General features: G+C 70.8%; 46 protein-coding genes and 1 pseudogene (2 of these 47 running past the window's edge). 23 read left to right on the forward strand and 24 right to left on the reverse strand.

Annotated elements, in window-relative coordinates; genetic code table 11:
• Nucleotides 1-695: the 3' portion of a methyltransferase domain-containing protein gene (locus B4N89_RS45290; RefSeq protein WP_101897593.1), read on the forward strand. It extends 487 nt beyond the left edge of the window; only the last 695 of its 1,182 coding nucleotides appear in the window; its start codon lies beyond the left edge, outside the window; the stop codon is at nucleotides 693-695.
• A 359-nt stretch (nucleotides 696-1,054) separates the two neighbouring features.
• Here B4N89_RS45290 and B4N89_RS45295 read toward each other — a convergent pair whose 3' ends face one another.
• Together B4N89_RS45295 and B4N89_RS50420 are read right to left on the reverse strand one after the other, a co-directional pair.
• On the reverse strand, nucleotides 1,055-1,651 hold the full coding sequence (locus B4N89_RS45295) for a hypothetical protein (RefSeq protein WP_078982545.1): 597 nt from the start codon (nucleotides 1,649-1,651) through the stop codon (nucleotides 1,055-1,057).
• 1,030 nt (nucleotides 1,652-2,681) lie between these two features.
• Nucleotides 2,682-3,338 carry a putative phosphothreonine lyase domain-containg protein gene (locus B4N89_RS50420; RefSeq protein ID WP_078982546.1) on the reverse strand — a complete coding sequence of 219 codons (657 nt, stop codon included), beginning with the start codon at nucleotides 3,336-3,338 and terminating at the stop codon, nucleotides 2,682-2,684.
• Here B4N89_RS50420 and B4N89_RS45305 point away from each other — a divergent pair.
• The 4 genes from B4N89_RS45305 (at nucleotide 3,277) to B4N89_RS48525 (ending at nucleotide 10,761) form a co-directional block, all read left to right on the forward strand.
• Nucleotides 3,277-4,395: a hypothetical protein gene (locus tag B4N89_RS45305; RefSeq protein ID WP_078982547.1), complete on the forward strand. Its 1,119-nt coding sequence runs from the start codon at nucleotides 3,277-3,279 to the stop codon at nucleotides 4,393-4,395. The two genes, B4N89_RS50420 and B4N89_RS45305, sit on opposite strands and share 62 nt — an antisense overlap.
• On the forward strand, nucleotides 4,392-7,655 hold the full coding sequence (locus B4N89_RS45310; protein WP_078982548.1) for a hypothetical protein: 3,264 nt from the start codon (nucleotides 4,392-4,394) through the stop codon (nucleotides 7,653-7,655). Before B4N89_RS45305 ends, B4N89_RS45310 begins: the two co-directional genes overlap by 4 nt.
• The gene (locus B4N89_RS45315) at nucleotides 7,652-10,429 is read left to right on the forward strand and encodes an RNaseH domain-containing protein (protein WP_078982549.1); all 2,778 of its coding nucleotides are present in this window, start codon (nucleotides 7,652-7,654) and stop codon (nucleotides 10,427-10,429) included. The genes B4N89_RS45310 and B4N89_RS45315 overlap by 4 nt, the downstream gene beginning before the upstream one ends.
• 131 nt (nucleotides 10,430-10,560) lie before the next feature.
• Nucleotides 10,561-10,761, forward strand: a complete 201-nt coding sequence (locus B4N89_RS48525) for a hypothetical protein (RefSeq protein ID WP_101897594.1) — start codon at nucleotides 10,561-10,563, stop codon at nucleotides 10,759-10,761.
• Between the two features lie 505 nt (nucleotides 10,762-11,266).
• On the opposite strand, the gene B4N89_RS45320 is transcribed toward B4N89_RS48525, so the two are convergent.
• From B4N89_RS45320 to B4N89_RS45350, 7 genes are all read right to left on the reverse strand, one after another.
• Nucleotides 11,267-12,301: a hypothetical protein gene (locus B4N89_RS45320; protein WP_078982550.1), complete on the reverse strand. Its 1,035-nt coding sequence runs from the start codon at nucleotides 12,299-12,301 to the stop codon at nucleotides 11,267-11,269.
• A gap of 176 nt (nucleotides 12,302-12,477) precedes the next feature.
• Nucleotides 12,478-12,948 (reverse strand): hypothetical protein, encoded by a 471-nt coding sequence (locus B4N89_RS45325; RefSeq protein WP_078982551.1) that lies wholly within the window; start codon nucleotides 12,946-12,948, stop codon nucleotides 12,478-12,480.
• Nucleotides 12,945-13,250, reverse strand: coding sequence for a hypothetical protein (locus B4N89_RS49350; protein ID WP_143658367.1), 306 nt, complete (start codon nucleotides 13,248-13,250; stop codon nucleotides 12,945-12,947). The genes B4N89_RS45325 and B4N89_RS49350 overlap by 4 nt, the downstream gene beginning before the upstream one ends.
• Nucleotides 13,238-13,960 carry a hypothetical protein gene (locus B4N89_RS49355; protein ID WP_143658369.1) on the reverse strand — a complete coding sequence of 241 codons (723 nt, stop codon included), beginning with the start codon at nucleotides 13,958-13,960 and terminating at the stop codon, nucleotides 13,238-13,240. Before B4N89_RS49355 ends, B4N89_RS49350 begins: the two co-directional genes overlap by 13 nt.
• A 156-nt stretch (nucleotides 13,961-14,116) precedes the next feature.
• Nucleotides 14,117-15,130 (reverse strand): hypothetical protein, encoded by a 1,014-nt coding sequence (locus B4N89_RS45340; RefSeq protein WP_143658371.1) that lies wholly within the window; start codon nucleotides 15,128-15,130, stop codon nucleotides 14,117-14,119.
• Between the two features lie 410 nt (nucleotides 15,131-15,540).
• The gene (locus B4N89_RS45345; RefSeq protein WP_078982555.1) at nucleotides 15,541-15,735 is read right to left on the reverse strand and encodes a hypothetical protein; all 195 of its coding nucleotides are present in this window, start codon (nucleotides 15,733-15,735) and stop codon (nucleotides 15,541-15,543) included.
• A 74-nt stretch (nucleotides 15,736-15,809) separates the two neighbouring features.
• Nucleotides 15,810-16,289, reverse strand: coding sequence for a hypothetical protein (locus B4N89_RS45350; RefSeq protein ID WP_078982556.1), 480 nt, complete (start codon nucleotides 16,287-16,289; stop codon nucleotides 15,810-15,812).
• Between the two features lie 162 nt (nucleotides 16,290-16,451).
• On the opposite strand from B4N89_RS45350, the gene B4N89_RS45355 reads away from it, so the two are divergent.
• Nucleotides 16,452-17,162: a type I-E CRISPR-associated protein Cse2/CasB gene (locus B4N89_RS45355; RefSeq protein WP_161501051.1), complete on the forward strand. Its 711-nt coding sequence runs from the start codon at nucleotides 16,452-16,454 to the stop codon at nucleotides 17,160-17,162.
• On the opposite strand, the gene B4N89_RS49360 is transcribed toward B4N89_RS45355, so the two are convergent.
• The 10 genes from B4N89_RS49360 to B4N89_RS45395 form a co-directional block, all read right to left on the reverse strand.
• Nucleotides 17,054-17,776, reverse strand: a complete 723-nt coding sequence (locus B4N89_RS49360) for a hypothetical protein (protein WP_143658373.1) — start codon at nucleotides 17,774-17,776, stop codon at nucleotides 17,054-17,056. The genes B4N89_RS45355 and B4N89_RS49360 overlap by 109 nt on opposite strands.
• A complete protein-coding gene (locus tag B4N89_RS45360; protein WP_078982558.1) occupies nucleotides 17,773-18,441 on the reverse strand; it encodes a hypothetical protein in 669 nt (222 codons plus the stop codon). The genes B4N89_RS49360 and B4N89_RS45360 overlap by 4 nt, the downstream gene beginning before the upstream one ends.
• Nucleotides 18,438-19,130, reverse strand: a complete 693-nt coding sequence (locus B4N89_RS45365; protein WP_078982559.1) for a hypothetical protein — start codon at nucleotides 19,128-19,130, stop codon at nucleotides 18,438-18,440. The genes B4N89_RS45360 and B4N89_RS45365 overlap by 4 nt, the downstream gene beginning before the upstream one ends.
• 34 nt (nucleotides 19,131-19,164) lie before the next feature.
• Entirely contained in the window at nucleotides 19,165-19,707 is a 543-nt protein-coding gene (locus B4N89_RS45370) for a hypothetical protein (RefSeq protein ID WP_143658375.1), read from the reverse strand.
• Entirely contained in the window at nucleotides 19,704-20,327 is a 624-nt protein-coding gene (locus B4N89_RS45375; protein WP_078982561.1) for a hypothetical protein, read from the reverse strand. The genes B4N89_RS45370 and B4N89_RS45375 overlap by 4 nt, the downstream gene beginning before the upstream one ends.
• A gap of 44 nt (nucleotides 20,328-20,371) precedes the next feature.
• Complete coding sequence (locus B4N89_RS45380; RefSeq protein WP_143658377.1) at nucleotides 20,372-21,406, reverse strand: hypothetical protein; 1,035 nt, start codon at nucleotides 21,404-21,406, stop codon at nucleotides 20,372-20,374.
• A gap of 92 nt (nucleotides 21,407-21,498) precedes the next feature.
• Complete coding sequence (locus B4N89_RS45385; protein ID WP_078982563.1) at nucleotides 21,499-22,095, reverse strand: hypothetical protein; 597 nt, start codon at nucleotides 22,093-22,095, stop codon at nucleotides 21,499-21,501.
• A 354-nt stretch (nucleotides 22,096-22,449) separates the two neighbouring features.
• The gene (locus B4N89_RS45390) at nucleotides 22,450-23,007 is read right to left on the reverse strand and encodes a hypothetical protein (protein ID WP_078982564.1); all 558 of its coding nucleotides are present in this window, start codon (nucleotides 23,005-23,007) and stop codon (nucleotides 22,450-22,452) included.
• Between the two features lie 292 nt (nucleotides 23,008-23,299).
• Nucleotides 23,300-23,761, reverse strand: a complete 462-nt coding sequence (locus B4N89_RS53640; RefSeq protein ID WP_414646489.1) for a Scr1 family TA system antitoxin-like transcriptional regulator — start codon at nucleotides 23,759-23,761, stop codon at nucleotides 23,300-23,302.
• Nucleotides 23,742-24,125: a hypothetical protein gene (locus tag B4N89_RS45395; protein ID WP_078982565.1), complete on the reverse strand. Its 384-nt coding sequence runs from the start codon at nucleotides 24,123-24,125 to the stop codon at nucleotides 23,742-23,744. The genes B4N89_RS53640 and B4N89_RS45395 overlap by 20 nt, the downstream gene beginning before the upstream one ends.
• Before the next feature lie 383 nt (nucleotides 24,126-24,508).
• Between B4N89_RS45395 and B4N89_RS45400 the strand changes: the two genes are divergently transcribed.
• Nucleotides 24,509-26,149 (forward strand): hypothetical protein, encoded by a 1,641-nt coding sequence (locus tag B4N89_RS45400; RefSeq protein WP_143658379.1) that lies wholly within the window; start codon nucleotides 24,509-24,511, stop codon nucleotides 26,147-26,149.
• Between the two features lie 36 nt (nucleotides 26,150-26,185).
• Here the strand turns inward: B4N89_RS45400 and dnaE are convergent, their stop codons facing one another.
• Nucleotides 26,186-29,737 (reverse strand): DNA polymerase III subunit alpha, encoded by a 3,552-nt coding sequence (gene dnaE, locus B4N89_RS45405; protein ID WP_078982728.1) that lies wholly within the window; start codon nucleotides 29,735-29,737, stop codon nucleotides 26,186-26,188.
• Between the two features lie 712 nt (nucleotides 29,738-30,449).
• Between dnaE and B4N89_RS50425 the strand changes: the two genes are divergently transcribed.
• Nucleotides 30,450-30,623, forward strand: coding sequence for a hypothetical protein (locus B4N89_RS50425; RefSeq protein ID WP_161501052.1), 174 nt, complete (start codon nucleotides 30,450-30,452; stop codon nucleotides 30,621-30,623).
• Between the two features lie 359 nt (nucleotides 30,624-30,982).
• On the opposite strand, the gene B4N89_RS45410 is transcribed toward B4N89_RS50425, so the two are convergent.
• A complete protein-coding gene (locus B4N89_RS45410) occupies nucleotides 30,983-31,459 on the reverse strand; it encodes a hypothetical protein (protein ID WP_078982567.1) in 477 nt (158 codons plus the stop codon).
• Nucleotides 31,460-32,129: 670 nt separating this feature from the next.
• On the opposite strand from B4N89_RS45410, the pseudogene B4N89_RS53645 reads away from it, so the two are divergent.
• Both B4N89_RS53645 and B4N89_RS53650 read left to right on the forward strand, forming a co-directional pair.
• Nucleotides 32,130-32,351, forward strand: a pseudogene (locus B4N89_RS53645) (DUF2716 domain-containing protein); the annotation flags it as partial.
• A gap of 26 nt (nucleotides 32,352-32,377) precedes the next feature.
• Nucleotides 32,378-32,668, forward strand: coding sequence for a DUF2716 domain-containing protein (locus B4N89_RS53650; RefSeq protein ID WP_414646490.1), 291 nt, complete (start codon nucleotides 32,378-32,380; stop codon nucleotides 32,666-32,668).
• 291 nt (nucleotides 32,669-32,959) lie between these two features.
• Here the strand turns inward: B4N89_RS53650 and B4N89_RS45420 are convergent, their stop codons facing one another.
• The 3 genes from B4N89_RS45420 to B4N89_RS45430 form a co-directional block, all read right to left on the reverse strand.
• Complete coding sequence (locus tag B4N89_RS45420) at nucleotides 32,960-33,637, reverse strand: hypothetical protein (RefSeq protein WP_078982568.1); 678 nt, start codon at nucleotides 33,635-33,637, stop codon at nucleotides 32,960-32,962.
• Between the two features lie 212 nt (nucleotides 33,638-33,849).
• Complete coding sequence (locus B4N89_RS45425) at nucleotides 33,850-34,824, reverse strand: hypothetical protein (protein WP_078982569.1); 975 nt, start codon at nucleotides 34,822-34,824, stop codon at nucleotides 33,850-33,852.
• Between the two features lie 208 nt (nucleotides 34,825-35,032).
• A complete protein-coding gene (locus B4N89_RS45430) occupies nucleotides 35,033-36,424 on the reverse strand; it encodes a hypothetical protein (RefSeq protein WP_078982571.1) in 1,392 nt (463 codons plus the stop codon).
• Nucleotides 36,425-36,652: 228 nt separating this feature from the next.
• Here B4N89_RS45430 and B4N89_RS45435 point away from each other — a divergent pair, with 228 nt between their 5' ends.
• From B4N89_RS45435 to B4N89_RS45495, 13 genes are all read left to right on the forward strand, one after another.
• Nucleotides 36,653-37,648 carry a TauD/TfdA dioxygenase family protein gene (locus B4N89_RS45435; RefSeq protein WP_078982572.1) on the forward strand — a complete coding sequence of 332 codons (996 nt, stop codon included), beginning with the start codon at nucleotides 36,653-36,655 and terminating at the stop codon, nucleotides 37,646-37,648.
• Nucleotides 37,645-38,622, forward strand: coding sequence for a TauD/TfdA dioxygenase family protein (locus B4N89_RS45440; protein ID WP_078982573.1), 978 nt, complete (start codon nucleotides 37,645-37,647; stop codon nucleotides 38,620-38,622). The genes B4N89_RS45435 and B4N89_RS45440 overlap by 4 nt, the downstream gene beginning before the upstream one ends.
• 128 nt (nucleotides 38,623-38,750) lie before the next feature.
• Complete coding sequence (locus B4N89_RS45445; RefSeq protein ID WP_078982575.1) at nucleotides 38,751-39,440, forward strand: DUF6875 domain-containing protein; 690 nt, start codon at nucleotides 38,751-38,753, stop codon at nucleotides 39,438-39,440.
• Nucleotides 39,437-46,501: a non-ribosomal peptide synthetase gene (locus tag B4N89_RS45450; RefSeq protein WP_078982576.1), complete on the forward strand. Its 7,065-nt coding sequence runs from the start codon at nucleotides 39,437-39,439 to the stop codon at nucleotides 46,499-46,501. Before B4N89_RS45445 ends, B4N89_RS45450 begins: the two co-directional genes overlap by 4 nt.
• Nucleotides 46,498-48,354 carry an asparagine synthase (glutamine-hydrolyzing) gene (gene asnB, locus B4N89_RS45455; RefSeq protein ID WP_161501053.1) on the forward strand — a complete coding sequence of 619 codons (1,857 nt, stop codon included), beginning with the start codon at nucleotides 46,498-46,500 and terminating at the stop codon, nucleotides 48,352-48,354. Before B4N89_RS45450 ends, asnB begins: the two co-directional genes overlap by 4 nt.
• On the forward strand, nucleotides 48,327-49,571 hold the full coding sequence (locus tag B4N89_RS45460) for a hypothetical protein (protein WP_078982577.1): 1,245 nt from the start codon (nucleotides 48,327-48,329) through the stop codon (nucleotides 49,569-49,571). Before asnB ends, B4N89_RS45460 begins: the two co-directional genes overlap by 28 nt.
• Nucleotides 49,572-49,758: 187 nt before the next feature.
• On the forward strand, nucleotides 49,759-51,258 hold the full coding sequence (locus B4N89_RS45465; protein WP_078982579.1) for an IMP dehydrogenase: 1,500 nt from the start codon (nucleotides 49,759-49,761) through the stop codon (nucleotides 51,256-51,258).
• Between the two features lie 509 nt (nucleotides 51,259-51,767).
• Nucleotides 51,768-52,655: an aminoglycoside phosphotransferase family protein gene (locus B4N89_RS45470; RefSeq protein ID WP_078982730.1), complete on the forward strand. Its 888-nt coding sequence runs from the start codon at nucleotides 51,768-51,770 to the stop codon at nucleotides 52,653-52,655.
• A 542-nt stretch (nucleotides 52,656-53,197) separates the two neighbouring features.
• On the forward strand, nucleotides 53,198-53,635 hold the full coding sequence (locus B4N89_RS45475; protein ID WP_143658380.1) for a hypothetical protein: 438 nt from the start codon (nucleotides 53,198-53,200) through the stop codon (nucleotides 53,633-53,635).
• A gap of 386 nt (nucleotides 53,636-54,021) precedes the next feature.
• Nucleotides 54,022-55,041: a HEAT repeat domain-containing protein gene (locus B4N89_RS45480; protein WP_143658382.1), complete on the forward strand. Its 1,020-nt coding sequence runs from the start codon at nucleotides 54,022-54,024 to the stop codon at nucleotides 55,039-55,041.
• A 306-nt stretch (nucleotides 55,042-55,347) separates the two neighbouring features.
• Nucleotides 55,348-56,949, forward strand: a complete 1,602-nt coding sequence (locus tag B4N89_RS45485; protein WP_078982582.1) for an ISL3 family transposase — start codon at nucleotides 55,348-55,350, stop codon at nucleotides 56,947-56,949.
• 78 nt (nucleotides 56,950-57,027) lie between these two features.
• Complete coding sequence (locus B4N89_RS45490) at nucleotides 57,028-57,357, forward strand: hypothetical protein (protein WP_078982583.1); 330 nt, start codon at nucleotides 57,028-57,030, stop codon at nucleotides 57,355-57,357.
• 244 nt (nucleotides 57,358-57,601) lie between these two features.
• Nucleotides 57,602-57,671, forward strand: the start of a protein-coding gene (locus tag B4N89_RS45495; protein WP_078982584.1) for an ISL3 family transposase. The gene runs 1,556 nt beyond the window's last position; only the first 70 of its 1,626 coding nucleotides appear in the window; the start codon lies at nucleotides 57,602-57,604; its stop codon lies beyond the right edge, outside the window.

The following is a 57,671-nucleotide window of genomic DNA, read 5'->3' on the forward strand; positions in this document are numbered from 1 at the left end:
TGGTCGTCATCACCGGTGACGGCGCACTCGGCCTCTCTGCGGCAGCGCCCTACGATCGCGTCCACGTCACCGCCGGCGTACGCCACACCCCCCGCGCCTGGCTCGAACAGACCCGCCCCGGCGGCCTGATCGTCATGCCCTGGGGCACCTACTACGCCGGCCCCGACTGGACCACCGTCCTCACCGTCCACGATCCCCACCACGCGAGCGGCCCCTTCACCGAACCCCTCGCGTTCATGAAACTCCGCGCCCAGCGCTCCCGTTGGCCGCAGACGTCGTTCCCTGACGAGTGGATGGACGACGCGCGCCCGGCCACGCCCGACATCCGCATCGCCGACATCACCGGCGCGCTGTACGACCCGGTCGAGTTCGTCATAGGGCTCCACGTCCCACACTGCATCCCGCGGCGCGTTGACAACCCGGAGAGCGTCAACCTCTGGTTGTACGGCGCGGACACCGGCGACGGCGAGTCCATCGCGGTGGCTGCGTTCGGCGACGGCTACGAACCCCAGGCACTCCAGGCCGGGCCCCGTGATCTGTGGACCGAGGTCCAGACCGCCTACCACCGGTGGGAGACGGCCGGGAAGCCGGACGCGGACCGCTTCGGGCTCACCGTCAACGTGGACGAGGACCGCGGGGTCGAGCAACGACCCTGGTACGGGACTCCGGCACGCGAAATCGCGTCGCCGAAGTAGGCCCACGCAATGGCGCCCGAACGGAGCGCGCGGTGAAAGGTTCGGAAACGTCAACGGAGCGCGCCCGCCGGCCGACACGGCGCCGACCTTTCCGACTCCGGTGTGCCGCAGGCGTTGTATGCGTCGCCCCGCAGCTGTTGGACCGCTACCTGCCCACCCTGAGTGGAGCCTGTCGCGCTCCGATGCCGTGATCACAGCGGCCACGGCCTGATTCCGTGACGACCCGCGTGTTTTCGTAGGTCTGCCGGCATGACGGCAGGTTGCCACCACTCGCGGTCGCCGACCCGCGGTGTCGGCTGGGCGCAGTCGGTGGGGCAAAGGCCCCGGCGCTCACGAAACGACCTCCGTGGGCAATACAGCTAGGGCGCGTACCTCAGGCCCTGAACCGCCGTCACGTACCAGTCGCCGGCGGCTTGGGACTTTCTCCTGGCCAGTGCCTGGTTGTTGCTGTCGAGGTTGTTGTACTGGATGCCCCGCCACCCGGTGGTGAGGTCGGTTTGGGAGATGGCCCCGAAGAGTTGGCCGACGACCGAGGCGTCGTACGTCACCGCGGAATAGAGTTCCTGGTCCCGAGGGACCTGGCCCTGGATGTTGGCGTTGCAGGCTCTCTCGACGAACTCGGCGTCCTGGACCTCCTGATAGACGCAGTGTGCGCCGCTCTGCCCGTCCAGCACGCGCGACCAGGAGTTGCCGACGGTCTGCATCTGCCGCCGCACGGCGTCCTGCCTGAGGTCGATGCCGGTCTCCTCGAAGAACTCGATCCGGCCCGCGGTGATCACGTCGGGGGCGACCACGGAGCCTCCGGGGATGACGAGTTGTCCCGATCCGTTCAGGACTGTGGGCGTGGTGGGGTTGCCGCCGAAGCGGGACCCGTACACGTTCTTCCAGGCGACCAGAACCCGATACTGCCTGGGGTTGGCGGTGGGGATGTCGTAGATCAGATGGTAGGCGTACATCGCTTCCTCTCTCCTTCGACGCGTCGCGGTCAGGTGTCGCGGTCGGCGTGGCGCGGTCCGGTTTGCGCATGCCCTATTGGGGGGGCACTCCCGGATCCCCGGTCCCCCCGTTCCCGGGATGCGGACTCCGGTGACAGGTCGCCCCCGCGCTGTTCGGGAACGGTTCACGCGCCCCGGTGAGTCGGTACGATCTCGATCGGGATTCGGATGGTCTCGGTCGACAGGTTCGGCTCGACGCACGGCCCCCGTAGCGGTTGCGTCCCCTGTGTCGACCTACCGTTGCCCCTCATTACAAGCCCCCCGGCTCGATGGGTGCATCCCTGTACGAAACAACCGATACAGCAGCGAGTGCCTTCACTTTAGGTACATCACCCATCTGTCTGCAGCTCTATGGACACAAAGGCGAGGATTGGCGCGATCTCGAGCCATACCAACGGAGTTGGCCAGATACATCGCGCGCCCCTGGGGCCTGACGCAGCTTGGCCGAAGCGGTTGCGGCGTGCGCGCCGGGGGCGGTCGGACCGCCCCGCAAGCGCGAACCCCGGCGCGGCCTCGGGGTACGGGCCGGTCGGCCTCCTCGTCCGCGGCGGCGCCTGTGGCACCGAGCCCCGGGAAGTTGTTCAAGTGGTGTCGTTGTTGCCGGAAAACGCCGACATCGTGACGCGCTTGAGCGCCATTTGGTCGTCGTTGACCTTCATGTAGCCATTCATGGGCCGCTTCGGGCCGCCGGCCGGGTGGTGGCGTTCAGTCGGTGTGCAACTCGCCTCCGGCGTCCACCCGTTCGCTGGCGGTCAGCTCTGCGTCGACGGCGGCGTTGCGCGCGACGCGAGTTCCCTCGGCGCCGACTCGCCAGCGACGGCGAGAACGCCGTCGATCGCCACGTTCCGGGCGGCGTTCGGCTCGCCTCCGGTGTGCGCCGCGTCCGGACGGCGACGGCCGGGTTGCCGCGGGATCACGGCCGTCGGCCCGGGGGAGGCCGCCCCTCGAGTCCACGTGTTGTCGGTGCCGGCCTCGCCGACGACGGTAGCGTCTAACCGCGGTCGTTGCGTCGGGGGATGAGCAGGGTCGTTCCGGCGGGGCTCGTGTAGCTGCTCGTACCGTCGCCGTAGTGGCCGCGTTCGGTGGCTTCGTCGGTCTTGTAGGACAGGGCGCAGCCGACGCCGAGGTCGCGCAGGGCCAACAGGACGCGCCGGACGTCGTGTTCGTTGCGGTGGTCGGCAGTGTAGACGATCACGGGTCGGCGGGTGGGGTCTCCCCGGAAGGTGCTGCCGAGTGTGGCGACTTTGGCGTTGGGGCCGAGACGGCCGGCGCGTACGGCGGTCCGCACGCGCCGCCATCCGCTGTCGAGAGCCCGGACGGGAAGGAACCAGATCCATTTCCCGCCGATGGGGTCCGGGTTCGGATCCGGGGCCTTCGGGGGAGGGCCCAGAGCCACGGGGTGTCGACGGCCTTCGACGGAGTTGCGTCGGTCGGCGCGGACGGATGGTCCATCCGGATGGTTGTTCTGTACACGCGGGACACGATATGCGCCCCGACCGCATTCGGTCGGTATCTGTGGGCGTGTGGCTGTGAAAGACTTTCCGAACCCCCGGTCGCGGCGCGACCAAGCCGTGACGGCATGTTGCATGGCGGCCGCGGCGGAGAGCGATCCGCTGTTGCCGCCCGCGCGCCGGGCGTCGATGCTCATGGACTACCTGGGCGTACTGCGTGCGACCCACCCGCCGGAACGTGCCGCCGCGATCGACATGGGCGCGTTCCGACGCGGCCTGCGCGAACCCCTGGGAGCACTGCTTCCCCCCGCCGGCGAGCCGGCCGACCGCTTCGACGCCCTGCGCCTGTTCGACGAGCACGGTGTGCTCCGCGACGCCGTCGAGGACCTGTGCCGCGAGCACCTGGTGCCGCACCCGGCACTCGAGCGGCACTGGACGTGGGGGCGGGTGCGAGCCGAGCAGGAGGAACGCCGCCTGTACGAGACCCTGCGGCGCCTGTCACCCGAGGAGTACCGACGCGCGCGGACACTCCTGTGCGAACACCCGGCCGGTGGTTTGCGGGAGTTGCGCAGGGCGTGGGACGGCCTGTGGATGCGTTTCGACTTCTTCGAGACCGTGTCGGACTGGCCGTGGAGCCGGCTGGAGGGCTGGTGGTATCCGTGCCCGATGTGCCGATGGCCGATGCGGGTCGTCGCACACGGAAGCACGGTCGACGTGCGGTGCGAGGCACACGCGGCGCGCGGAGTGCACTACCGCTGCGCCCCCGGCGGTCGGGGCTCCGGCCCCGTGCCGCTGGTGGGGACCGGCAGGGCGGCCGTCGCGGTGCAGGGCGTGCCGGCCACCACGGAGCACCTTGCCCTGACCCGCCCGGTGTGGCGCTACGGAACCCTGCCCACCCTGCTGGAACTCGCGCTGCGTGACGCGCTGGTCGGTCTCCCGCACACCCGTGTGGGGATGTGGCCCGGGACGGTGCGCCCGGACGAGTACGACCTGCACATCGAGGTGACGGTCCCGGGACGGCGAAGGCGCGTGTGGCGAGTGGACGCCAAGGCGTGGGAGTCCACGACCGCGCTCGCCGGCATGCTCGAGCAACGCGACGTCCTCCCGTATGCGTTGACGATCGTGTTGCCCGACCACCAGGCGGACGACCGGCACTTCCTCACCGCGCGGTTGCGCGGGCGCCGCATGACGGTGACCACCGTCGGCCGTCTCGTCGCCGCCGTCCGCGCGGCCTGCGGGGCGGTGCCCCGGTGACGCCGGACGAGTGGCTGCAGCGCTGGTTGGCCGTCGCGACACCATTGGCGTTCGCCCAGGAGTACTTCGGGTTCCGCGACACCCTCGGGCGGACGGTGGTCCCGCTGGACCAGGCGTACGTGTGGGCCGCCGCGCGCCCGGACCTGTGGGAGGGGTGGCCGCGCGTGCCGCGGCGGGTACGCGAACTCGCGGGCCGGTACTGGCACGTGCGCGAGGAGGCGCTGGCGGGGCGCGGTTCGTTCCTCGCGCTGGCCCGTGTCTATGCCGCGGACGCGGGAAGTCTGTACCGCCTGCCGTCGGACGTGCCGCCACGTGAGGCGACGTACGTGATCGCGGCCCACGCACAGAAGCCGCTGGAGTTGGCGGAGGAACTGGTCCGCGAGGCCGAGGAGTACTACTACCTCGCCCGCGCCCCGCTGCCCGTGGCCGGGCCCGGCCGATGGACCTTCGGCGGGCGCGAGCCGACCACGATCACCATCCCCGACACCGAATCCGGCTCTCCCGTGCCCCCGGTGGACCTGCGGACGGCGCCCTACCGTGCCCGGGCGACGATTTCCCGGAGGGACGCGCTGCGCACGGTCCGCCGTCAGGCGGCCGCCGACCCCGCCGGACGCCGGTGGAAACCGCAACTGCTCGCCCGGTTCCACGAGAGACTGACCGACGCCCGAGGGCGCCCCGCCACGGGCCTTCGGATGCCCGCTGGAAGGGTCACGGTCGTCAACGCACCCACGGGCGTGGGCAAGACCGTCGTGATCAACGCCGTCGCCCCCCGACTCGCCCGGCGCGGGGACGGGCCCGTCGCGGTGATCGTCGGCACAGTCCACGACGGACTCACCACCGCGGAACGCATCCGGGCGGACGACGAACTCGTGCACGAGGTGGCGGCCGAGCTCGCCCGGACCCCGGGCGCGGCGGAATTGCGTGTCGTGCCGCTGGTGTCGCCGTACCGCCGGGCGGACCAAGCCGAACGGGCTTTGGATCAGGGCAGCGAGGAGCGCTTCGACCTGTTGGCGTACGGATGCGACCTTTCGGCCTGGATCACCGACGGGCCACCGGTGCGACGCGGCAGCGAACCCTGCCTGACGCTGGAGCCGGCCGACGATGTCGCCGGGACCGAGTCCGCGGGCCCGCACGGGTGTCCCCGCATGGGCACGTGTGACAAGTACTCGCTCATCCGGGCCGCCGCAGGGGCGGACATCATCGTCACCAACCACCACAACCTCCTCCTGGGTGCCGTCCCGGTTACGGTGGCCACCGGCCGGGGCGTCGTGCGGCGGATGAGCGTGCTGGAGTTCGTGACCACCCATTGCCGCGTGCTGATCGTGGACGAGGTCGACCATCTGCAGAGCGTTTGGTGCGACACGGGCTCGGAGGACTTCTGCCTGGCGAATCGCGGAACGGCCGGCACCTCTCTGCTGCTGGAGGTCGACCTGCAGCGAGAAGCCCTGGCCGCCCGCGCCGACCGCCGCGTCGTCAACGCCCTGTTCAAGGCGCGAGGTCTCGGCGAGCAGTTCCTCAACTACGTCCTGGACGGCGAACTGTGGTTGGACCCGGAGGCCGAGGATACGGAACGTCCCGGATCGGGCTGGCACGTTCCCGGCACCTGGGACCGAGTCCTCCTCAAGGATCTCCTCGGCCTCGACGAACACGCGACGATCGCCCCCGGCGAGTACGCCGCTTTCCGTGCGATCTTCCCGGACGCGGACAAGAAGGAGGCTTTCCCGGAGAAGTTCGCTCCGCTCGCACGCATCCTGCGCGACGCGGTCAGCCGCGACGCGGGCGAGGACGAACTGCCCGTCGTCAAGGTCGAGATCGCACGCGAGCTCAAACGACTCAAGGTCCCCCCGCCGCGGCGACGGGAGGTGAGCAACGCGCTTTTGGTCCGCGCGTGGTTGGGAAGCCTGCACAAGGCCCTGACCCACCTCAAGTCCGTCGTCGCGGGACTGGGACCGCAGATCCCCGCCGGCCGCGAACTCGCCCGCGCGTTGGGCGCGGCCACCGGCAACGGCGCCTTGCCCTACGGGCCCCTGGGCTACCAGCTGTTCGGGTTCAAGGTCGACAAGAACAACCGGGGCGGCGGCCGGCTGTCCGTGCAATCCCTGGGCGGCGACCCGCACACCGGCACCGTCCAACTCGGCGGCACCGTCGCACTGGCCTGCGCCGGCCACGAACGCAGCGTCCTGGCCCTGTCGGCCACCGCCTACTTCCCCCGGGCCGCCCGAACGCACCTGCACACCGACCCCGCCTACGTGATGACCGACGCCACCCCCGGCAAGGTCACCGCCCGCCCCGGCAACGTGTCCGACTCCGACACCGCGTGGAACCCGATCCGCATCGGCGGCCTGCCCGAATCCCACAAGGCCGACTGGGTCCGCACACTCGGCGAACGCCTGTGGACCACACGCCTGTCCGAGCACCTGCGCGACCTGGAGAACGCCGATCGCGACCGGGCCAGAGCCATGGTGGTCTCCAACTCCTACCGCCAAGCCGGACTACTCGGCGCGGGAATCGCGCACGCCGTCGCGAAGACGGGCGGGCAACCCTCCTGGATCGCGGTCGTGATCCCCAAGACCGGACTACCGCCCGGCATCGCCCTGCCCCCCGGCGTCGTCACCGTCACCGTCGACCGACTCGAGGACCTCCCGCGCACCCACCCCCACGTCAAGATCGTGTGCGCACCGCTCCCCCTGGTCGCCCGCGCCCTCAACATCCTCGTCCCCGGTACCGACCGCTCCGCGATCACCTCGATCTGGGTCGGACTGCGCCCTGTCGCAGACCTCCACTCCCCGAAGGCGATGTACGCGAGCATCAACGCCGCGGGCGTCGCCGCCGGCCGGCCCGGGCCCGATCCCGCCCACATGCTCGCCCTCCAGAACCGCGCCGCCCGACGCCGCCTGCACGCCCTCCTGCGCAGCGACCCCCGTTTCAGCCGGCTCCCTCCGTACCTGAAGACGGAGATCCTCGCCGGGATCCTGGTCGACCTCATCCAACTCGCCGGCCGCGCCCGCCGCGGAGACACCCCCGTGCAGCTCTACCTCGTGGACAACGCCTTCTTCGACACACGCCTCGGCTCGGACTTCCCCGCCCTGGTCCGCGCCTACTTCGACGAACTCACCGACGAGGAACAGAAGATGCTCCGCCGCGTCTACGGCTCCACCCTCACCGCCTGGCTCGACCTCGCCCACAGCGACGAACCCGCGAACCTCACACACGTGCCCCTGCCGCGCGAAACCGAACCCGACCACGAAAGCGTCCGATGAGCACCCGCGAGACCCACCTGTCCCTGCTCGCCTGCCACACCGACGAGCAACTTCTCGGCACCGTCCACCTCTACCCCCTGCCCGACAAGATCGAGGCCGTTTGGCGCGCCCTGCGCGAGGAATACCGCGGCGTCACCGGCTCCAGGGCCAACCTGCCCTACGCCGGCCTGTTGACGGTGCTGCGCGCCATCGGCTACACCAACGCCACCCTCCACCCGCAATCCAAGACGCAGCCGCCGCGGTTCCTGGCCACCACCGACCCCATCGACCCCGACGACCTGCACACCGCCGTCACCCTGTGGGAACAGGCCCTGCTGCTGACCGAGGCGGATCGATTCTCCTTCGGCTACTTCAGCCTCCTCGCGGACCTGATCGCCGGCACCACGCCCGAACGGGTATCGCTGTGGGATCACATCACCCGCACCGGCGCCTGCATCGACGCCCCCGGATGGGTGTGGTCCGCCGCCGGCTGGGCCGCCGTCCGGCGCCTTGCCGCGAAGCCGTGGGACATCGACGGCAGGACCGTGACCCTGCGTCCGGATCTGGAGAACTCCCTCCAGGTCTGGGACAACGACCTGCTGTGGTCCAACACCTGGAGCGCCGCCCACGGCGAAAGCGCACCCGACACCGGCGGCAGGGTACCCGACGACGAGGCATGGAAATACGTGGTCCGCTACGCCGCCCTGCGCCTGGAAGTCGCCGCCAAGTCCCATCCCGGCCTTCCGGGCCCGGTGATCGTCGTCCACCCCCGTGTGTCCAGGCTGAGCAACACGCTGCGGAACGCGCGTACCGCCTGGTTCGCTCCTCGCGACCCCGCGGGCCCGCTCCTCAACCTGTCCCTGGGCGGCAAGGGCAGGAACACCCATCTCGACCACACCACACGCCTGGCCCTGGACGCCTGGACTCGCATGAAGGGCGAAGGGGTCTTCCCGCGAAGCGCCGACGGGGACGGCTTCCTTCCGCTCGACGCCCTCGACCTGAGCGGACCGCCCGGAAACCTCCGCGCACTCGTCCCCAACTCGACGAACTATCCGTTCGGCAAGGGCATCGGCATGTTCACCCGCCGCGAACTCGCCCGCCACGTGTCCTGCGCACTGGGGCAACCCCTGTTGCGGACGCGGGAGATCGCCGGGCGCCACTTCGGTTACGGACGCTCCACCGACGCCGGACGCGACACCGTCCTGCTGGACGACGACGACTTCGACCTGATCCTGGCCGCGGCGGGATGCCGGCGCCTGCGCATCCTCGCCCTCTACCGGACCCAGAGCATGCGCACACGCATGCAACGCCTGCTCGCCTACCACTTCAACCGCCCCGACCTCGCCGCCGAAGGCATCCCCGACACCCGGCTCACCGCCGTCACCGACCACGTCGAGGTACTGCTGCAGCCGGCCCCCGAACTCCTCGCCCACGGCGACCACCACGACCGGCGCCCCGCCCTCGCCGGCGCACTCGAGGGTCTGGACGCCCCCGACGGCACCCGCGTCCTCGCGCTGTGCGAAACCGAATACGACGCCAAGGAATGGGCCCGCCGACGCCGACTGTCCAAACTCCCCGACTCCACCGTCCAGGACCCCGACACCCTCGACGCCAAACACCGCGTCAACGCACTCCTCGCCCGCCACGGCGTCCTCGCCCAGTTCCTCACCCTCCCCAAGCGCGAACCTCGCCCCAACCCCAGGAAGAAGAACCGCGAGGCCACCACCGACCTCGAGCGCCTGGCACAGGAACTGGAATCGGACCACCGCGGCCACATGGCCGTCGCCGACCTGAACCGCGCGGCAGGACTCGTCCACCCCCGCCTGACCAAAGCCCTCGGCTTCGGCCCCCACGGCATCAAGGAACCCCTCGTCCACGTCGGCCTGCACATGCGCCAGCAACTCGGCGCACGCCGCGGGCGCATCACCGACGAACCCAAACTCATGTGGACCCTCGTCGCCCTCGTCCCCCACGACGGCCAGTGGCGCACCCTGGCCTACCTCCCCGACGAACACCGCACCGGAGGCACCTGGCTCGACTACGCCACCGCCAACAGCGCCTTCCGCGCCCGACCGCTGCCCGAGGGCCGACGACGCGACGACCACCTGCCCCGACTGATCGACCAGGCCCTGTACGTCCTGGGCGCGCACGCGGGCACGGCCACCGGCTACGTGGTCCACGCATCGGGGGAACAGACGCGGAGCATCTGGCCGCTCATGGCCAACCGACATCTCGGCAAGAACCCCGACACCGACGGACTGGTCGACGACCGACCCGCCCTGCCCGGCTTCACCCTCCCCGCCGACCAGCGCCCCCGAGCCGTCGTCCGCGTCACCTCCGGCAGCGACGACCTCGCCTCACCCGCCCTCGTCGAACGCCTCGTCCACGTCGACGGCGAAGCGGACCTGACCGAAGGCAAGCTGGCGACCGGCCTGTTCCGGATGGAACACACCGACAACACGTTCGTCCTGTGCAACCTGCCCCACCAGTACACGGGCGGCTCCCGATACGCCCGCGCGGGAGAGCACTACAGCCGATGGGCGAGCACCGACGCGCGGGAACAGGCCGAAACCTGGTACAGCCACACCACCACGGAGATCACCGTCCTGCACCACCCCACCTCCGCCACACCCGTCCCATACGCCCTCGCCGCGGCACGCCTGTGCGACCACGCACTCCACTGGAACCACCGCACCCGCTACCCCGCCCCCATCCACCTCGGCATCCAGATGGACAAGAACCACCCCGAACACCGCCGCACCGTCGACGCCTTCGACAACGACCACGACCTGTGAAACCACACGCCTCGTGGAGCAGACCGGGCCCCACCGCCAAAGGCACAAGCGGCAGGGGCCCGGAAGCTGCAGGAGCCGCGCACCCCTTCCGATTCCGAAGATGCACCGAACGCCGACGACAGGAGCGATCCGTGAGCACCACGAACAGGTTCGGCGCCGCCTGCGCGAACGCCGACTGCGCCACCTACCTTCCACCGCGCACAGGCATCGTCACCCGCACCTCCATGGGCACTCGCGCGGACACGTGGGTGACCTGCGCGCCCGGCACCGGCGAGGACACGGCTTCCCACCGAAGCGACACCGATCGAGAAGGGCCGACCCCCGCCGCCTGACGGCATGGCAGCGCGGACTCCGCCATCGCTGCGGTGCGAAGCCTTCACCGCACTCGGCCCGCGGACGGCGGGCGGGCGCGACATCCCGCCGGCGAGCTTCGGTGCCCAAGCATCGCACCGGGGCGCCACCCCACCGAGGCCCGGCCGGTCCCGGTTCCCGGCCCACGCCATACCGGTCGCCTCGGTGGACAAACGCTCGCGCCATCGCCCCGGATGCCCCGGACAAGGCACCGCGGCCCTCCGCGCGGCGACCCAGCGCATCCGGCCGTTCATCACGCCGCTGCGGTTCGAATAGATGATCTGCCGGCACGGGCATGTGGCGCCTGTCCACGGCTCGCGGGCTCGTCCCGGTGCTTTTCAGGGGCCCGGCATTTAGCGGCGCATGTCGGCGGCCGCGACTTCGGCAGGGCTCGAAAAGGGGACAGGTGTCTGCTTCGCTGGGCTGATGGATTCTCGGCCGAGGATGGAGACGGCCCGCTGCCGAGGCCCGCGCCGCGACCTTGGTCTACTGCTCGGGGTAGGTGGCGAGGTATCCCAACGCGCTGGAGAAGACGCTCACCATGTCGTTCAGGTCGGCGCTGCCCCGGAGCCGCACGGAGCTGCCCTGGCCACACCCCTTGTAACCGTAGTACCGAGGGTGGCCCCTGCCGCTTCTGGGCTTCGTCGGCTTGAATCCGTCGTCGTCCGGCGCCACGACCATCGCCGGGACGGTCGCGCCGGCCCACCGTACGAAGCTGCGTCGGGCCAGCCACTCTCGATGCCGGTCCGCGAGTTCCCCGTCGGCATCCGGCGTCCCGTCCGGGATTCCGACCATGATGCGGATCTCGAAGGGCGTGCCGATGCCGCTGTTCGGGCTCCTTGGGTTGAGGCGCTGAATTTCGGCGACGACCCATCCGTCCGCCGTCTCTCGCCAGGCGCAGATGTTCGCGCCTCCCACGCCGGAGCGCTGCGTCGGTTCGAAGACTGTGCCGGGCGGGGCGGTGGCCTGCGACCTGCTCGCCAGTCGCCGCAGACGCAGGGCATCGCTCAACGCGGTGGAGACCGCGTTTGCCGGTCCCGCTGCCTCGGCCTCGAGCTGGGTGAACTGCTGAAGTGCCAAGGCGGACAAGCGTCGGGCGACCTCGTCCGGCGACTGCGTCCAAGCAGCGACGAGAGCGGGGATGGTGAGCCGGCGCGACCAGTGGGTCGGCTCGTTCGGGATGGGGTCAAGGCTGGGCCCCACCAAGTGGCGGGCTGACACTGGGAGTTCCTTTGCATCGGCCCAGGCATCGTAAACTGCGAATTGGTCGCCATGTGCGCCCGCGCCGAGTTTCACCTCCATCATGGAGACTTCGATACCGTCCAGGTAGACGATGAGATCGACCCGGCCGGCGCGGGCTCCTTTGCCTGCTGCGACAACGACCTCTCGCTCGAGAGTGATCGCACCCTGCGGCAGCCGCAAGGCCGACCGCAGCGGTTCAGGGTCCAGTTCGGCGAGCAAACACAGCCAGTCCGACCAGTCGTTCTCGGTGCGCAGCAAACGCGTCAGTGCGTAAATCACGGGGCGAAGCTACGTCGGGCCTCCGACAACGGATGCCGGCGCGGACGCAGCGTGGCCACCCACACGACATCGGCTTCCACGGCGCCGCGCGCCCTGTGATGTCACGAAGTAGTCGGCCCATCCCAGATCTCGGAGACGGCGGCGTACGCGGGCGCTGCGCATGGCCCGAGCCGCGGTCAGGGGGAGCGGCCGAGCCCGCGGACGTACCGTGGCCAGAACCCGGCGGCATGGGGGCGGGCCTGCGCCGATGGTGTGGCCGTGGTGACCTCGTGCACGGTTTCGGGCAGATGCCGCCCATCGACGGGGCAGGACACGACGCCCGCGGCGCGCAGGGCGCACAGGCGGTGCTGGCCGTTCACCAGGGCCTCGTCACCGTCGCTCCAGGTCATCGGGTCGTAGAACAGCGACACGGCGTACTTGCGGTCGTGCTCGTCGAATTCGGGATTGTGCTCGGCCCGGTCGGCCATGTCGGCGGAGTCACCGCCTGCGGCGAGGGCGCGTTCGGCGGCGCGGGCGATCACCGCCCAGTTGCCCCGGTGGTAGTCGCACGCGCGGAAGTCGTCCGGGCCCCAGGTCGAGAGAGCGTGGGCGTGGGCGGCCCGGTCGGCTCCGTCAGTGTCCGGATACTGCTCCACGAGTGTTTTCACGCGATCCGCATGGGCGCATTTGAACGGGTCGTGGGGCCAAGGGAGCGCCGAGAGCGGTACCGAGCGCAGGCCCTCGACCCGTCCAGGAGCGGAGCGCGTTCGTCGGGATCGGTGATCAGCGTCGGATACAGCTGTGCCTCTCCCGCTGGCGGGTGGGGTCGCCGCCCGGCGTCGATGGCGAGTGCCGGGGCCCGGTCGGGCTCGGTCGCGTCCTCGAAGCGGCGGCGGAAGGTGTCGTCGAACCCGTCCGCGCCTCTGTCCACGGCGATACGTTCGATGTTGGGCGCGGTCAGGACGTCCACGTCGAGGTCCGGCAGCAGCAGGACGTCGAAGTTGTCCGTGTAACCCCGCCCCGAGCAGGCCGGCGCGCGGCTGACCAGGCTGTCGGCCGCCGCGCTGTCGTGTGCGGAGCGGTACCCGAGAGTTCTCCCCGCGTGCCGGGAACTAGCCCGGGTCCGGGAGGAGTACAGCCACGAACAGCACCTGACCACGCGGGTCTCACCCGAGACCTGGACTCCGCGTCGACGGTCGCCAGACCGTAGTCTTCGCGGTCCCGGGTCGCATGGATGTAGGCGTCGACGAGGAATTGCGTCCACCGCCACCACCACTCGGCGGTGTCCCGGTGCGGGGGCAGGACGAACGGGCGCGGCGACTCGGGCTTGTCGGGCTCGGCCGTCCCGAGTTCCGCCAGTCGCTGGGGCAACGTCGAGGACAGGCAGGACAGGTGCTGCGGGCCGTAGAACGACCAGCCGTGCCGGACGCGCAGTTCCTCGCGGCCCGCGTCGAGCAGGCGGGTGACCTCCTCGGGGGTCTCGTCGATGTCCGGGGCCAGGCGGGCGCCAGCCGCGACGTGGAGCAGCAGCAGGTGGGCGCCCCTCGATCGGGTCTCGTCGGCGCGGAGTTCCGCGAGTTTGCGTTCGCGGCGTGCGATCCGTGCGGGGACCTCCCGGCAGGCGTCGAGGACGGCGTCGTGGGGCGTGCGCGGGCGCGGCCCGCCGGTGGGGATGGACACGTGTGTCTCCATGGCTCGGCGGTCACGAACAGACCGCGAATGAAGCCGCCGGAGCGGAGAGCCGGGAAGCGGTCCCAGTATGGCGCCTGCGCCCGAAATGGGGCCTCGCCGTAGCGATATGAGCATCGGGCCAGGTCGGGTGCTGCGGGTCGAACGTCAGGTTCGGGACCGGGAGCGCTGTGTGTGTGGTGCGGGTTCGGGGGCGAGGGGGGCGTAGGCGGGGGCGAGTTCTGTGATGCGGGACAGCGGCGGCCGGTTGCCGAGGTGGCTGCCGAAGACGATCAAACCGCGCTCGCTGTCGGGCAGGGGAGTGGTGCTGGCGGTCGTAACGCGTACGGCGGGCTCGCGGCTGGTGTGGTCGCGGACGGACACCAGCAGGGGCGGGTCGGCGGCGTACCAGGTCAGTTCGAGGTTGCCGTCCCGAACCGTCTGCCAGGGTGTGTAGGGGGTTTCCGGGGGTGCCGGTCGGGGGCGGCGGTCCGCGGCGGCCTGTGCGGTGAGTTCGACGACCGTTCCCCGGTCGAAATAGAGGACGCGGTCCGGTCGCCAGGTGTGGACCGCTCCGGTGGGCGGGCGATCCCACAGCCACAGTTCCGCGTCGGGGCCCACGCTGCGGTTTCGCCGGCCGGGGATCTCGGCCGGGTCGGCGGGGACGACGATGGGGGCGATCGGGGTGTAGCGCAGGACTCCGCGTCGGTCGCCGTGCGCGTTGTGTCGGTTGTAGGCGTCGGCGTACAGCTCGGCTTGCTCCTGGGCGTGCGCGGCGTTGGCGAACATTTGGATGCGGCCGAAGTGGTGGGCGCGGTCTGCGTGGTGGTCATCGAGGAATTCGACGGCCTGGTGGTCTTCGAGGAACAGGCCGTAGACCCGGGGCCCGGGGGCGGCGTGCAGGTCGCACACCGGGCAGGGCGTCAAGTGCTGCCAGGACGTACGGACCGAGCCGGGGTTGAGCCGATCCGGCCGATCGAGGACTTCCTGCGTCATCAGGCCGCTCAGGATGCGGGACCGTGGATCGGTCGAGGGGAGGGCGACGTGTGTCCACGGGTCCTGTGGGGTGGGACGGATGTCGGCTTCGGTGACCTCGGTCAGGTGGCGGCAGGCACCTGGGGGAAGGGCTGCGACGGCGGCGGCACGGGACGAGGCCGGGTCCGGCATGGTGGGACTGGGCACGGGAGACTCCTCGCAGGCAGATTGATGTCGGCCCTGTACGGGCCACTGCTGTTCGGGATCCTCGCCGCCCGGCTCTGTCGGGCGGCGCCACCGCGTTGTGCTCCTGCGATCCATCGGCCCGGTGAGGGCCGCCGTGCGGGTATGTACCGCCCCGCTGCCCGCAACCTTAGTCGCATGCCGCAGCGGAGGTGCAAAAGACGCTCATGAAGTTCCCTGCGCGGCCGGGTACCGCAGGTTCCTGCCACGACGTGCTGCCGGTGGCGTTCTGTGTGGACGCCCGGGAGGATGTTCGTCACCCAGGCGCTTGGAGCGGCTTCGGCGCACGGAGACGGCACCAACGCGTTGTGCTGTCGTACGGGGCGGGCCCTACCGGTCTGCGGGCCCGCCCGACGAGGTGTTCGAGCGTTCGGCTACGTGCGGGGAGCGGCGGTCTTCGACCAGCCGCTGATGCCCCTGATGATCAGGTAGGACAAGACCGACATGAGGATGCCGCCCGACGCGCAGTTGACCGGGTCCGCGTCCAGCACGGCGAGGACGATCACCATCATCGATCCGGCCATCAGGGCATTGCCGACGACGAGCTTGTGGACGATGGTCGGTTTCATGGACCGGGCTCCTGTCGATGTGGGGTTTCGGGGGTGTCGGCCTGCGGGGTCGCGGCCGAGAAAGAGGAGGCGGCCTATGCCGTGTGGGCCGGGGCGCCCGAGGTGCCGGCCGGTTTCCACCACCCCACGCGTTCCTCCTCCTTCAGGAGTGTGCGGGGGATGTCCCTGATCTTGAGGACGGTGCCCGGCAGGGGGCTCAGCGCGGGGTATTTGACGGTGCCGCCCTGCGAGGCGAACCCGCCCGAGACGAGGGACACGTCGTAGTGGAACCGCACCCGCTCGTCGCGTCCCGGACGCCAGGCGATGCGGCGTCTGGCGAACCACACTTCGTTGTGCCCCTTCGTGTGTCCGAAACGGGAGACGTCCAGTTCCGCGGTGATCAGAACGTCGCTGCGCTCGCCGTCGGTGCCGTAGAACTCCATGAGCAACGCGCGGACTTCGTCGATCCGGCGGGGGTCGAAGAGCCACAGGCGGTCGCTGCGCCGGAAATCGCCTCCGATTGCGCGGGCTCGCGCCGGGAATCCCGGATCGTACGGTGATCGAACACCCAGCATGGCTATGGCCTTTCGCCACGATGCGGACGATTCTAGGGGAGGTCGTCCCGCTGCCGGACCACTTCCGACGAGTCCGGGGCCGGGGGTCGAACCACGCACGCGGCGGGGTGATCCTCTGCCACGATGGCGCTCATGAATGCGATCACGGCCGAGTCCGTACCGGTGGGTGTCCGCCGCCGTATGTTTTTCGTGCTCAAGCTGCACGCAATGCACGGCAACGACCCGACCGTGGACGCCACTGCCTTCGGAGGACTTCGGAGCCCCCGCGAGGAGCTGCAACGCCTGCGGGTGTCACGGCTCGACATGCGGGCTCTCAGCGCTGCGCGCCGGGAGTTGCGGCGCTTGGCGGTGTCGCAGGTGGCGGAGCCCGAGCGGGAGGCCGAAATCCTGGCGGTGCTGTGGCCGACGGGCCGTTTGAGCGTTGCGGACGAGAGGGCGTGGGCCGCGACGGCGCGCATCTACGGCCTGCACCCGCGAGCGTCCGTCCGGGAGGGGTCCGCCGAATCGCGGATCACCTGGGGGACCACGATGGGGCTGTCGGTGCGGCGCGGCGCAGGGCACGAGGGCTTGGGCCGCGTTCTCGAAGCCCGGCACGAGGGTGATTTCACCCGCGCGCTGTATCGCACCGCGCGTGTGGCGGAAGCCGCGGCGGCGCCGATCGACTTCCTGCGTCTGGTGGACGACCTGACGGAGCTGTACACCGGGTTCGAGTCCCCGGGCGGGGACGACCGGGCCCGTCATGTGCGGCGCAAGTGGCGGCGGCACTACTGGCGCGCCGTGGAAGGCCGGGGTGTGCCTTCGTCGGCGTTGGCGACGGTCGCCGACGAACTCGATCCTGCGGCTTTCGGGGACAGCACCGCCGACGTGACGTAGCCGAGATGGCGGCGGGCGTATCCGGCGTGGACGACCGCTGTCGCGGCGGAACGCAGCATGTAGCCCTCCGCGGCGAGGGAACGCCGCTGGATTCCGTTCGTCCCTTTTCTGATCATGTCGTCGACGATCCTGCGCAGCGCCGGGTCGTCGGGGGCGTCCACGACCATGGCCCGGCGAAGGCGTGTGACGTCAGCGGTTCTGGATCCGACGTGAGGGTTGCCCCACCAGTTGTCGGCGGTCTCGTCGAGCAGGCCGGGAAGTACCGACGATCCCGACCGCCGCAGGACCCGGGCGGTCCAGCGTGCGGCGATGCGCGCGGCGACCCGGACGGTTCCGTCGGCCGTCCGCGCGGGCGGATCCCCGACGCGGTCGGCCTCGGCCAGCAGCCGGCGGTAGAACGTGACGCGCCGGTTCTCGGTGAGCGGTCGCGCGCATTCCAGGAGGAACCACGCGGCGTTGTCTCGGGCGAGAGTGCTGATGCCCCCGTGGGGGCCGTCCGCCGTCAGGACGGTACGGATGGCTGCGATGTCGCGCGCCATGTCCCCGCCGTATTCGTCCTCGCCGGGGAGGATGGCGTGGACGGGGTCGTTCGTGGGGGCCTGTGGTGTGCTCATCGCGTCGCGGGTTCCTTCGAGCGGCGGTGTCCGGGCAGGTCCAGGGCCGTGTCGCGGGCCTCGGTGAGCAGGCTCCAGTCCGCAGGCACGTCCCGCGAGGCTCGCTGCGTGTGGGCGTGGGCGGCAAGGACGGCTTGGACGACGTGACCTTCGGGCGCCCAGTTCCCCGGCCGCAGGTGCAACGCGGCCAGCCGGCGCATCAGGGTTCGGAGCACCGGGGGGTCCCAGTCCGTTTCCCGGTATCCGTCGATGGCGCGGTAGAGCCTCATGGCGTGACCGGCCCCGTCCTGGACGAGGTGGTCGTAGGCGTGGGCGGTGTCGTGGACGAGGTCCGCGATGCTGCCCTCGCCCTTCAGCCCGCAGGGGTCGTCGTGGTGCCGGCGCAGGAGGAGCGCGGCGAGGTGCAGTGCGATGCCGGAACCGATGGAGACCATTCCCACGGATTCGCGGTGTCGGCCGCCCAGGTATCGGCTGACGGTTCGAACCCGGTCGTGGAGTACGGCCTGCACCTTCGGGTCGGGTCCCGTGAGCAGGACGCCGTGGAACAGGGCCCGGAACGCGTCGGCGGCTTCGGGGGTGATGCGGGGGATGTCCGCGATATCGGTGATCCAGTGTCGGAGGTCCGCGCCGTGCCGGGTGTCGGCGTCGGGGTGTGGGCGGTTCATCGTGCCTGCCTGTCCCGGGAATCGAGGCCGAGGATGCCATCGCGCGCGCGTGCGAGGCGGCTCTCCTCCGGTGAACCGGGTTCCGTGCAGGCGGCCAGACGCACGGCGCGGGACACGCGGGCGGCAATGCGCAGGGTGTTGTCGGGGTCCTGGAGGGAAAGGAGGCTCAGGCAGTTCAGGCTCTCGCGGAGGTGTCCGTCGCGCACCCTGCGGTCGGCGTCGACCGCGCGGCGCAGGCGCCGGGAGAGGATGCCCGCCTGGTCGTCGCCGCTGTCTCCGGTTTCGGCGTCGGGGGCCCAGAAGGCGTTCGCGGTGTGCTCGACCAGATCGGCCAGGGTGCCGTCGCCGACAGGTGCGTGTCCTCGCACGTCGTACTTGGCTTGGGTGAGGTCGAAGGGGTCCTCGTATTCCTCACGGAGGGTCAGGGCGACCCATCGGGCGGCGATGCGCGCGGGTACGAAGGCGAAGCCCCAGCCCCTCGTGTTCGTGCGCCAGGCCAGGTTCCACAGGGCGAGTCGTGTGTCGTCGCGCGACGCGGTTCCGGGGTCCATGGATGTCGTGACGAGCAGAAAATCGGCGGTGTCTTTCACGGCGTATTTCGGTAGGGATTTCGGCGTCCATCGGCCGTGCAGGAAATCGCTGAACTGCCGGAGCCGTTCTTCGTCGGTGGTTGCGGTGGGCGTGGTCATCTCGTCTCCAAGGGTTCGGGGCGGCAGGGTTCGGTCAGGCCGAGGAGGCGGCCAGGGTCGCGCGGAGGTCTTCGGCGGCGTCGAGGTAGGGCCCGTGCGGGCCGAACCCGTACAGGACGCCGTCGAGTTCGCTCGGGTCGCCGAACGCGGCGGCCCACACGGCGATCGACTCGCGCAGGGCCGCGCGCCGGGCGGTCACGTCGGCGATCCGCGCGCGGGCTTCGCGGGCGGCGGCCGGCTCGTTGTCGAGGTCGTGTTCCGTGGCGGCCTGTTCGAGTCGGGCCAGGGTGGTGGGGATGCCGTTGAGGGACAGGAGGTCGAACAGCACGCTGTGCCATCGGTCGATGCGGTCGATCGCGTCGGTGACCTGCGGATCGCGTTCGTTGACGCCGGGCAGGAACACCGCGGCGGCGATCTCGTCGTACTGGCGCAGGGTCACGTACGTGCCGCGGATCGCCTCGGTGTGGTCGTGGCGGCGGAATTCGTGGAGGCCGTGGACGGCGAGGATCCTCAGCGGGTCGGTGGTGGCGGGTTCGGGCGGGTCCTGGTGGGACCGGCGAATGCTCGGCAGGGTCATGCCGTACTCCATGCGCGGTGAGGGAGAGGGGCGATCACCAGGTCTCGCGCCTGACGCACGAGTTCGGGATCGCCCCGGTGAAGGCGTGTGTGCGCCGTGGTGACCGCCGTGATCAGCCGGCTCTCGGGGCACCATCGATCGTCGGTGCTGTTGGACATGGACCGCAGGCTCGTGAACACGGGATCCATCACCGGGGGCACGTGATCGAAGGTGGACGGCTTGAGAAGGCCGGCGAGTTCGAGGGTGTACCGCGAGCGGCAGTTGCCGTCGCGGTGCCGGTAGCCCGTGGCCCGTTCGGCGATGATGTCGGACACCGGACGCCACCCGTCGGGGGTGAACGCCATCGGGTCGGCGAGGTCGTGTCGGACCATGAGCGCGGCCAGGTGCATGGCGAACCGCACGGTGACGATGAGCAGGCCGAGCGGCCCGGTGTTCCGGTCCGTGCCGAAATCGGTTCCGGCGCGTACGCAGTTCTCCTTGAGGATCGCCTGACGGCGCAGGTCGATGGTGGACAGCAGGGCACCGTTGATGACGGGCACGACGGGCGCGGCAACGTGCCTGCGCACGGTGGGAACGACGCCTGCGGCCAGCCGATCACGCCACGCCGTCAGATCCTGCATGGGGTACCGGCCGGGGGACGAATCGGCCGGGCCTGTCGGGGGGTTCACCACGGCTCCTCGTCTTCCACGTCGGTGGATTCCGGGGCGAGGCGGAAGTAGCCGGGGCTCGTGACGTCGTCCCGGGGCGTCAAGCCCTGTTTGATCCTGTCGACGTCCGCGGCGATCACGTCGACCGGCGCATCGTCCGGCAACTCGCCCAGGCGCAGCCTCTCCAGGTCTTCGGCCAGGCGCGCGCGGGTGTCCGCGTGGCCGTCGGCGTACCCGGCCCCGGCGGCATCCCTGTTCTCCGGTTCGGGCTCCCCCGGGAAGTCCTCGTCGAAATCGCTGTAATCGCGAAGCGGCCCCTCGTCGCGCCGGTACTCGGCCGCACGCCGCTGGAGCCACACGTCGGTCTGGAGATGGTCCACCGTGGGGCGAAGACGCGGATACGGCTCGAAGTACGCGTCCTCGGCCGCCTGATGGGCCTTCAGAGCAGCCCCGTGGAGTTCCTGATCCTGCTCCGACAACCCGTCCTCGCGGTCCCAGTCCAGGCCCAGGCGTCCCTGGACGGCGGTGAACGACGGCGGCGGATCCCACACGACTCCGGGGCGCGGGTCGCGGTCGAGTTCGTACTTGACCACCAGGCGCCGTTTGACGACGACGAGTTCCGCCGTGTACGTCAGCGTCCGCTGCCGGACGTAGGCGTCGACGTAGGCGCGAACCTGGTCGGGGTCGGTGAAAGGCACGCGCTTCGGGGGTGACGCGTCGACGCGTCGGGCCTGGAGCGTGCGGAACCAACCCAGGAGCGGCGGGTTCTCCACGCCCCGCAACAGTCGTTGCTTCGCCCCCTCCTCGATCGGCCCCGCCTTCGGGGCGGCCCTCTTCCATTCGTGGAGGGTGTTGCGGGACCTACCGGTGATCCGGTTGATCCGGGCCGCGCTCACGCCGGCGGCCAAGGCCCCCAGAAGGAGGGGCCTCTCCTCCTCGTCCAGAGCCATCCTGCGGCGTGCGAACTCCAGGAGGGCATCGTCGGCCCCTTCCTTGGAGTCGTAGAAGTGGGGAAGGTCCGGCGTCACCGGCTGCGGTGGTGTGTCCGTCATGACCACCACCCTAGCCTAAACTGTCCCCTGGAGTACACATTTCTTCATAATGACTGGAGGCATCGCATGAGACAGATGTTCACATGTACTCGTCAGGACAGCACTAGTGCTGGTTGAGGACGTGTGGGCGCTGACTCCGAGGCCCGCGCCACCAGGGCGACCCACCGCTTCGAGGGGCGGTTGCGGGCGTAGTCGAGCGCCACGGCGGGATCGGCCCGAAAGCACAGTCGCGCGAGAGTCAACTCGGCCACCGTGTCCTCGTACCGACGACCATGGACGGCGGCCCGGGTGACCGCCGAGACGAACGTGCCGTGGGCCGGGAAAGTGGGTCCGTTGCACAACGCGTGCACCCCGTTGGCGAGGCCCCGCAGGTCCGGGCGCCGGGTGCGGATGGCCCGCGCGGTTCTCAGCGCCACCGGCGTGGCTTGCTTCCACTCCTCGTATCCCCATGCGGAGCGGTACAACCTGCGGAAGGCTGTCGTCGCGTCCACGAATTCGCCGAGAACCAAGAGGTCCTCGGCCGACTCCAGCGGCGGAAGGCCCTCCGTGACACGGGCTTCGTGAGAGAGCCACACAGAGCCGATGCGGGCCGCCCAGCGCACGCGGCGAGCCGGCGTCAACTCCGGGTGCGGTTGCGCGCCACACAGAAGCAGGAGCAGATCTGCTGCCTCGACGTGCTTGTCGTTCATGAGTTCGTCGCCTTCGATGCGAGTACGGGAAACGGCGCTCACCGGATGACGGCAGGGGCGCCCTGGCCGAGCGCGAATCGACGGCGTAGCCGCGAACTGCTCGTCGGCGCGCGGAATTCCGCGCTCATTCCCGCTGAAGCGGGCACCACGGCCAGGGGCCTGGGGCCGATCCCGGCCGTTTCGCAGCCTACCCACGCCGTCCGACGCGCCGGGTCCGAACGCGCGGATCTGCCGCCGAGGGGTACGAACGACGACGAGCAGATGCCTTTTCGGCCGCCTGCTCGTCGGTGTCCGCGCAGCAGCCCGGCTTCGGGTCGGCGGGCCCGTCACACCAACGACGCCGTTGCGTGTGGCCTACTTCGGCAACGCGATTTCGCGTGCCGGAGTCCCGTACCAGGGACGTTGCTCGAGCCCGCCGTCCTTGTCCACGTTGACCGTGAGCCCGAAGCGGTCCGCGTCCGGCTTCCCGGCCGTCTCCCACCGGTGGTAGGCGGTCTGGACCTCGGTCCACAGATCCCGGGGCCCGGCCTGGAGTGCCTGGGGTTCGTAGCCGTCGCCGAAAGCGGCGACCGCGATGGACTCGCCGTCGCCGGTGTCCGCGCCGTACAGCCACAGGTTGACGCTGCCGTCGGTGTCGTTTAGGCGCGCGGGGATGCAGTCGGGGGTGGACGTGGACGGTGAGGACGGTGGTCCAGTCGGAGCCGGTGTAGTAGGCGCCAGGGTATGACGATCAGGCCACCGGGGCGGGTCTGTTCGAGCCACGCGGGTGGGGTGGTGAGCACGGCTGCGGCCGGCGGGGTGGCCCTGGGTGCCGTCGCCGGTGATGACGACGACGTCGGGGTATCCCGTCTGGGCGGGCTGCCAGCCGGGAGGGATGCCGTCTGCGTTCGCGAGGACGCGCGCGAGGGTCACTTGTCGTCCTTGCGGCGCTGGCCGGCCCGGGTGTGAGCTGCCGTCGGGGCGCTTGTCGGGTCGCTCGGCGCGGGCGGGGTCTGGCCCGGCTTCAGCGGCTTGAGAGGAGCTTTGTCACCTGCGTGGTCTCCCATGAGATGCCTCCCTGAGCGCCCCCGGCCTGGGACGAGCGCGCTGTCGCGGCGGGTTCTTGTTACGGTCTGCATCGGGCGCAAGCGTGGTCCCTCGCAACGTCCGGGCGACACGCGCGGGCGTCAATCACGGCAGGCAAGGATTCCACAACCTGAAGTCATCACCGGTACCGCAGGTGACACCTGGAGCGGCTGGCCGGGCAGGGGCATGCTTCAGGATGCCCGCCCCAGAATCCACGCTTTGACCTACTCCGCGGCCGGACACGGCTTGTAGCTGGCCACGCTGCGGCCTGGACGTGATCGAAGGCCGTGGCGTGCGTTTCTACGTCATCCGGGTCCTCAACGTACAGCGTCGATGGCAGGCTCGTGATGCAGGCAATCTGCGGCATGCCTGGCAGGTCCATCACCGAGAACGGTCCGTCCATGCCAGCGTGCTCCCCGGCCTTGGACTGCAGTACTTGAATCGTGAGTTTCGGCAGCTCTTTCGCCAAGTCCATGATGTGCTGAAGCTGGTGCTTCATGATCTGCGACGGCGGCCATTGCCGTACTCCTCGCCGCCGGCGTTCCGGTGTTCCGGCGCGTTCGCCGAGGCCACCACCGAAATCATTGATCCCGGTCCCCATCCGGCGGTCTCGTCTGCGGGAGCGGGTATTCCTCCCGGTCCTGTCGAACCGCCATCCGGGCTACGGGGGAGTCGAACAGCGTCGGGGCCAGGCCGAAATAGCAGTAGGGCGAACGGGAATCGGGGAAGAGAACGAAGGGGTCCATCGCGAACACGGCGCTGCCTGCGGCATCGTCGGTGGAACGGACCGACTGGACCCAGCCGAACATGGCGTCGTAACCGCGACCGGTGTAGGCGACGCGGGCGGTCAGACAGGGGAAGCCCCTGGCCTCGGCCGTCTGTCCGATCGCGGCGGAATCGTCGACCCGCTCGACGGTCGCCTCCACCGAACCGGCTCGCCCCTCGCACACGAACGACACAATCATGCCCCGAACCTGGCAGGTCCGGTACGCCGTCCACAAGGCCGGACGGAGTGTGGCCGGTTGCGATCGGGGTTTGAAGGAATTCCGACCGCTTAGACGATCCACGAACCGGGCCTCATCACCACGCGAGCCTCGTACTTCGCCGACGACCTCGACGACCACGAGGACGCCGACTGATCCCGAACGACCCTCCGGGTCAAAGTCGTTGCCGCCGTTGTCGGGGCGCCCGAGTGTACCCATGCCAGGGTGGGCGCGCATTGTAGGCATGGTGGTCTCGGGGCGGGGTCGGTTCGTTGTTCCTCGTCCACGATCGGTGCGTTCGGGCTATGTTCCGGCCGGAACGGCCCCGGGTGTCGGCGGGCCGCAGGATTGGGGGTTTCACCGTGGTGAACGCACGCACGTATCGACTGTGGGGGGTGTTGGCGTGCCGTGAGGACCTGCCGGAGGCGGCCTTCGCGTCGGTGGTGGAGGCGTTGACGGTGCCGTCCCGCGGTGCCGAACACACCGACCGATGGCGTCGGGATGCGTTGGGCGCGGCGCTTGCGGTGCTGTTCGCGCGGGTGCGCGAACCCGCGCTGCGCGCGGCCCTGATCCGCGCGGTGACCCGCGAGACGGTCGCGGACCACGTCCGGGAGAGCCGACTGGGCGTGGAGGATCTGCCGATAATCACCGCGGCCCATCGGGTATGGCCGGCCCTGGTCGTGGCGGTGGCCGGAGCCGGCCACGTACGCGTTGCCGCGAATCTCCTGGATGCCCTGAACGATTGGGACCTGGACTCGGTCGCGTCGTACTGGGACATCCGCCGCCGATCCGGTGAACCCGCGCGCCCGATGCCCGACGAACTGCTCGACGCGATCCTGCACCGAACCCTGGGCCCGTGCGCCCGGGCCCTGGCCGATCCCGGCGCGCCATCGTGCCCCATGGACTGGGCGCGGGCGACGGGACCGGGTTCCTGGCGTGAGGCGGCATTCGGCGGTTCCGCGTGGCGGGCGCTCCAAGGGTGTCCCGACCGATGGCCGGACCTGGTCGCCCACCCGTACCTGGGGCGGGCGGTGCGGCACGTCCTGCTCGCGCACGCCGACACCGAGGCCTTGGACGACGCCTTGCTCGAGGCATGCCTGCCCGTGCTGACCCTTCCCGAACTGGCCCGCCTGCCCCGGCCGTCGGTGACCCAGCGCGAGCGCCTGGGTGAGATCGCCGAACGCGTGCGGCGACACCCGCGTGTCCGGGGAATCGCCGCCGATGACGTGCACGTCGCCGTGTCGGAGTGCATGCGACGAGGACGCCTGTCGAGCGCGCGGATCCTGACCGACGACGCCGTCCCCCGCCTCGCCCGCGACCTCGCCGCAGTCGGTGACAACGCTCGTGACCTGGCGGTGTTGTGCGACCGCGTCGCCCGCCTGCCCCGCCCCACCGTCGTCGTCCGCGCCGAGGAGGGCCGCTACGGACCGGGACCGGAGCTGGGCTGGGACCAGGGCCGGCGCGTCGACGCCCTCGCCCACCTCGCGACCAACCCGAACACCCCGCGCGACGCCGTCGCCGCCGTCCTGGAGCACCTCCACCCCGCCGAACTACGCGCCCTCGCATGCGCCGACACCGCGCCCGCCTGGTTGCGCGCCGTCGCCCGCGAGCAGGCGCCCGGCGACGACACGACCGTGCGCCTGCTCACCGACGACGAACTCGACGCGCACCCCGACCCCGCCGCGGTCCTGGCGTCGTGGCTGGACCGCGTGGGCGACGACGACCACTTCCGCACGGTGCAGCACGCCGTGCGGCAGTCCCGCCACTGCACGCCGGAACTGCTGTTGCGACTGCCCGTCGACGACGCCCTGGGGCAAGGCGCCGCCGACACGACGGCCCCCTTGCTGATCGAGGTCTGCGGCACGGACCCCGCACGGTGGGCGGACCTGTCCACCGCCCTGGACCGACTCCCTCGTCGCGTCGCCCTCGGCACGTTCCTCGAATCCCTCGCCGTCCCATCAACCTCGACGTCCTCCCCTGAGCCGATTTCGTCGCGCGGCGGCTAAGGGGCGTTGCGGTGCGCTACCGGTTTGGGGGCTCGGTCACATAGTCCAGACGCCCGCGCCGAGCATGGACTTGATCTCGCCCGCCAGGCCGCCCTCGGGGTTGACCCGGAAGTCCAGGTTGTAGCGGGTGCGCATGCGCGCGCTCTCCAGGATCAGGTGCACCGGGTTGTCGCCGGGGTGCGAGGACAACACCCGCTTGATGTCCTTCACCAGCTTCTCGTTGACCTTGGTGGTGGGCAGCCGCAGGCATACCGGTGCCTTGCCGCCGTGTTCGGCCGAGCCGATGTCGAGCGGGACCAACTCCGAGCCGAACACGCTGAGCGCGCCGTCGCGTTCGTTGAGCCGACCCTTGATGCTGACCGCGACGTCCTCCTCGAGGGCGTGCGCGACGAGGGTGTACGACTGCGGGAAGAACAGCACCTCGATCTCGCCGTCGTGGTCGGCGAGGTTGATCATCGCCCACGGCGAGCCGCTCTTGTTCACCTTGCGCTGGATGCCGGTGATCAGCCCGGCGAGTTGCACGTTGCCCTCGGTCCGGCCGGAGTTCTTCAGCTCGGTGATCGAGGTGTCGCGGTGTCGGGACAGGATGTGCTCGGCGCCGTCGAGCGGGTGGGCGGAGACGTACAGACCGAGCATCTCGCGCTCGGTGGCCAGCTTGAGCTTGCGCGGCCACTCCTGGTCGGTGAGCGTGAAGTCGAGCCCGACGGCCGGCTCGTCCGCCGCCTCGTCGCCGCCGCCGAACAGGTCGTACTGGCCGGCGGCCTCCTGCTTCTTCAGCCCGACCACCGCGTCGAGCGCCTGCTCGTGCACATCGACCAGGGCCCGGCGGGTGTGCCCGAGCGCGTCGAACGACCCGGCCTTGACCAGGGATTCGACCGCGCGCTTGTTGCAGGCGGGCAGGCCGATCTTGGTCAGGAAGTCGGCGAAGGAGTTGAACTTCCCCTTGCTCGTGCGCGCGTCGACGATGTCGTTGATGACGTTGTCGCCCACGTTGCGAATCGCCCGCAGGCCGAACCGTACGTCGGACCCGACGGCGGTGAAGTCGGCCACCGACTCGTTGACGTCGGGGGAGAGCACCCGGATGCCGGCCGAGCGTGCGTCGGCCAGGTACATCCCCATCTTGTCCTTGTCGTCGCCCACCGAGGTGAGCAGCGCGGCCATGAACTCGGCGGGGAAGTTCGCCTTGAGGTAGGCGGTCTGGTACGACACCAGGCCGTACGCGGCGGAGTGCGACTTGTTGAACGCGTAGCCGCTGAACGGCAGCATGACGTCCCACAGCGCCCGGATCGCGTCGTCGGAGTACCGATTGGCGCGCATGCCCGCCTGGAAGCGGGCGAACGACTCCTCCAGGACCTCCTTCTTCTTCTTGCCCATTGCGCGGCGCAGGATGTCCGCCCCGCCGAGGCTGTAGCCGGCCAGTTCCCGTGCCACGGCCATGATCTGCTCCTGGTACACCAGAAGGTGATATGTCTCGCCGAGGAGCGGATCGAGGGCTTCCTTCAACTCCGGGTGGATGGGTGCGGGTTCCTGTTCCCCGTTTTTGCGGAGCGCGTAGTTGACGTGTGCGTTCGCCGCCATCGGGCCGGGGCGGTAGAGCGCGGAGACTGCGGAGATGTCGGCGAACTCGGTGGGACGCATCAGTTTGAGCAGAGCGCGCATCGGGCCGCCGTCGAGTTGGAACACGCCCAACGTGTCGCCGCGGGAGAGCAGTTCGTAGGTGAGGGGGTCGTCGAGCGGGATCTTCTCGATGTCGACGTCGATGCCCCGGTTGGCCTTGATGATCTTGATGGCGTGGTCGATGATGCCCAGGTTTCGCAGACCCAGGAAGTCCATCTTGACCAGGCCCATCGATTCGCACGACGGGTAGTCGAAGCCGGTGATGATCACGCCGTCCTTGTCCCGCCGGTGCAGCGGGATCAGGTCGATCAGCGGCGTGGAGGACAGGATCACCGCGGCGGCGTGTACACCGGTGCCCCGGGTCAGGCCCTCGATGCCGCGCGCGGTGTCGATCACCATCTTCACTTCGGGGTCGGACTCGTAGAGCGCGCGGATCTCGCCGGCCTCGGTGTAGCGCGGGTGGTCCTTGTCGAACATGCCCGCCAGGGGCATCGACTTGCCCATGATGTCCGGCGGGTAGGCCTTGGTGATCCGGTCGCCGGTGGCGAACGGGAAGCCCAGGATCCGGCTGGAGTCCTTGATCGCGGCCTTGGCCTTGATCGTGCCGAAGGTGTTGACCTGCGCGGTGTACGCGGACCCGTACTTCTCGGTGACGTAGCGCACCATCTCGTCGCGGCGACGGTCGTCGAAGTCGAGGTCCACGTCGGGAGGGCTGACCCGCTCGGGGTTGAGGAACCGCTCGAACAGCAGGTCGTGCTTGAGCGGACACAACTCGGTGATGCCGGTGAGATAGGCGACGATCGCGCCCGGTGCCGAACCTCGACCGGGTCCCAGCGGGATGCCGTTGTCCCGGGCGTATTGGCAGATGTCGGCGACCACCAGGAAGTAGGAGTCGAAACCCAGCGGGGTGATGACTGCGAGCTCGTGCTCCAGACGCGCGCGGACCTCGGGCGCCGGATCGTCGCCGTAGCGCCGGCGCAGGCCCTCCTCGCACCGCTTCCGCAACCAACTCGCCGGGCTCTCCCCGTCGGGCACCTCGAACCGCGGCATCCGGTCGACGTACGCGAAGACTTCGTCGTAGGGCTGGATGCGCTCGGCGATTGCGAGGGTGTTGTCGCACGACTTCGGCAGCTCGGCGAACAGCCAGCGCATCTCGTTCGGAGTCTTGATGTAGTAACCCGTCCCGTCCAGCCTGAACCGGTTGGGGTCGGCCTTGTTCTTGCCCACGCCCACGCACAGGAGCGAGTCGTGCGCGTCGGCCTGGTCCTCGGTGACGTAGTGCGAGTCGTTGGTGGCCAGGAGCGGGATGTTCAGCTCCTTGGCGATCCGCAGCAGGTCCTGACGGACGGTGCGCTCGATGTCGAGGCCGTGGTCCATCAGTTCGAGGAAGTAGTTCTCCTTGCCGAAGATGTCCTGGTAGGCCGAGGCCGCCTTGATCGCCTCGTCGTACTGACCCAGACGCAGACGGGTCTGCACCTCGCCGGACGGGCAGCCGGTGGTGGCGATGATGCCCTCGTGGTGCTCGGCGATCAACTCGCGGTCCATCCGGGGCTTCATGTAGAAGCCCTCGATCGACGCCAGGCTGGAGAGCCGGAACAGGTTGCGCAGGCCCTGCGCGCTCTCCGCCCACATCGTCATGTGAGTGAAACGACCACCGCCGGAGACGTCCTTGCCGCCCTCACCCTCGGCGCCGACCACCGTCCGGCGCCCACCGGGCGCCCAGAACTCGGGACGGCGAGCATGTCGCGTACCGGGCGCCACATACGCCTCGATGCCGATGATCGGCTTGATGCCGTGTTTCTTGGACGTGCCTTGGAACTCGTAGGCGCCGAACATGTTGCCGTGGTCGCTCATGGCCACCGCCGGCATGCCCTGACGGACGACCTCGGCGAACAGCTTGTCGTTCTTCGCCGCTCCGTCCAGCATCGAGTATTCGGTGTGGACATGCAGGTGAACGAACGAGTCGGACACGGCGGATCGGGCTCCTCGGATCGGCAGGCCGTCGCAGGAGCCACTCACCCTAACCCCGGCATCGGGATCAACCCATCGGTCGCCGACGGCGAACCGGGACCGTGCCGAGACGCCCCGGGGTGAACCGGGGTACCCCGGCGGACTCGCGTCGGGCGTGTCGGAGATCCCACGTCGGACGCCGATCGGACGGCCTCGCCCGATGGATGCTTCCCGCGTCGGCGTCGCGCACCGGGGCCGTTGCCATCGTCGGCTCCTTGCCGACGAGTCCGCGGGCGCTCATGTGGCGAGTGTGGGATGTACGTGTCCCGTCGGGGCCGCCCGAACATCTCGGCCGCAGCGGTGCCGGGTTCCGGTGCCAGGGATCCGGATACCGCCCCGCGGGAAGCCCACGAGTCCGACGCGGACCGAGCTCGCGGTGCGAAGGATGTACTTCTCGTCGACTTGCCGTGTGGTGTCGTCCGTTCACGCGAGCATCCGTGTTGCCGCGGAGGGCAGCCGGGTGTCCAGGGGCAGTTCGGTGGGCGGCACGTAAATGTCGTCGTCGGGCAGTACGCGGCGACCGGGTCCGCCAGCGCATCGCGGAGGCGCCCCGTGCAGCCATGTCGGTCGAGGTCGATGCGGGTGAGGACGATCAGAGCCCCCGCGCGGACGGCCGGGATCGGGTCGGTCGCGTACGCCGCGGCCAGCTCGGCGGCGCTCGGACGCCAGGACGGTGCGTCTGGACGTGCGCCTGCGCGACGGCACACCCCACGTCCGGTCGATGTACTACGTCGAGGAGGCCGTGTTCCGCGATCTGGCGCTGGACCTGTACCCGGGAACGGCCGCTTACGGCGCCGGGTACACGATCCGCGGACCCGGACGATCACCGACGAGATCAGCGTCCTGAGGGCACGCGCGACGCCGCCCCGCCCGCAGGGCCCACCTGCCGGGCCGCCCGCACCGGACAACGGGCCACGCCACACCCCGCCCGGCCGGCCCGCACCGTCTGCGTGACCCGGCGAAGGAGGAAGGCGATGTGGGGGACGCCGTCATCAGTGGCGGGGGAGGTGCTGCCGGGACGATCGGTCCGTGCGGCGCGCGACATCCCGCTTGATGCTCGCGACGAGCCCACACCCCGGCCGATCCGCAGCGTGCCGCGGCGACCGTTCTGCCGGGCGGAACTCGTGAGGTTGGAGGGCGGCCGGTGTTGGCCCGCCCCAGTGAGCCGAGCGGTACCGCAAGCAGTGCTTTCCGAGACGGGTGAGCTCAATCGGGGTAGCTGACGCCGGGGAGTCCCACTGCGTCGTAGAGGTGGTGCAGCCAGCCTCTGGCGAAGGCGTGCTCGATGCCGGCGGGATCGGCCGTGAGGCCTGCTTCGGCGGCCCAGGCGACGGCTCCGGCGACGGCGTGTTCGCGCCGGTAGTCGGTGGGGAGTGCGTCGGGGTAGTCGCTGAGGATGCATTCCTCGGTGAATACGCCGTCCCAGCGCAGGCCGGAGGGTGTGGCGGCTTCGCCGATCGCGCAGTCTTCGGCCATGACGTAGAAGGCCATCGCGGGGGCGCCGGTCGCGGCGACCACGGCGGTGATGTCGGCGGCGTCGCCGGGACGGGAATGCATCCAGATCTCCCGCCACGAGCCCCTGGGATAGTCGTCCAGGACGCCGTTGCCGAACGCGGTGACGGCAGGATGCCCGGCGAGCGTGTGGTCGCCTTTGGCGACGACGATGTAGCCCCAGTAGCCCATGGCGGGAACGTAGCGGCGCGAGGTGACAGAGGTTCGGCGGGCTGTGGAAACGGTGGTGTTGACCGGTGTCCCTCAGGATGCGCAGGCGGTCTCGGCGAGGTCGGCGGTGATGGGGTACGGCTCGGCCTGGACGTGCGCGGGGTGGGGGTCGCGCAGGTGATTCACGACCTCGTCGAGTTGACCGACGACGGTCGCGCATCAATGCTCCGATCGGAACGCGTGCCCCGGGACGGCGATCAACCCGCCGCCCGGGGCTCCTGCTGTAACGAGCCGAAACGCTACAACCCAACTTCGCGAAACATTCGCCGCATCCTCGCGATGCACGTGCACCTGCGCCGGCACCGAATACGAGACCAGCGTCGCGAAGGGCTGGAAAGTGCGACTAATGCGCCAGGTCGGCGACAAAGCGAAAGACGACGCTCGCGCGACGTGCGTGAATCATCAATCCGTGATCGATACGGGTGCGAAAACGCCGGATTGATGTCGACGCGCGGGGGCTCGGCGGTCGAACGCTGGCACGCATATAGCACCCGGATTTCCTCAAAAAATGAGCGTGCACGGGCGCTTCGGCCCACGCGACCGGACCCCCTTCCACCCGTCCCATGCGGGCGGGTGACCGGTCGGGACGCCGCCACCCGGCGGACGAGCCACGCGACGATAGGTTTGTCTGGTGACCGTCGAACGCCTGCGCCACCTGTCCCATCGCGAATACTCCGATGTCTGGGACCGTTTCGATGCCCGGTTCGCGTTCAGGGCCAGTGTGTACGAGTTCCCGGGGATTGCGGAGCCCTCGTCGTCGATCACATCGAGCCTGGACCCGTTGCACGACGACCCCGGCGACCGGAACCTCGACCGCCTGGTCGACGTCGTCCAGGACGGGCTCGCCGACCGCTGCGAGCCGGGGGAGTCGCGCTGTGGATTCTGGACTGGCAGCACACCTGTTACCGTCTCCGCCCGGACGTCCCGGAGACCGACATGTTCCTGCCGCGCGTACTCGAAGGGCGCTCGCGCGAGGGCTGGCCGTTCGGCCTGTACCCCGATGGCGACTACCACATCTTCCTCGCGCAGGACCTGCGATTCGGCACCTTCGGCCACCCCTGGGAACACACCCTCTGCGTATTCGGCGCGGAACTCCTGAACGTGATTGAACAGGACATACACCACATCCTGGGACGACCCCTGCGTCGGGACGGGGCACCCCCGACCTGACCCCCCGCAGCGGCGATCACGTTCTCCGGTGGTTCCGGCCGCCTCCCTCGAGATCCCGGGACCTCGCATATTGGCCCGCCGACCGGCCGGCGGCACACAACGAACCTCATACCACTCCTCGACCGCGCCTGCCATCCCTCGTCCACCGAGCGTCCCAGTGGACACCGGTGCCAGCCGAACCCACAGCCCACGCACCCCGGTTCCATCTGCGTTTGACGCGCCGGCACCGCGGTCCCGCAACGGCGGTGATACGAGGGTGATTTCTACCGGTGTCGCGAAACTCGACGGCGGTCAGAGAACCGGTTCGGTGGTCCCGGGGCGTAGTCGCCGGCCGGTGGGGGTGAAGGTGAACGACTCTCGAAAGGGGGCGTCGTCGCAGCGCACCGCGAGCAGGAGGGGTTCCGTGTGGTCGGGTGGCCACGATGACGCGGTTCCCGGGGCGCTGCCGTTCCACAGATGGAAGACCACCGGGGGTTCCCCGGGGTCTGCGCTCACGTAGCCGAGTGCCTTGCCGTACAGCGGGTTGGTCCCGCCGAACAGTACGGACGGGGTGCCGAACTCGGTGACGACGTCCGCCCACACGCGATCTCGCGACGCCCAGCGGCGCGCCGTGCCGCGCAGCACGTCGTACTCGTCCGTCGTGAGGACGCGGTCGGGGTGGAGCCAGCCACGACGGTGCGCGAACTCGGCGTAGACCGAGGCCACGGAGTCCGAACGGCAGTTCCTCGGCAAGAGGTCGCTGAAGGCCCCCGCGATTCCCCGCGAGGTCCAAGCCCCGCGTTCCTCCCAATGGCGCTGCTGTCCGATCCATGCGTCGGGTCGCCCCTGCGCGAACAGCAGATGGTCCACCACAAGCCGCAACGCCACTTCGTCCCCGTACATACCGGGACGGCGAAGGATCAGGTTCACCTGGTCCTTGAGATAGGCGCGTATCTCATCGCCGTTCGCGAGCACGCTGGTGGTCTGCATTCCACGATTCTCACCCATGCGGTCAGCGCCCGCGCCCCTCGAGCGCAAGCTATAACTCAAGGTCAGCGCGTGGAATTTTCAACGCGCGGTCTTGACGGGGAACTGCACTGAGTCGCCCGCCGCGTGGGGCCGTTGTACGCGGTGAACCAAAAGCAGGCGTTCGACTGCCGGGACCTGCTGTTCGACCTGGCCGTCGCCGCCTTCTGCCGGGTTCAAGCCGACAGGAGGTCGTACAGCTCGCGCACCGCGGGCTCGGGGTGGTGTCGGGCGGGGATGGAGCGGTACAGGTCGAGGGCGCGGTGGTGGACGAGTCCGGTGCGGTAGGCGGCAGGGAGGTCGACAAGGACGGTGGTGGCGCGGCGGCATGCCTGTTCGGTGTCGCCGTCGTGGTGGTCGCAGGCGGCGGCGTCGAGGGTCAGCAGGGAGCGGGTCATGGTGCTGGTCTGTGCGGACAGCTCCAGGCCGCGTTGTTGGCTTTCGCGGGCGCGGCGGGTGTCGCCGAGCGCGGTGAGCGCGTGGGACAGGTGCACGTGGTGTTTTCCGTGGGTCAGCCACGTGTCCGCGCGGGCGCCGGCTGGGAGGCGTTCCATCAGGGCGTCGGCGTCCGCGACCGCCCGGCGGGCCTGTTCGCGTTGGTGGGCCAGGGCGTGTGCGCGGGCGGTGACGGCTGCGGCCAGGGTCGCCGCCGGGGTGGCTCGGTTCCCGGCGGCTCGTCGGGCCTGCTCGGCGAGGGCGGCCGCGGCTCGGGGGGCACCGTAGTTGAGCGGAACCATCGCCTCGCGCGCGAGGGTCCACGCGAGGAGGTCGTCGTCGCGGGACTCGCGCGCGGCTGTGGACGCGGTGGCGAACCAGGCGCGGGCGTCGGTGCGGGCGCCGAGGTCGTGCAGCACGATCGCGACCATGCCGGCCATCTGCCCGGCGGTGCGGCACACCCGGATGCGGGCGGCCACCGGCTGCGGGGCGTCGAGCAGCGGCCGCAGCCGGGCGAAGTCCCCGGCGAGGTTGGCCAGGACGCGGTTCGGGGCCTGGCCGCGGTAGCCGTAGCCGTACGTCTCGGCGGCCGCCTCCAAGTCGCGGAGTACGGCCGAGGCTGCGTCGGCGGCGAGAGCCGGGTCGAGCGAGGCGCCGAATGCGGTTGCGGTGAGGCCGGTGGCGAGTGCGCCGCGAAGGAGGTGGCGGCGGTTCACGGTGTCGTCTCCATGATCGGACTCCGATGGGGGCGTGGGGGAGCGTGTGTTCCCAGGGTCGCGCAGGGAACCCGGCAAGGGCGCGGTATTCCGCAGGACTTCCGCAACGGGTGCCATCGTCATCGTCGCCCCACCTCGTGTGATCTCCGAAAGCGCGGTGATCGTCGTGGAGGTCGGCGCCCCGCATGCGCCGGTCGACAGCCTTCTTCTACGCGGGGATTGCCCGTTCGAGGGCGAGGAGGACGTTTCTGACGTCGGTGGTGCGGTGTCGGTGTGCGTCGAGGGCGGTGTGGAGGCGGCGCAGGAGGTCGACGCAGTGGACGGAGGTGATGCCGGGGGTGAGGTCGACGGTGGCGCGTGCGGCCCGGACGGCCTGGTCGAGGTCGCTGCGGGCGGCGTGGGCCAGGGCTTGGAGGGCGCCGTGGCGCAGTGCGGAGCGTTCGTGTCCGATGGGGTGTTCGACGCGTCCGGCGAGCAGGGCCCCGGCTCGCGGCAGGACTGCGGGTTGGTGGTGTGGGGCGACGTCGCCGAGCAGGACCAGGGCGCGGCCGGCGATCGCGTCGAGTTCGATGGTGTCGACGTAGGACGTCCATTGCGGACGCGGGGTGTCCGGCGGGGTGTCGGCAACAGCCGCCAAGCCGCTCTCGCGGGCGCGTTGGTATCCGCTGAGGTCACCGGCGCCGGCGTGGGCGAGGCAGGCACGGGTGTGGATCAGGGCCCGGACCGGGGCGGCTGCCTGACGGGCTTCCTGCTGTGCGAGCCAGGACAGTTGCAGCGCCTCGGAGTGTTTCGCGCACACGGTGGCCTGGTTGCTCATCAACGCGAGGATGCTCGCCGCGAGGGTGGCGTCGCCGGCGGTGCGGGCGGCGCGTAGTCCGGAGAGGTACCAGCGTTGGGCGGTGCCTTCGCGGGCCTGTTCGTGGGCCATGAACCCTGCGGTCTGGGCGAGTTGCGCCAGCGCGGCGAACAATCGCCGTTCGGCCGCGGCGCCGTGTCGAGTGGGACCGCGGAGCAGACGGGCCACGACGGTGAACTGTTCGCCGACGAAGGCCGCGCCTAGGGATCCGTGGCGGTCGTCGAGCGTACGGGCCTTGGCGACGATGTCGTCGACGAGGTCGAGGACGGGGTCGGTGTCCCACGGCTCGGAACCGGAGGCGTGGTCGGGTGTCATCGCGAGGGCGTGGCGCGAGCTGCCGATGAGACCGGGCCCCCACACGCTGACGAATGCCCGACGCGTGATCATCGACCATTCCTCCAGGAGTCGCCGGGTGCCGTCGTGGCCCCACGGTACGTCCAACCCGGAATCGGCCGGAACGGCCTGGCACAGGTGGGTGTGCGCGCGGGGCCAGACGTCCTCGAACTCCAGGGTCCGCCCGGTGGCCCGGGCGAGCAGGTCGACCACGATGTCGGCGACCGGGGCGTGCGGGGTCTGACCGCGGCGCACCCACGCGAAAGGCGTCTTCAGATGCAGGGTGCGCGCGTGGGGTGTGCGCGCGAGGACGAGGTTCACCCGGTGGGCGAGGGCCTCCGGCGTCCAACCCGCCGCGTGCATCAGCAGGCGTAGGCGTTCGTTGGGTTCGCGGCCCGCGGACGGTGCCATGCCGTGTGCTCCTCCCGCTCGGCCCCTGCCCCGGCGGCGGGGTGTGTCCGCAATCTAGTCGCGTGCGGCGACACGCGGACCGAAGGACACCAAGGACACCGCGCGTCCTCGTCGACACCAAGGACACCGCCGCGACCGGTGCCGCGCCCTGGGGAGCAGCCCGCAGGATGCCCGATGAGCCCGCGAACCCCGAACGGCCAGGGGACCCGGGGTGATCACGAGAGGGTCATGACCTTGGATACGGCTGTGGAACCCGACCGCATCACGGTTCGCCCGGTGGGTGGACACATCGGCGCCGACGTCACCGACGTCGACCTGAACGACGACCTCGACGACCGCACGATCGCCGCGTTGTGGGCGGCGGTCCTGGAGCACAAGGTGGTGTTCCTGCGCGGGCAGGACATCGACCACGCGCGACACGTCGCGTTCGCCCGCCGGTTCGGCGACCTCACCCGCAGGCAACCCCCGCACCAGGGCATCGCCCCGGACGGGTACCCCGAGATCCTGACAGTGGACCCCAAGGTCGAGGACGAGCGCTACGGCACCGACTTCGAGGAGCGTTACCGCAGGCGGTGGACGAACTACCACGCCGGATGGCACACCGACCTGACGCCCGCGGTGAACCCGCCGAAGGCCGGAATCCTGCGCGCGACGGCCGCCACCTCCCACGGCGGCGACACCCAGTGGACGAATCTGGCCGCCGCCTACGCCGGACTCTCGCCCGCGCTGCGCGCGTTGGCCGACCGGCTGCGCACCGAGCACGCGTTCTTCGCCGGCTGCCTGATGCTGCAGCACGACGAACTGGACCGGCAGGTGCTGGCCAAGAACAACGACCACCCGCTGGTGGCCGTGCACCCGGCGGTGCGCGTGCACCCGGAGACCGGGGAGCGGATCCTGTTCGTCAACCCCGCCTCCACGATGCGGATCGTGGGCCTGACGCCCTCGGAGAGCGACCACCTCCTCGCCCTGTTCTTCGAGGAGATCACCCGCAGCGAGTACACGGTGCGGTTGCGCTGGGAACCGGGGACCGTCGCGTTCTGGGACAACCGGGCCACCGCGCACCTCAGCGGCGGCGATTTCGCGATCACCGGCGAGCGCCGCACCCTGCACCGCGTCACCCTGCTGGGGGACCGGCCCGTCGGCCCCGACGGATACGAGTCTCAACTCGTCGCCGGCGAGCCCTTCACCGCCCTTCCCGTCTCCACCCGGGGGGCCACGCGATGACCATCACCACGACCACGACCGGCACCCCAGAGCTGCGAGTGCGTCCCGTCGCCGGATACATCGGCGCCGACGTCGACGGCGTCGACCTCGCCGCCGACCTCGCCCCAGCAACGATCGCCGCCCTGCGCACGGCCCTGCTGGCGCACAAGGTGCTGTTCTTTCGCGACCAGCACCTCGGGCACGCCGAACACGTCGCGTTCGCTGGCCGCTTCGGCCCACTGATCGAACGCCCCCGCCCCCAGAACGGCAACGGCCTCGAGGCGTACCCGCAGGTGTGGACCATCAGCCCGCAGGCCGACGTCGACCGCTACGGCTTCGACCACGAGGAGCTGTACCGGTCGCGCCGCCGGAGCGGGATCTGCGGCTGGCACACCGACCTGACCACCGCGGCCAACCCGCCCGCGCTGTCGGTCCTGCGCGCGGAGACCGTGCCCGACCGGGGCGGCGACACCCACTGGGTCAACCTCGTCACCGCCCACGACCACCTCTCCGACGAACTCAAGGCGTTCGCCGCCAGGTTGCGCGCCGAGCACACCTTCTTCGCCGGCTACCACATGTTCCCCGAGGACCCCCGCGACCGCTCGATCCTCGAGTTGGTGAACAAGGATCCGCAGGCGGCGATCCACCCCGTGGTGCGCGTGCACCCCGAGACCGGCGAACACGTCCTGTTCGTCAACCCGGCGCGCGTCAACCGGATCATCGGCCTGTCCCCGGCCGAGAGCCGCCACGTCCTGGACCTGCTGTTCGCCCAGGCCACCCGCCCCGAATACACCGTCCGCCTGCGGTGGGAGTCGGGCACCGTCGCCATGTGGGACAACCGCGCCACCGCCCACCAGGGCCCCGGCGACCTCGCCCACATCGGGCAGCCGCGCGTCATGCACCGGGTCACCGTCCTGGGGGAGCGGCCCACCGGACCCGACGGCTTCGTCTCCACCGCCGTGACCGGAAACCCCTTCCACGCCACCGACGCGTAACCCCCCCGGGCGGTGACCTCCCATCCCCGCGCCGGGGCCGCCGCCCGACGCCGGCAGCCCCGGCGCACCGCCCGCCCCTCGCATTCGGGCCGGCGGTCGATTTCCCACGCCTTCCTCGAGGTGACCCCGTGCTCCCGCATGCTCCGAGTCCGCCCTTCGACCCGGACTCCCTGATCGACGCCGCACACGCTCCCGCGCTGTTCGACCGCTACCCCGCCTACCGGCACGCCCTGGACTGGATCCACCACTTCGTGCTGCGCCCCGATGCGCGCCTGAACCGGCCCGGGGCGGTGTGCCCACGCCTTGCCCCGGCCCTGGCCCGCGGCCGCGTCCACCTGGTCGCCGCCCGCACACAGGCCCCGACCACGTCGGAGGCCGTCCGGGTCGGCCCGCACTGCGGCGACCTGTACGACGCCCTCCACCCCGACGCCGACGATCACCGATCCGCCGCGCTGTTGGTGTTGTTCCCGGACCTGGAGCCCGAGGGCGCGTCCGCGTTCGTCGACGGCGGTCACCGACTGCTGCGGATGTCGTTCGTCGCGCGCGGCCTGATGCTCGGCGAGTTCCACGCCCACAGCACCGTCACCAGCGTCCACAACCCCGAACTGCCCGTCATGCGCTGCCCGGTGCCGATGTTCGCCGTGCGTGCCCTCTCCCGGCACGACCTGATGTTCCTGGACCGCCCGCAGACCCCGCCCACCGAACGCCACGTGTACCTGCGGCACTTCGCGCGCCACCTCGGACACCACCTCGCCCCCGCGGACCGAGCCCGCCTTCACGCGCGCCTGCGCCCGGACCACCCCGGAGATGCGTCATGACCGCCCACACCCCTGTCACCGCCGCCGAACTGCGCCGGGCCCCGGACCTGACGGCCGCATTTGCCCTCGCCTGCCGCCGCTTCCCCGACCGCGTCGCGATCCGAGACGACGGCATCGCGATCACCTACCGGGCGCTCGCGGACCGCGTGCACATCCTCGCCCGCGCCCTGAGCCCCGCCCACGCCCCGCGACCCGGCGGCCTGCCCCGCCTGATCGCCACCGTCCTGCCCAACGGCATCGACCTGGTGTGCGTGATGCTCGCCGCGCTGGAAGCCGGCGCCGCCCACCTCACCCTCAATCCCGCCGCGCCCGACTCCTACCTGCGCGACGTGATTGCCCGGTCCGGCGCGTCCGTGGTCGTCGCCGACGCCGACTGCGCCGGCCGACTACGAGCGGGCGAGAACCGGACACGGGTCGCCATCACCACGCTCGCTCAGCTCCGGGCAGACACCCACCCGAGGAACACCACCTCGCCGATGGGCGACAGCGACCATCCGGCCTACGTCGTCCACACCTCCGGCTCCACCGGCGAACCCAAGGGCGTCGTCGTCCCCCACCGGGCACTCCTCGCCTCCACCGCCGCCCGACTCGACGCCTACGGCACCCCCGAGACGATCCCCCTGCTGCACTCGCCCGCGTTCGACGTCCAGACGGGCACGGTCTACTGGGCGCTGCTCACCGGCGCGACCCTGGTCATCGCGCCCGCGGGCCTGGTCGACGTGCCCGCCACGCTCGACCTGCTCCACGACCACGCGATCACCCACCTCCTCTACCCGGCCTCGCTCTACCCCGTCCTCCTCGACCACGCCGCCCGCCGCTCATCCGCCGCCCTGCGCGTGGTCGCCATCGGCAGCGAAGCGTGGAGCGAGGAAGTCGCCGCCCGGCACGCCCGCGTGCTCCCGCACACCACGCTCCACAACGAGTACGGACCCAGCGAGACCTGCGTGTGGACCAGCCAGGCCCGCATATACGACCCGCACACTCGCGCCCTCGCGCCCATGAGCATCGGCCGGCCCGTCCCGGGCACCGCTTACCACCGACTCGACCGCCACCTCGACCCGATCGAAGACCCGAGCGTGCCCGCCGAGTTGTACATCAGCGGCGCGAACCTGGCCCTGGGCTACCTCAACCGCCCGGACCTGACCGCCCGATGCTTCGTCACCCTGCCCGACGGGCGGCGCGCCTACCGCACCGGCGACCTCACGGTCGTCGACGAACACGGCGATCACGTGTTCGTCGGCCGCGCAGACCGCCAAGTCAAGATCAACGGTCATCGCATCGAACCCGCTCACGTAGAGAACGTCCTGATGAGCCGGCCCGACATCGCCCAGGCACACGTGATCGCCCGGACCGACGGCCCGGACACCACCCTCCTCGCCTACCTCGTCCCGGCCGGCATCGACCCCGAGGTTCCCTTCGACACGACCGGGCTGCGCGCCGACGTCGCCCGATGCCTGCCCACGCATCTGCGGCCCCACCACTACCTCGTGCTGGCGAACATGCCGCGCACCCCCACCGGGAAGATCGACACCCGCCGCCTCCCGGCTGTCGAGACCGACCCGGCCCCGCGGGTGCAGGACACCGAACCTGCCGGGCGAACACACGGGGCGATCGTCGCTCTCGTCGCCGACCTGATGGGCCGCCGGATCGCCCCGGATACCTCCCTGATCGAGGCCGGCGCGTCATCGTTGACGCTCCTGCGCCTCGCCGCCCGCATCGCTGCCACGATCGGCGTCGACGTCCCCGCGAGCGCCTTGTTCGCCCACCCCACCATCCGCGCGATCGCCGACCGCGCCGCGGCAGCCCCCGCCACCACCCGCCCCCCGCTGGCCGCGCACCCGGACGACGACAAGCCGAGCCCGTTGACCGCGCAACAGGCGCAGATCCACTACCTCGGACACCTCGCGCCCGACGCCCTCGCCTACACCACGCAATGCGCCCTGGACCTGACCGGCCCCCTCGACCCCGACGTCCTCGCCAAGACCCTGACCCGGATCGTCGCCCGCCAGGAGATCCTGCGCACCACCATGCACGACACCGCAGACGGCCCTGTCCAGGTCGTCCACCCGCCGTGGACGGTGCCGCTGGACGTGGTCGACCTGACCGCCGAAACCCCGGGCCGAGGCCGGCACCGCATGCTGGTGTCCCAACGCGTCCTCACCCGCACCCCGTTCGACCCCGCCGCCCTGCCGCTGGTCCGCTGGCGCCTGTTCCGCCTGGGGCCCGACCGGTGGCGGCTGTTCCAGAGCGAGCATCACCACGTCCACGACGGCTGGTCCGCCACCGTGCTGATGCGCGAGATCCGCGACGTCTACGCCGCCCTGACGGCCGGCCGCGAACCCGAACTCGCGCCGCTGCCCGTGCGATACCGCGACTACGCGCGCTGGCAACACGCCTGGACCGGCACCGACGACCATTGCGCGCAAGCCACCTACTGGCACACCGCCCTCGCAGGGGTCCCGCCGCACGGGCCCACCTTCCCGCCAGACCGCCGGCGCGGCGACCGGCAGGCGTTCACCGGCGGCTGCGTCCGCGTCGACGTGCCCCCCGCCACCGTCATCGCCCTCGACACGGCGTGCGCCCGCCACCACACCACCCGCTTCGCGGTCTTTCTGACCGCGTTCGCCCTCCTGCTGCACCGCCACACCGCCGAGGACGACCTGATCATCGGATCCGCGTTTGCCAACCGCCGCCACCCGCAAACCGCGGACGTTTTGGGCATGTTCGTCAACGCCCTCCCGCTGCGCCTGCCGGTGCGCGACCACGACAGCGTCGGCGACACGATCCGCGAGATCACCCGCCGCTTGTGGCAGGCCCAGGACCACCAGGAATACCCCCTGATCGACCTGATCCGCCGCCTCGACCTGCCCCGCGACGGCGTCCGCAACGCGCTGTTCTCGCTTATGTTCGCCTTCCACGACACCCCGAGGCCGCCGTTCGACATCGGCGACCTGCACGGGGAACTGTGGATCGAACACAACGGCAGCGCCAAGAACGACATGAACATCGTCTGCGTTCCCCACCCCGCCCCACCCGGCACCGACACGAGGCACGATGGCGTGAACGTGCTGTGGGAATACGACCGGGCCCTGTACGACGAGACGACCGTGCAGTGCCTGGCCGCAGAATTCCTTCACCTCCTGGAGGAGTTGCCCACCCGCTGGGACACCCGCGTCGACGCCGTCCCCCACCTCGGGCCCGACCCCGTCACCCGAGCGGTCACCGCCGGCCGCGGCCCGCGCTCACCGCTGGCCCACCCCGACGTGCCCACCGGCGTCGACGCCGCCCGCGCCCGAACCCCACACGCCCCCGCCGTCGTGTGCGGCGACCGCGTCTGGACCTACAACGACCTCGAAGACGCCGTCCGCACCGTCGAACGACACCTGACCGCCCACCACGTCGCCCCGGGCGACGTCGTCGCGCTGGCGCTGGGCAACACCCCCGAACACGTCGCCGCATGCCTGGCCGTCCAACGACTGGGCGCCGTCTTCGTCGCCGTCGACACCACAGCCCCCGCCTCCCGCCTGCACCTGCTGATCCGCGACGCCGACCCCGCCTGCCTCGTGCATACCTATGACACCGCCGAACATGTCGCCTCGCCGACCGTCGCCCGCCTGAACCTCGACGACCCACCGGCCCCCAACCCGGAACCGATCCCGGATCGCACGACGCGCGACCCCCAAGAGATCGCATACCTGGTGTACACGTCCGGCTCCACGGGCGTGCCCAAAGCCGTGGCCGCCACCCGCCGCAACGCCGCCGGGGCCGTCCACGCCCGCCTGGAGCGCTACGAGCAGACACCCCCGACCACACTGATCACCCTGCCCACCGTGTTCGACGTCGCCCCATCCGCCACATGGTGGACGCTGTGGCTCGGCGGCACGGTCGTCCTGCCCGGCCCCGGTGACGACGTCCGCGACCCCGACACCGTGCTCGCGCTCGTCCGCGCCCACCAGGTCACGCACCTCAACCTCGTCGCGTCCTTCCACCGCCACCTCCTCGAAGCCCTCCCCGACCACGCGCAGACCAGCCTGCGCGTGGTCGCCGTCGGCGGGGAACCGTGCGACCCGGACACCGTGCGCGCCCACGCCCGGCGCCTGCCCGACGCCGAACTCCACAACGAATACGGCCCCACCGAAGCCACCGTCTGGTGCACCGCCGCGACCCTGCACGCCCCCGGACGCACACCCCCGGCCCGCACCACCCCCGTATCGATCGGCACCCCGATCGCCAACCACAGCGCGTACGTCGTGGACGAACGCCTGCGTCCGGTCCCCGACGGCGAGCGCGGGGAACTGTGCGTCGGGGGAGTGGGGGTCGCCGCCGGCTACCACCGGCGCCCCGACGCGACCGCCCGGCGGTTCGTCGTGCCCGACGGCGGGCCGCTGCGTGGGGTGCGCCTGTACCGCACCGGCGACCGCGCCCACCGCAACCCCGACGGCACCCTCGAACTCCACGGCCGCCTTGACGACCAGGTCAAAATCCGGGGCCACCGCGTCGAACCCGGCGAGATCCGCGCCCACCTCCTGACCCACCCCGGCGTGCGCGACGCCCACGTCGGCCTCGACGACCACGCCACCACACCCCGCCTGACGGCGTGGATCGCGCCCGACGCCGGTTCCGTCCCGGCCGAACCCGAACTGCGCGCACACGCCGCCGCGACGCTGCCGCTGCACATGCGGCCCGCCGCGTACGTCGTCGTGCCCGAACTGCCCCGCACCGCCACCGGAAAGATCGACCGCACCCACCTGCCCCGCCCCTGCCACAACCCGCAGGCGGCCACCGACGCCTCCGCGACCACCGCGACCGAACGAACGCTCCTGGACACGTGGCGCACCGTCCTGGAACGCCGATCCCTGGGCATCGACGACGACTTCTTCGACGCGGGAGGGGACTCGCTGACCGCCATCCGCGCCTGCACCCACGCGCGGACCCGAGGACTCGACCTGTCCGTCGCCCAACTTCTGCGGGTACGCACCGTACGTGCCCTCGCCGCCGACTTCGACCGTGCCCCCGCTCACTCATCCGCACCCGGCCTACGCCGGCCGGCCGGCACCCGAATCGCCCTGACGCCGATCCAGGAATGGTTCTTCGCGCAGGACTTCGCCGAACCCGACCACTTCAACCAAGCCCGCGTATTCGACGTCGCCGACCGCGTCGACACCGCGACACTCCTGGCCGCCCTTGGCCACGTCATCGCCTCCCACGACGCGTTCCGCACCGGCTTCATCCGCCACGAGGGCGGCTGGACGGCCGTTCTGGACGACCGTGTCACGCCCGGCGAGGTCGTCGAACGCGACCTTCACCTCGACACCGAACTGACCGCCGCCCTCGAGCAGATGCACACCGGCCTGGACCTGCAACGCGGGCCCTTGTGGCGCCTCGCCTGCTTCCGCGACCCCACCACCGGGCGCCGCGTCCTGTGCGTGATCGCCCACCACCTCGTCGTCGACACCGTGTCCTGGGACATCTGGCGACACCACGTCGACGCCACCCACGCCCGCCTCGCCGACCCCGCCGGACGCCTCCTCGACCCGCCCGCCCCCGGCCCGCCCACCCACGCCCCGCCCCCGCCCGACCCCGACGACGCCGCCTGGTGGACACGACTGGCCGCCGCACCCAACCCTCCGCCCCCGGACGGTGATCGGGTGCCGCACGGCCGGCTTCTGCACACGGCCGCGGAACTGTCCCCCCACGCAACCCGCCACCTCACCCGACCCGGCAACGGCATCACCACCCTCGGGCTGCTCCTCGCCGCGCTGCACCGCGCCCTCACCCCACAGCCCGACGGCACGCCGTTGCACCTCCACCTCGAAGGCCACGGCCGCGGCGACCTTGACCACGCCGACGCGATCATCGGCTGGTTCACCGCCCAGTACCCGATGCTCCTCGACGACGAAGGACACCACCGACTCACCGACACCGCCGCCGCGTTCACCCGCCAACTCGACGCCGTTCCCCACGGCGGAACCGGCTACGGCCGCGCCCTCCACCACCGCGAACCCACAGCCCTGCGCGAGTTGCTCCGCGCCCTGCCCCCACCCACCGTCACCTTCAACCACCACGGACGCACCACCACCGGCGGCGACCCCACCGCGGCCCTGATCCCGTCCATCCGGCCCACCGGCACCGCCATCGGCCCGCGCAACGTGCTCCCCACCGCCGTGCACGTGAGCACCGCAATCCACCACGACCGCCTATGCCTGCACATCACCCACGACCCCACCGTCCTGGACCGCGTCGCCGCCGAAGCCCTCAAGGCCCGCTTCCTGGCCGCCCTCGAACACGCCGCCCGCGTGGTCACCCTCACCCGCGCCACCACCGCGACCACCCCGATCCGGGACCGCTTCCTTGTCCACCCCATCGGCGGCGCCGTCGACGCCTACCTGCCCCTCGCCCGCGTCCTCGGCCCCCGACACCTGTGCCACGCCCTGCCCCACGACACCGGCACCGACGACCCGAGCATCCCCGCACTCGCCGCCGCCTACGTGCGACGCGTCCGCCACGCCCAACCCCACGGCCCCTACACCCTCACCGGCTGGTCGTTCGGAGCAGCGGTCGCCTACGAGATGACCCGCCTGCTGGAATTCGGGGGCGAAACCGTGGACGTCACCCTGCTCGACCCACCTCAACCCGTCGGCCCGCACGACCCCCTGCCGTTGGCCGGCCACATCGCGCGCATCATTCCCGGTCCCGGCTCCGATGCGGTGCGCCGCATCATCGAGGATGCCTTCACCCGACCCGACCCCCACGCCGTGCTCCTGCGGCTGCTCCTGCGCCACGTCCCGGCCGGCGACGACACCTGTGCGCGAGAACGCCTGAGCATCCTGGTCCGCAACCACCAGGCCTTGGACCACTGGCGCCCCGAGGGCACCGTCGCCCGGCTGCGGATCGTCCGCCCCCACCACGGCACCGCGACCCCGACGGACGACGCGACCTGGCAGGCCCGCAGCCGCGCCGCGGCCGAATTCCACATCGTGCCCGGCGACCACAACTCCATGCTCCGGCCACCGCACGTCGCCCACCTGGCGACCGTGCTCCGCAACGCGAGCCCCCGTTGACCGGGCCCGTGTTCTCCGGCTGCGGCCTCGCCGGCATCATCCGCACCCCCGACGCGCCCCGGGATACACCCGGCCTGGCGGACGTCCGCCGGATGACCCGCGCCCTCGCCCACCGAGGACCCCACGGCGAAGGCCTGTTCGAACACGAGAACATCGTCCTGGGACACCGCCGCCTGAGCGTGCTCGACCTCGCCGACACCGGCGCCCAACCGATGACCCGCGACCACCTGACCATCGTCTACAACGGCGAGACCTACAACCACGCCGCGCTGCGCCGCGACCTCGCCGACCGGTACCGGTTCACGTCCGGCACCGACACCGAAGTGGTGCTGCGCGCCTGGCAACGCTGGGGGCCGGGCGCGCTGGAGCGCATGGACGGCATGTACGCGTTCGCGATCTGGGACCACCGTGCCAGGTCGCTGACCCTGGCCCGTGACCGACTGGGCATCAAACCCCTCTACCTCCACCGCGGCACCGGATTTCTCGCGTTCGCCTCCGAGATCGAGGCACTCCTGCAATGCCGCGCCATCGCGCGCGAACCGAACCTGGACCTGCTCGCCCACCAACTCCTGTGCTCCACCACCCTGCAGGTCGACCGCCGCGCGACACCGGTTGCCGCCGTCGAGGCACTACCGGCCGCCACCCGCCTGACGGTGCACCGCGACGGACGCACCCACGCATCGACGTACTGGAGGCTGCCCGCCACCAGCGAACGCGGCGGTCACCGCGATGTGCGCGCCCGCGAACTCGCCACCCACCTGGAGAGCGCGGTCACCTCCATGCTCATGGGCGACGTCCCCGCCGCCACCTTCCTCAGCGGGGGACTGGACTCCAGCGCGATCACCGCCATCGCCGCCTCCACCCTCCCGGTCACCGCCTTTACCGTCGTCCACACCGACAGCTCCGGCGCCGCCCCGGACCAGGACCGCGAGGGCGACCTGCACCACAGCCGCATCCTTGCCCGACTCCACCCCGACCGCATCGAACACCGCGTCCTTGCCCGACCCCACGCCCTGACCCTCGACGACATCGACGACACCTGCGACCTCGCCGCCCCCGGCGGCGACCTGCGCCACGCCAGCATCCTGGACAACTACCGCGCGGTGGCCGCCCACGGCCACCGCGTCGTCCTCAACGGCCAAGGCGCCGACGAACTCATGGGCGGCTACATCAACCAACCCTCCTTCGTCCGCCACCTCCACGACGTCCGCAACCCCCACACCACGCCCCTGCTCTCCCTGCCCGCCTCCCGCCAGGCCCCAGGACTCTCACCCGACGTCCTCGCCCACCGCACCCGCGCCCACCGAGCCGTCCTCGACTTCCACGCCGGCCTCGAGGGACCACCGCTGGAGCGCGCCCACCGCCTCCTCGTCCACCTCCAACTCCCGCGCATCCTCCAATTCGAGGACTACCTGAGCATGCGCGCCGGCGTCGAGGCCCGCTTCCCCTTCCTCGACCACCACATCGTCGAAGCGTGCTTCCGCGAACCCTTCGACGCCCACGTCGACCGCCGCGCCCTCCACGGCAAAGCCCTCCTGCGCCGCGCCCTCACCACCCGCCTGCCGGCCGTCCTGGTCGACCGACCCAAGCAGGTCTTCCCCTGGCCCGACCCCACCGGCACGCAACACTCCCTCGCCGCCCTCGCCCGCACCCACGAAGACGAACTCCGCGCCGACCCGCTCCTGGGCCACCTGCTCCACCTGCCCGCCACCGCCGAACTCGTCGACGCCACGCCACAGTTTCTGTGGCAGGCGCTGACCCTGTGGCGATGGCACCGCAAACTCCGGACACCGCCCGCCCCCGACCCACACCCAGGGACGACGCCATGGACCACCGCAATCTCGACGCGCTGACACGGCTCGCCGACACCCACCACCACACCACCCTGTCCGCCGTCACCGCGGACCAACTCGCCTCCGAGCATCCCCTCGACTACCCCACCCACATGACCCTGCGCGAACTCCACCACCGCCACGGCCCCGAGGCCGTCCACACGTTCCTGGACCGGCCCGACCATCGACCCCACCTTCTCGCCGACGCCATCCGACGCCTACGCCCCGCCACCGCGCCCCCGCCCGACCGCGACGAGCTCCTCACCGCCCGCACCCTCGTCGGTGGAGACGAACGCGGACACGTCTGCGACGGCATCGCCGCCTGGGCCAACCGACGCAGCTTCGCCGCGCTGCGCATCCACCCCCACGCCCGGACACGCCACGGACACCCGTTCCACACCACGCAGGAGATCGCCGCCTCCGGACACGGCCGCGGCTACTACGCCTTCTCCCTGCCCGACCACCCAGGCTTCCTCCTGCAACCCGACGCCATCACCATCGTGGCCACCGTCCTGGCCCGCCTCGCCCGAGGATGCGCCCCCGGCCGCCGACCCACCCCCGCCCATCTCGCCGGCGTCGCCCGATTACGGACACTGGACCGCGCCGGTTGTGATCTCCACGCCCTGACCATCGACATGTTCGTCGCCCACGAAGTCGGACACACCCTGGACATCGACGGCGACGCCCCCCTCCGTGACCTCCTCGAACACACCGGCCACGACCCCGACCGCGCGTTCACCCACGGATTCCCCACCACACACCGCCTCGCCGCCTGGCAACGCCTGCGCCACGGCGCGGCCGACACCCGCGACATCACCTTCGTCCTCGGCGACGTCCTCTCCAATACCATCCTCGCCCTGACCCGCCCGCCCGACGACCCCACCGTCACCCTCACCGGCGCCTACCTGTGGCAGTTGGCCGGCCCTCCACCCGCCGACGCGGCGCCTCGCGGCTTCGCGACCGGCCTGCGCGCACTCGAACACCTTGAACTCCCCGACCTCCTCACCCGACTCGCCGACATCCTGACCACCGCCCATACCCGACCCGTCGACGTCGCGCCCCGCATCCGGGCCCTGGAAGCACACAGTTGGGAACTGCTGCGCCGGCGCTCCGGTGTCGAGAACTCCCGCCTACGCGCACCGACGAATTACGTAACGGTGGGCGCGTACCGCGAACTCCCGTACGACCGACCGGGTGTGCCGTCCGACGCGACGCGAGGGTTCGCCGCACCCGGGTAGGATCACGCCACCGCAGCGACCGTCCGCAAGCGCTCGATTCCGCTGCACGGACACACCCGGCACCCGCGGCACGGCCGCGCCCCAGCAATCCGATCGCACCCGACGGTGCCCTGCCGCGGCCGCGTCGGCCACCCCGCGATCGGGTCGATGCCCCTCAGCCCTTCGCGTAGTCAGAAATGGAACACTGTTGAAGATCCTTCCCGAGGTGTCGCGCACCCTGAGCGAGTACCTGCTCCTGCCGAACCTGACCACCGAGGACTGCACCCCCGCCAACGTCGACCTGACCACACCCGTCGTGCGCCACCGCGTGGGGGAGCCCTCGCCCATCCGGATCGCCACCCCCCTGGTCAGCGCGATCATGGAAGCCGTGTCCTCGCCCCGCCTCGCCGTCGCCTTGGCGCGCACCGGCGGCATGGCCTTCATCCACCAGAACCAGGACATCGCCTCCCAGGCCGCCGACGTCGCCGCCGTCAAGGGCCACAAGGCCGGATTCCGCCGGGCCGAACTCCACGTCGCTCCCACCGCCACCCTCGGCGACATCACCGCCCTCACCCGCGGCTGTGCCCAGGACTTCGTCGCCGTCACCGACGACGGAACCGCCGAGGGACGCTTCCTCGGACTGATCACCGTCGACGACTTCCACCCCGACCGGCACGCCCCCACCGACCCCGTCACCACCCGCATGCGCGCCGTCGAGGACCTGGTCACCGCTCCCGCCGCCGTGTCCCTCTCGGACGCGAACGAGACCATCTGGCACCACCGCCTGGACGTGCTACCCGTGCTGACCCCCCACGCCCGGCTGGCGTCGGTCGTCCTGCGTGCCGACTACGAGAGCCACACCCGATTCCGCCACGAGAGCGTCGACGCCGACAAACGTTTCCGCGTCGGCGCCGGCATCAACACCCGCGACCACACCGACCGCGTCCCCGCCCTCGTCGACGCCGGCGCCGACGTCCTGTGTATCGACTCCTCCGACGGCTACAGCGTCTACCAGGCCAAGACCCTGGAATTCGTCCGCGACAAGTACGGCGCCGACGTCCACGTCGGCGCCGGGAACGTCGTCGACGCCCGCGCGTTCCGCTACCTGGCCGACGCCGGCGCCGCCTGGGTCAAGGTCGGCATCGGCGGCGGTTCCATCTGCACCACCCGCGAGACCAAGGGCATCGGCCGCGGCCAGGCCTCCGCCCTCATCGACGTCGCCCGCGCCCGTGACGCCTACGCCCAGGAGACCGGGGTGTACGTGCCCTTGTGCTGCGACGGCGGCCTGCTGACCGACTACCACATGGCCATCGCCCTCGCCCTTGGCGCGGACTTCATTATGCTCGGCCGCTACTTCGCCCGCTTCGACGAAAGCCCCAACCGTCGGGTTCGCATCGGCGGGCGCCTCCTCAAGGAATACTGGGGCGAAGGCTCCGCCCGCGCCCGCAACATCGCACGCTACGAACAGGGCGGCGACGACATCGCCTTCGAGGAAGGCGTCGACGGCTACGTCCCCTACGCCGGAAGCCTCCAGCAGACCGTTCCCATCACCGTCGCCAAACTCAAGGCCACGCTGATCAGTTGCGGGTCCACGTCCCTGCCGGCGTTCCGCGATTCCGCGATCCTGGTGCCCGTGTCCGAACAGAGCCACCGCCAGACCGGTGCCGAGGTCATGGTCCGCGACCACTCCCAGGACGCCGGTGAATAGACCGGAACCGAGGACAGCGCCGGCGCCGAACGATTCATGCTCCGCGTCGCCGCCGGCGCTGCAACTCGACCCGGCGACCGGCCAGGGCCACCGACGCCGACTCGTGGCACTTCGCCGTCCGGTGGACCGGCGGGAATTGCAGCACCGCTGCGGTTGCGCCGGCCGGCGACCCGCGCTCGCCCGCTTCCCGGCGGTCACCGCAGACGGGGAACCGCGGCGGGCGGACGTTTGAGCCACCACCCTCACGAACGGATCCGCTGCACGGGCGGGGCGTGCGTCCACCGTGGGCGTACCCCCCGGGCAAACCCGTCCACCCCAACGCAGGCGGCATCCGCCGGCGGTGTCGTGTGGCCGTCGCCGGCGCGAGCTGCCCGACGCGCGGCAGCCGCCCGACCGCTCGGCCGAGCTCCCGGCGATGAGTACGCTTCGACGGCCTCGCACCATTGACGACACGGTGTCGCTCACCCCCGGGGCTCGTGACGGCGTCGCACGATTCGGAGAACACCCCGATGACCCAGCACCCTCTTACGGACGACCTGCGGCGATGGATCGCGAGCCACCTGCCCGGCGCCGACACCGTCACGGACGTGTCCTGGGCCCGGGACAGCTCCAGGGTCTGGCGGGTGGCCGCAGGCGCGGACGCCGTGTTCGTGAAGATCAGCCCGACCACGCGAGAGTACGAACGCGAGGTGCGCGGCTACGCGCACGCGACCCGCGCCCTGTGCCCCGACACGGCGCCGCGCCTGATCGCCGCAGACCCGCACCTGCGGGCCCTGATGAGCTCCCCGCTGCCGGGACGCGTCGTGCGCGACCTGCCCCTGACGCGGGCCGCCGAGCGCCGGGTGCACGAGCAGGCCGGGCGGCTGCTCCGCCGCTGGCACGATCACTCGCCCCCGCCCACTGCCCGGGACCGCGCGGCCATTCGCGCGGCCGTCGCCGAGCAGGCGCAGGAGGCCGCCACCTGCCTGGAAGTCACCGCCGCTCATCTCGACGACGCTCAGCGCGCCGTGGTGCGGTGTGTGAGGGACGAGCTTCCGCAGCTCGCCGAAACGATGCCGGTGGTGTACCGGCACGGTGACCACGCCACCCGCAACTGGCTCTTCGACGCCGCCCGAAACAGCGTCGGCCTGATCGACTTCGAAACGGCGGACCACGGCATCGTCGCGGACGAGTTCGTATGGTTGTACGGCGCGCTGTGGAGCACCCGCCCCGACCTGAAGACCGCCCACTTCACCGGCTACGGCCGCCTGCTGTCCGACGACGAGGAGCGCGTCCTGCTGCTCCTGACCGCCCGGCTGAGTGTCTCCTACCTGCGCTCCGGCCTCACCAAGGACCGTCCGGACCTCGTCGAGCGCGGCCGGCTCGTCCTCGCCCGCATGGCACACCAGGCCCGCTGACCCCGCCCGCCACACGGCCCAGGACCACGGCCGTGCCGGGCTGCGGCCCCGATACGGTCGAGCACGCGCGCGGCGCGACCGCAGTCCATCGCCTGCCCTCACCCATCCCCGCTCCCTACGCGGCGGATGATCCCTTGCCGGACCCGTCCATCCGCGTGAGCTGCGGATCCGCAGCAACGGCGCTTCCGTCGACGGCCTTTTCTCCGGTTCTCACCGCCCGCAAGGATCGCTTCCGCGGGCAAGCGAGAGGACGACCCGAATCGAGCCGCGTTACTCGTTGGGCACGTAGCGCTGACTGCGGGCGTTGTTCCGCGGGAAACGAGCGACACGGCTGCGGGATGTCAGGGAGCCGTTCCGCGTCGACGACGCCCCGTCGACGACGCCCCGTCGACGTTCCCCGCATACGGGCCGGTTGTTGGCGACACCCTGCGCCGGAGCCGACGGCGAGGCCGCGGACGACAACCCCCGTGCGCCCGACGGGCGTCGCATGAACGGACGAAACGCGGTCGGTCGCGTCGGACCGGTGGCGCACAATGACCCGCATGTTTCCCGATGACGCGTATCTGTCGAAACTCGGACGGCTGACGTACTCCCTGGCCCTGCTCGAGAGCACCGTCCTGGCACACCTGGATCGACTCCCCGGCCTGCCCCCGGCGTTGACGCCCCGCAAACTCGCCGGCAAAACCCTCGAGGCGATCGCCCGGGCCGTGACCGACCCCGCCCACCTCGCCAAGGTCACCGACGCCACCACCCGCGTCCACCTCGACGCCGCGGGCGAGGAACTCGCCGCCGCCGCGCGCGCCGCCCACGCCGTCGCCCGCGCCCGCCCCGCCCGCCTGGACGAGTCACCCCGCCTGTACCGCGACCCCGATCACCCCGGCGCCGACACCGACATCACCACCACCTGGCTCGACCACACCCAGGACCGACTCGACGACGCGCTCCGCCGTCTCGGCGCCGCGCAACGAACTGCGGCCTGAACGCGGGCATCCCGGACCTGCCGGCCACGAGCCCGTGGCGGAAACCGCTCGGGGCGACAGCGCGTGCCCGGGGCGCGTGGACGGTTGCGGACGAGCGCGGCCGACTGCGGTCGATCGCGGTCGAGGCGCCGGTGGAGTATGGGCAGGCGGCCGGCCCGCCGGACCCGCTCCGCGTCGCGACCGGCTTCGACACGGTTCCCGGGCGGGTACGGGGTTCGCGTGGAGTGTCGCTCGAAGGGTCGCTCCGATGCCAGGTGTTGAGGGGATCGGTTGTGCTCCGCACCCGCCATGCCCGACCGGGTGGTGTGGCTTGGCGGCGGTTTGGCGTGTGCGCGGGAGGGGCGGGATTTGGCGGGTCGTGTGGGAGCGGAAGGGGAGGGGTGTGGATGAACGGCGATGTCGAGGCGTTGCACGGGGCGTGGGCGGATTCGTTGCGGGATGCCTGGGCCGGTGGGCCGGAGGCGGTGGCTTGGTCGCCGGGGTGGGAGAGGACCGTGCGGGACGTGCGGGTGGTGGTGGCGGGGACGCCGGTGCGGGTGTGGGACGGCTTCGCCTACGCCGGGGTGCCGTGGTCGCTGTTTCCGCACGTGTTCGGGCCCGGCGAGGAGGTCGCCGAGGATGTGGGACGGCTTCGCCGTGCGGATGCCCCGACCGCGCTCTCGGTGATCCGCAGGTTGTGGGGTCGGGTGTGTCATGCGGGGCAGCCGTCCACGTCGAGGGCGTTGGCGGTGCCGTTCCTGCTGCGTATCGCCGCCGACCCGTCGACGCATCACCGCTCGGAGGTGTTGTGGCTGGCCGGTGGGTTGGCCCGCCGGGTGCACGACCACGGATTCGGGCGGGGCGACCTGCTCCGGGTGGGATACGCGGACGACGAGTGGGCGTTCGCCGCCTGCGGATATCTGCAGAACTGGACGATCGAGGCGGTACGCGGTGCGATCACCGCCGACGCGGGGATCGTGACGGCGTTGCTCGACGACCCGGACGCCGACGCGCGGTGCCTGGCCGCCTACGTCCTCGCCGCCTCCTCCGGCGAAATCGGCGCGATCACCGCGGCGTTGCGCGTGCGCCTGCGTGTGGAGGACGGCACGCGGGCGCGGGCGTGTCTGGTCCTGGCGATCGCCCAACTGGCCCGCGAGCATGCGGACGAGTCGGTCCCCGCGTGGATGCGGACGCGCTGGTCGGACCCGCGACAGCCGCCGGAGGTGCGGGTGGGCGCGGCCCTGGGGTGGCTGTGCCTGGTCGACGACCCCGCCCCGGCCACCCTGCGCGCCACCCTCGAGGACTGCGTCACCCCCGAACTCGCCCACGAACTGGGCTCGGTGCCGTGGCTTGTGGAGATGGGCCCCGACGGCGATGCGTTGCTCCACACCCTGCGGCGGCTGCTCGAACCGACTCCTCGCCTGTGAACCCCTCGGGGAGACAGAGGACATGCGTCCGCTTGCTCTTCCGCACCCCTGCGGTCGTTCGGGGCCCGGACCGTCCGGCCCGGGCGGGTACGCATCGTGAACTGGCTTCGTTCACTTCTAATGACAGCGTTTGTCGACGACTTTGGGCAGCAGATGCGGGTGCTCCCGGTCGCGAATGTTCATGAGTGGTTCTGTCTCAGGTTTTGTGAGCCACACACTGAGTCACGCCCGTGGGCCGTCTGGGCTTTGGGGAAGTTGCCCGAAATTGGCCCCCGGTCGGGTTGGTATGGCTGACAGTTTGGTGTCGTGGATGAGATCTTGCTTCGACCGGCGGAGCTGCTGTTTCCGTCGATCGTGAACGTCGCGGTGTCGTCGGTCGACGCGGACGACGAAGCGGTGCGAGTCGAGGCCCGGTGCACGGCGGCCGGTGCCTCCTGTCCTGTATGCGGGACCTGGTCGAGTCGTGTTCACGGTTCCTACCTGCGGTTTCCCGCCGATGTGCCGTGCGGAGGGCGGCGGTTGGTGCTGCGCCTCCGCGTTCTCCGGTTCGTGTGTCGCGGCGAGTCGTGTGTTCGGAAGACGTTCGTCGAGCAGGTACCGATGCTGACCCGGCGCCACGGCCAGCGGACCGAGCGCCTGCGTCACACGTTGGTCGAGGTCGGCCTCGCGCTCGCCGGGCGGGCCGGCTCCCGCCTGGCTCGTGTCCTGGGGGTTTCGGTGAGTCGCAGCACGGTCCTGCGGTTGGTCGAGGCCCTGCCTGACCCGGTCGTTCCCGCCCCGCGAGTGGTCGGCGTCGACGAGTACGCGACACGCAAGGGCCGGTTCTACGGCACCGTGCTGGTCGACGTCGAGACGCGGCGGCCGATCGACATGCTGCCCGATCGGGAGGCATCAAGCCTGGCCGCCTGGCTGATCGAGCGGCCGGGGATCGAGGTCGTATGTCGAGACCGCGCCCCGTTCTTTGCCGAGGGTGCCACCGCCGGCGCACCCCAGGCCGTCCAGGTGGCCGATCGATGGCACTTGTGGAACAACCTCGGCCAGGCCACCGAACGAAGCGTCGCGGACCACCGCGGATGCCTTCGTGTCCTGGTTCCGGACGTGCCCCGCACCGGTCGGGAACCCGGGTCGGTCGAAGTCGATCCGTCGGGCTCGCCGTGGCCCACCGGCCACCGGTTCGCCGACCGGACTCGGGCCAACCATGCCAGAGTTCACGCGTTGTTGGCCGCCGGCAACAGCCGCCGCGCGATCGAGAGGCAATTGCGGATGACCAGTCGCACCGTGAAGCTCCTCGCGGACGCGGCCGCTCCGGAAGACCTCTTCCGGGGGCAGTGGCAGGGCCGTCCGTCCGTGCTCGACGCCTACAAGCCCTACCTGGACGACCGCTGGAACCAGGGATGCACCAACGCGTGCAAGCTCTGGGAGGAAATCGTGCCGCTCGGCTACCGAGGCAGCTACCAGCGAGTCAGCGCGTACCTCCGCGCGAAGCGCCTCTCGCCCGATTCGCCGACCCCGACTCCACCGTCTCCTCGCACGGTTGCCGGATGGATCCTCCGCCACCCCGACTTTCTCGACGAGGCCGCACGCCTCCGACTGAAAGCCGTTCTGGCCAACTGCCCGGAAATCAACGCCCTCACCGGCCACGTCCGATCCTTCGCGCGAATGCTCACCGAACGCCGAGGCCACCAGCTCCCGGACTGGCTCGACGCAGTCCGCCACGACGACCTTCCCGCCCTCCACACCCTGGCCGCAGGCATCGACCGCGACCGCGACGCCGTCATCGCCGGCCGGACCCTGCCCTGGAACTCCGGCGTCGTGGAAGGACACGTCAACCGCATCAAGATGCTCAAACGCCAGATGTTCGGCCGCGCAGGATTCGCACTGCTCAGAAAGCGGGTCCTGTTGGCCTGATCGCAAACGGAGTTCCGGAGCGACGTCGGGCTCACAACTCGCTTCCTGGACCCCGTGGATCGCTGGAAGACTCGACTCATGCAGCGATTCTCCGTGAACCCCGACAGTCTGAACGGCCCGGTCACGCTCGTCGACGAGCAAGGGATCCGCTGGGCGCTCCACCGCAAGCGCCTGGACGTGCGCGTCGTCCGTCGGCTCGTCAAGGACCATGTCACTCCGGTCATATGGGAGGATATGGGTGGAATCAGTCCCCGGATCGTGCCAGAGGCCGAACGCCCCGCGCTCTGGGGTCGGATCAAAGACGAGTACCAAGGCCCGGGCGGAACGGGGCCAATGGGCCGCTACCTAGCGCATGAGTTCCGAGCCGAGCCGGGTCGCCGCATGCTCTACGTTGAAGACCACTGCTGACCGCGCAACGTGCTGCCATCAAGCTGACCGAGAGTCACGAACCACAAAACCTGAGACAGAACCGTAACTTCGTGAACAAAGCCACGGTGCCGAGGGTGGGCCGAGGGCAGCACGAGCGTCACCCTGGCGTGAGCCCCACCGGCCCTGATGAGGATTCCCGAAATTGGCTGTGACGCGTATTTCGGGACGATCACTTTCGAACAACCGGCCGTCCGCATGACGTTCACAGTCCAACGTCGTCGAAATGGTGGGTGCGCGCGGGTTCTGGGAGTTGGTGTGGCCGGAGGTCGAGGGTCTGGTCGTGGACGGGGCCC

The organism is Embleya scabrispora (genome assembly GCF_002024165.1).
GTDB lineage: Bacteria > Actinomycetota > Actinomycetes > Streptomycetales > Streptomycetaceae > Embleya > Embleya scabrispora_A.

Bases quoted from the DNA above. Each gene is read 5' to 3' on its own strand.
- B4N89_RS45295 (WP_078982545.1), bottom strand. From the start codon at position 1,651: ATGTACGCCTACCATCTGATCTACGACATCCCCACCGCCAACCCCAGG.
- B4N89_RS45305 (WP_078982547.1), top strand. From the start codon at position 3,277: ATGGCGGCCGCGGCGGAGAGCGATCCGCTGTTGCCGCCCGCGCGCCGG.
- B4N89_RS50420 (WP_078982546.1), bottom strand. From the start codon at position 3,338: ATGAGCATCGACGCCCGGCGCGCGGGCGGCAACAGCGGATCGCTCTCC.
- B4N89_RS45315 (WP_078982549.1), top strand. From the start codon at position 7,652: ATGAGCACCCGCGAGACCCACCTGTCCCTGCTCGCCTGCCACACCGAC.
- B4N89_RS45345 (WP_078982555.1), bottom strand. From the start codon at position 15,735: ATGAAACCGACCATCGTCCACAAGCTCGTCGTCGGCAATGCCCTGATG.
- B4N89_RS45350 (WP_078982556.1), bottom strand. From the start codon at position 16,289: ATGCTGGGTGTTCGATCACCGTACGATCCGGGATTCCCGGCGCGAGCC.
- B4N89_RS49360 (WP_143658373.1), bottom strand. From the start codon at position 17,776: ATGAGCACACCACAGGCCCCCACGAACGACCCCGTCCACGCCATCCTC.
- B4N89_RS45360 (WP_078982558.1), bottom strand. From the start codon at position 18,441: ATGAACCGCCCACACCCCGACGCCGACACCCGGCACGGCGCGGACCTC.
- B4N89_RS45365 (WP_078982559.1), bottom strand. From the start codon at position 19,130: ATGACCACGCCCACCGCAACCACCGACGAAGAACGGCTCCGGCAGTTC.
- B4N89_RS45370 (WP_143658375.1), bottom strand. From the start codon at position 19,707: ATGACCCTGCCGAGCATTCGCCGGTCCCACCAGGACCCGCCCGAACCC.
- B4N89_RS45375 (WP_078982561.1), bottom strand. From the start codon at position 20,327: ATGCAGGATCTGACGGCGTGGCGTGATCGGCTGGCCGCAGGCGTCGTT.
- B4N89_RS45380 (WP_143658377.1), bottom strand. From the start codon at position 21,406: ATGACGGACACACCACCGCAGCCGGTGACGCCGGACCTTCCCCACTTC.
- B4N89_RS45385 (WP_078982563.1), bottom strand. From the start codon at position 22,095: ATGAACGACAAGCACGTCGAGGCAGCAGATCTGCTCCTGCTTCTGTGT.
- B4N89_RS53640 (WP_414646489.1), bottom strand. From the start codon at position 23,761: ATGGGGACCGGGATCAATGATTTCGGTGGTGGCCTCGGCGAACGCGCC.
- B4N89_RS45395 (WP_078982565.1), bottom strand. From the start codon at position 24,125: ATGATTGTGTCGTTCGTGTGCGAGGGGCGAGCCGGTTCGGTGGAGGCG.
- B4N89_RS45410 (WP_078982567.1), bottom strand. From the start codon at position 31,459: ATGGGCTACTGGGGCTACATCGTCGTCGCCAAAGGCGACCACACGCTC.
- B4N89_RS45420 (WP_078982568.1), bottom strand. From the start codon at position 33,637: ATGCAGACCACCAGCGTGCTCGCGAACGGCGATGAGATACGCGCCTAT.
- B4N89_RS45430 (WP_078982571.1), bottom strand. From the start codon at position 36,424: ATGGCACCGTCCGCGGGCCGCGAACCCAACGAACGCCTACGCCTGCTG.
- B4N89_RS45435 (WP_078982572.1), top strand. From the start codon at position 36,653: ATGACCTTGGATACGGCTGTGGAACCCGACCGCATCACGGTTCGCCCG.
- B4N89_RS45440 (WP_078982573.1), top strand. From the start codon at position 37,645: ATGACCATCACCACGACCACGACCGGCACCCCAGAGCTGCGAGTGCGT.
- B4N89_RS45450 (WP_078982576.1), top strand. From the start codon at position 39,437: ATGACCGCCCACACCCCTGTCACCGCCGCCGAACTGCGCCGGGCCCCG.
- B4N89_RS45460 (WP_078982577.1), top strand. From the start codon at position 48,327: ATGGACCACCGCAATCTCGACGCGCTGACACGGCTCGCCGACACCCAC.
- B4N89_RS45470 (WP_078982730.1), top strand. From the start codon at position 51,768: ATGACCCAGCACCCTCTTACGGACGACCTGCGGCGATGGATCGCGAGC.
- B4N89_RS45475 (WP_143658380.1), top strand. From the start codon at position 53,198: ATGTTTCCCGATGACGCGTATCTGTCGAAACTCGGACGGCTGACGTAC.
- B4N89_RS45480 (WP_143658382.1), top strand. From the start codon at position 54,022: ATGAACGGCGATGTCGAGGCGTTGCACGGGGCGTGGGCGGATTCGTTG.
- B4N89_RS45490 (WP_078982583.1), top strand. From the start codon at position 57,028: ATGCAGCGATTCTCCGTGAACCCCGACAGTCTGAACGGCCCGGTCACG.